Annotated in this window: 53 protein-coding genes (2 of these 53 cut by a window edge); 22 read left to right on the top strand and 31 right to left on the bottom strand. The window is 66.6% G+C overall.

Annotated features, from left to right (window positions below; translation table 11 throughout):
• Positions 1-1,133: the 5' portion of a sensor histidine kinase gene (locus RI032_RS19585; protein ID WP_043395617.1), read on the bottom strand. 970 nt of this gene lie to the left of the window's left edge; the window shows 1,133 of its 2,103 coding nt (coding positions 1-1,133); the start codon lies at positions 1,131-1,133; the stop codon falls past the left edge of the window.
• A 131-nt stretch (positions 1,134-1,264) separates the two neighbouring features.
• Here RI032_RS19585 and RI032_RS19580 point away from each other — a divergent pair, with 131 nt between their 5' ends.
• Positions 1,265-4,024, top strand: a complete 2,760-nt coding sequence (locus RI032_RS19580) for an EAL domain-containing protein (protein ID WP_164192027.1) — start codon at positions 1,265-1,267, stop codon at positions 4,022-4,024.
• Between the two features lie 143 nt (positions 4,025-4,167).
• Here RI032_RS19580 and RI032_RS19575 read toward each other — a convergent pair whose 3' ends face one another.
• The 7 genes from RI032_RS19575 to RI032_RS19545 all read right to left on the bottom strand — a co-directional run bounded on the left by RI032_RS19575 (position 4,168) and on the right by RI032_RS19545 (position 9,096).
• Entirely contained in the window at positions 4,168-4,674 is a 507-nt protein-coding gene (locus RI032_RS19575) for a hypothetical protein (protein ID WP_164192023.1), read from the bottom strand.
• A 67-nt stretch (positions 4,675-4,741) separates the two neighbouring features.
• Complete coding sequence (locus RI032_RS19570; RefSeq protein WP_126561113.1) at positions 4,742-4,957, bottom strand: hypothetical protein; 216 nt, start codon at positions 4,955-4,957, stop codon at positions 4,742-4,744.
• A gap of 98 nt (positions 4,958-5,055) precedes the next feature.
• Entirely contained in the window at positions 5,056-6,246 is a 1,191-nt protein-coding gene (locus RI032_RS19565) for a methyl-accepting chemotaxis protein (protein ID WP_010485867.1), read from the bottom strand.
• A gap of 163 nt (positions 6,247-6,409) precedes the next feature.
• Entirely contained in the window at positions 6,410-7,024 is a 615-nt protein-coding gene (gene hflD, locus RI032_RS19560; protein WP_010485865.1) for a high frequency lysogenization protein HflD, read from the bottom strand.
• Positions 7,021-8,163 (bottom strand): tRNA 2-thiouridine(34) synthase MnmA, encoded by a 1,143-nt coding sequence (gene mnmA / locus RI032_RS19555; protein ID WP_322547585.1) that lies wholly within the window; start codon positions 8,161-8,163, stop codon positions 7,021-7,023. The genes hflD and mnmA overlap by 4 nt, the downstream gene beginning before the upstream one ends.
• A complete protein-coding gene (locus RI032_RS19550) occupies positions 8,160-8,621 on the bottom strand; it encodes an NUDIX hydrolase (protein WP_005409590.1) in 462 nt (153 codons plus the stop codon). The genes mnmA and RI032_RS19550 overlap by 4 nt, the downstream gene beginning before the upstream one ends.
• Position 8,622: 1 nt before the next feature.
• A complete protein-coding gene (locus RI032_RS19545) occupies positions 8,623-9,096 on the bottom strand; it encodes a hypothetical protein (RefSeq protein ID WP_010485859.1) in 474 nt (157 codons plus the stop codon).
• A 112-nt stretch (positions 9,097-9,208) separates the two neighbouring features.
• Between RI032_RS19545 and clpS the strand changes: the two genes are divergently transcribed.
• Entirely contained in the window at positions 9,209-9,535 is a 327-nt protein-coding gene (gene clpS / locus RI032_RS19540) for an ATP-dependent Clp protease adapter ClpS (protein ID WP_019337429.1), read from the top strand.
• Between the two features lie 104 nt (positions 9,536-9,639).
• On the opposite strand, the gene RI032_RS19535 is transcribed toward clpS, so the two are convergent.
• On the bottom strand, positions 9,640-10,452 hold the full coding sequence (locus RI032_RS19535) for an APH(6) family putative aminoglycoside O-phosphotransferase (RefSeq protein WP_312717456.1): 813 nt from the start codon (positions 10,450-10,452) through the stop codon (positions 9,640-9,642).
• Between the two features lie 138 nt (positions 10,453-10,590).
• Here RI032_RS19535 and clpA point away from each other — a divergent pair, with 138 nt between their 5' ends.
• Positions 10,591-12,876: an ATP-dependent Clp protease ATP-binding subunit ClpA gene (gene clpA / locus RI032_RS19530; RefSeq protein ID WP_197576500.1), complete on the top strand. Its 2,286-nt coding sequence runs from the start codon at positions 10,591-10,593 to the stop codon at positions 12,874-12,876.
• A gap of 68 nt (positions 12,877-12,944) precedes the next feature.
• On the opposite strand, the gene RI032_RS19525 is transcribed toward clpA, so the two are convergent.
• The 4 genes from RI032_RS19525 to aat all read right to left on the bottom strand — a co-directional run bounded on the left by RI032_RS19525 (position 12,945) and on the right by aat (position 14,941).
• A complete protein-coding gene (locus RI032_RS19525) occupies positions 12,945-13,322 on the bottom strand; it encodes a hypothetical protein (protein ID WP_143994435.1) in 378 nt (125 codons plus the stop codon).
• 129 nt (positions 13,323-13,451) lie between these two features.
• Positions 13,452-13,724 (bottom strand): hypothetical protein, encoded by a 273-nt coding sequence (locus RI032_RS19520; protein ID WP_019337443.1) that lies wholly within the window; start codon positions 13,722-13,724, stop codon positions 13,452-13,454.
• A 171-nt stretch (positions 13,725-13,895) separates the two neighbouring features.
• Entirely contained in the window at positions 13,896-14,114 is a 219-nt protein-coding gene (gene infA, locus RI032_RS19515; RefSeq protein ID WP_005409596.1) for a translation initiation factor IF-1, read from the bottom strand.
• Positions 14,115-14,200: 86 nt separating this feature from the next.
• A complete protein-coding gene (gene aat, locus RI032_RS19510; protein WP_322548282.1) occupies positions 14,201-14,941 on the bottom strand; it encodes a leucyl/phenylalanyl-tRNA--protein transferase in 741 nt (246 codons plus the stop codon).
• A gap of 72 nt (positions 14,942-15,013) precedes the next feature.
• Here aat and RI032_RS19505 point away from each other — a divergent pair, with 72 nt between their 5' ends.
• Positions 15,014-16,282: a hypothetical protein gene (locus tag RI032_RS19505; protein ID WP_322547584.1), complete on the top strand. Its 1,269-nt coding sequence runs from the start codon at positions 15,014-15,016 to the stop codon at positions 16,280-16,282.
• A gap of 123 nt (positions 16,283-16,405) precedes the next feature.
• On the opposite strand, the gene RI032_RS19500 is transcribed toward RI032_RS19505, so the two are convergent.
• Entirely contained in the window at positions 16,406-17,530 is a 1,125-nt protein-coding gene (locus RI032_RS19500) for a GNAT family N-acetyltransferase (protein WP_322547583.1), read from the bottom strand.
• 102 nt (positions 17,531-17,632) lie between these two features.
• The gene (gene trxB, locus RI032_RS19495) at positions 17,633-18,604 is read right to left on the bottom strand and encodes a thioredoxin-disulfide reductase (protein ID WP_005409600.1); all 972 of its coding nucleotides are present in this window, start codon (positions 18,602-18,604) and stop codon (positions 17,633-17,635) included.
• A 233-nt stretch (positions 18,605-18,837) separates the two neighbouring features.
• Here trxB and RI032_RS19490 point away from each other — a divergent pair, with 233 nt between their 5' ends.
• The 5 genes from RI032_RS19490 (at position 18,838) to RI032_RS19470 (ending at position 25,994) form a co-directional block, all read left to right on the top strand.
• Complete coding sequence (locus RI032_RS19490; protein ID WP_010485837.1) at positions 18,838-21,198, top strand: DNA translocase FtsK; 2,361 nt, start codon at positions 18,838-18,840, stop codon at positions 21,196-21,198.
• Positions 21,199-21,237: 39 nt separating this feature from the next.
• Entirely contained in the window at positions 21,238-23,181 is a 1,944-nt protein-coding gene (locus RI032_RS19485) for a DUF3857 domain-containing protein (protein ID WP_049409854.1), read from the top strand.
• A gap of 111 nt (positions 23,182-23,292) precedes the next feature.
• Positions 23,293-23,931, top strand: coding sequence for an outer membrane lipoprotein periplasmic chaperone LolA (gene lolA, locus RI032_RS19480; RefSeq protein WP_197576498.1), 639 nt, complete (start codon positions 23,293-23,295; stop codon positions 23,929-23,931).
• A 240-nt stretch (positions 23,932-24,171) separates the two neighbouring features.
• Complete coding sequence (locus tag RI032_RS19475) at positions 24,172-25,449, top strand: AAA family ATPase (RefSeq protein WP_235651946.1); 1,278 nt, start codon at positions 24,172-24,174, stop codon at positions 25,447-25,449.
• 155 nt (positions 25,450-25,604) lie between these two features.
• Entirely contained in the window at positions 25,605-25,994 is a 390-nt protein-coding gene (locus RI032_RS19470; RefSeq protein WP_322547582.1) for a DUF805 domain-containing protein, read from the top strand.
• 92 nt (positions 25,995-26,086) lie between these two features.
• Here RI032_RS19470 and RI032_RS19465 read toward each other — a convergent pair whose 3' ends face one another.
• Positions 26,087-27,049 (bottom strand): class I SAM-dependent methyltransferase, encoded by a 963-nt coding sequence (locus tag RI032_RS19465; protein ID WP_322547581.1) that lies wholly within the window; start codon positions 27,047-27,049, stop codon positions 26,087-26,089.
• A gap of 66 nt (positions 27,050-27,115) precedes the next feature.
• On the opposite strand from RI032_RS19465, the gene RI032_RS19460 reads away from it, so the two are divergent.
• The 9 genes from RI032_RS19460 (at position 27,116) to RI032_RS19420 (ending at position 37,227) form a co-directional block, all read left to right on the top strand.
• Complete coding sequence (locus tag RI032_RS19460; protein WP_322547580.1) at positions 27,116-28,144, top strand: alpha/beta hydrolase; 1,029 nt, start codon at positions 27,116-27,118, stop codon at positions 28,142-28,144.
• Positions 28,145-28,266: 122 nt separating this feature from the next.
• Positions 28,267-29,652, top strand: coding sequence for a YncE family protein (locus RI032_RS19455; protein WP_322547579.1), 1,386 nt, complete (start codon positions 28,267-28,269; stop codon positions 29,650-29,652).
• Between the two features lie 51 nt (positions 29,653-29,703).
• Positions 29,704-30,750: a heme/hemin ABC transporter substrate-binding protein gene (locus tag RI032_RS19450; RefSeq protein WP_322547578.1), complete on the top strand. Its 1,047-nt coding sequence runs from the start codon at positions 29,704-29,706 to the stop codon at positions 30,748-30,750.
• Entirely contained in the window at positions 30,747-31,790 is a 1,044-nt protein-coding gene (locus RI032_RS19445) for a FecCD family ABC transporter permease (protein WP_019337457.1), read from the top strand. Before RI032_RS19450 ends, RI032_RS19445 begins: the two co-directional genes overlap by 4 nt.
• The gene (locus RI032_RS19440) at positions 31,787-32,548 is read left to right on the top strand and encodes a heme ABC transporter ATP-binding protein (protein ID WP_322547577.1); all 762 of its coding nucleotides are present in this window, start codon (positions 31,787-31,789) and stop codon (positions 32,546-32,548) included. The genes RI032_RS19445 and RI032_RS19440 overlap by 4 nt, the downstream gene beginning before the upstream one ends.
• 63 nt (positions 32,549-32,611) lie before the next feature.
• Positions 32,612-33,361 (top strand): hypothetical protein, encoded by a 750-nt coding sequence (locus tag RI032_RS19435; RefSeq protein ID WP_322547576.1) that lies wholly within the window; start codon positions 32,612-32,614, stop codon positions 33,359-33,361.
• 416 nt (positions 33,362-33,777) lie between these two features.
• The gene (gene fusA / locus RI032_RS19430) at positions 33,778-35,814 is read left to right on the top strand and encodes an elongation factor G (RefSeq protein WP_010485812.1); all 2,037 of its coding nucleotides are present in this window, start codon (positions 33,778-33,780) and stop codon (positions 35,812-35,814) included.
• A 274-nt stretch (positions 35,815-36,088) separates the two neighbouring features.
• A complete protein-coding gene (locus RI032_RS19425) occupies positions 36,089-36,361 on the top strand; it encodes a hypothetical protein (RefSeq protein ID WP_005409616.1) in 273 nt (90 codons plus the stop codon).
• 110 nt (positions 36,362-36,471) lie between these two features.
• Positions 36,472-37,227 carry a SapC family protein gene (locus tag RI032_RS19420; protein WP_010485810.1) on the top strand — a complete coding sequence of 252 codons (756 nt, stop codon included), beginning with the start codon at positions 36,472-36,474 and terminating at the stop codon, positions 37,225-37,227.
• Here the strand turns inward: RI032_RS19420 and RI032_RS19415 are convergent, their stop codons facing one another.
• The 12 genes from RI032_RS19415 to RI032_RS19360 form a co-directional block, all read right to left on the bottom strand.
• Positions 37,228-39,552: an ATP-binding protein gene (locus RI032_RS19415; RefSeq protein WP_322547575.1), complete on the bottom strand. Its 2,325-nt coding sequence runs from the start codon at positions 39,550-39,552 to the stop codon at positions 37,228-37,230.
• Entirely contained in the window at positions 39,549-40,295 is a 747-nt protein-coding gene (locus RI032_RS19410; protein ID WP_231298595.1) for a LuxR C-terminal-related transcriptional regulator, read from the bottom strand. The genes RI032_RS19415 and RI032_RS19410 overlap by 4 nt, the downstream gene beginning before the upstream one ends.
• Positions 40,296-40,348: 53 nt before the next feature.
• Entirely contained in the window at positions 40,349-40,867 is a 519-nt protein-coding gene (locus RI032_RS19405; RefSeq protein ID WP_049409830.1) for a GNAT family N-acetyltransferase, read from the bottom strand.
• Between the two features lie 136 nt (positions 40,868-41,003).
• The gene (locus RI032_RS19400) at positions 41,004-41,537 is read right to left on the bottom strand and encodes a lipocalin family protein (RefSeq protein WP_019337464.1); all 534 of its coding nucleotides are present in this window, start codon (positions 41,535-41,537) and stop codon (positions 41,004-41,006) included.
• Between the two features lie 8 nt (positions 41,538-41,545).
• Complete coding sequence (locus RI032_RS19395; protein ID WP_019337465.1) at positions 41,546-42,619, bottom strand: SAM-dependent methyltransferase; 1,074 nt, start codon at positions 42,617-42,619, stop codon at positions 41,546-41,548.
• A complete protein-coding gene (locus tag RI032_RS19390) occupies positions 42,616-43,401 on the bottom strand; it encodes a DUF1295 domain-containing protein (RefSeq protein ID WP_010485798.1) in 786 nt (261 codons plus the stop codon). The genes RI032_RS19395 and RI032_RS19390 overlap by 4 nt, the downstream gene beginning before the upstream one ends.
• Positions 43,398-43,946 carry a DUF2878 domain-containing protein gene (locus RI032_RS19385; RefSeq protein WP_322547574.1) on the bottom strand — a complete coding sequence of 183 codons (549 nt, stop codon included), beginning with the start codon at positions 43,944-43,946 and terminating at the stop codon, positions 43,398-43,400. The genes RI032_RS19390 and RI032_RS19385 overlap by 4 nt, the downstream gene beginning before the upstream one ends.
• Before the next feature lies 1 nt (position 43,947).
• The gene (locus RI032_RS19380; protein WP_049409825.1) at positions 43,948-45,207 is read right to left on the bottom strand and encodes an SAM-dependent methyltransferase; all 1,260 of its coding nucleotides are present in this window, start codon (positions 45,205-45,207) and stop codon (positions 43,948-43,950) included.
• On the bottom strand, positions 45,204-45,971 hold the full coding sequence (locus tag RI032_RS19375) for a DUF1365 domain-containing protein (protein WP_049409823.1): 768 nt from the start codon (positions 45,969-45,971) through the stop codon (positions 45,204-45,206). The genes RI032_RS19380 and RI032_RS19375 overlap by 4 nt, the downstream gene beginning before the upstream one ends.
• Positions 45,968-47,245: an NAD(P)/FAD-dependent oxidoreductase gene (locus RI032_RS19370; RefSeq protein ID WP_322547573.1), complete on the bottom strand. Its 1,278-nt coding sequence runs from the start codon at positions 47,243-47,245 to the stop codon at positions 45,968-45,970. Before RI032_RS19370 ends, RI032_RS19375 begins: the two co-directional genes overlap by 4 nt.
• A gap of 1 nt (position 47,246) precedes the next feature.
• Positions 47,247-48,197, bottom strand: coding sequence for an acyl-CoA desaturase (locus RI032_RS19365; protein WP_322547572.1), 951 nt, complete (start codon positions 48,195-48,197; stop codon positions 47,247-47,249).
• Positions 48,198-48,277: 80 nt separating this feature from the next.
• The gene (locus tag RI032_RS19360) at positions 48,278-49,045 is read right to left on the bottom strand and encodes a hypothetical protein (protein WP_322547571.1); all 768 of its coding nucleotides are present in this window, start codon (positions 49,043-49,045) and stop codon (positions 48,278-48,280) included.
• 133 nt (positions 49,046-49,178) lie between these two features.
• Here RI032_RS19360 and RI032_RS19355 point away from each other — a divergent pair, with 133 nt between their 5' ends.
• From RI032_RS19355 to RI032_RS19345, 3 genes are read left to right on the top strand one after another with little or no spacing between them, the layout of a single operon-like run.
• On the top strand, positions 49,179-49,802 hold the full coding sequence (locus tag RI032_RS19355; protein ID WP_019337472.1) for a sigma-70 family RNA polymerase sigma factor: 624 nt from the start codon (positions 49,179-49,181) through the stop codon (positions 49,800-49,802).
• Entirely contained in the window at positions 49,799-50,473 is a 675-nt protein-coding gene (locus RI032_RS19350) for a ChrR family anti-sigma-E factor (protein ID WP_019337473.1), read from the top strand. The genes RI032_RS19355 and RI032_RS19350 overlap by 4 nt, the downstream gene beginning before the upstream one ends.
• 11 nt (positions 50,474-50,484) lie before the next feature.
• A complete protein-coding gene (locus RI032_RS19345) occupies positions 50,485-51,177 on the top strand; it encodes a Rossmann-fold NAD(P)-binding domain-containing protein (protein ID WP_322547570.1) in 693 nt (230 codons plus the stop codon).
• Between the two features lie 2 nt (positions 51,178-51,179).
• Here the strand turns inward: RI032_RS19345 and RI032_RS19340 are convergent, their stop codons facing one another.
• The 3 genes from RI032_RS19340 to RI032_RS19330 are packed head-to-tail and all read right to left on the bottom strand — an operon-like array spanning position 51,180 to position 56,273.
• The gene (locus tag RI032_RS19340) at positions 51,180-53,579 is read right to left on the bottom strand and encodes a response regulator (protein ID WP_322547569.1); all 2,400 of its coding nucleotides are present in this window, start codon (positions 53,577-53,579) and stop codon (positions 51,180-51,182) included.
• Positions 53,572-54,039: a response regulator gene (locus RI032_RS19335; RefSeq protein WP_010485778.1), complete on the bottom strand. Its 468-nt coding sequence runs from the start codon at positions 54,037-54,039 to the stop codon at positions 53,572-53,574. The genes RI032_RS19340 and RI032_RS19335 overlap by 8 nt, the downstream gene beginning before the upstream one ends.
• Positions 54,036-56,273: an ATP-binding protein gene (locus RI032_RS19330; RefSeq protein WP_057502821.1), complete on the bottom strand. Its 2,238-nt coding sequence runs from the start codon at positions 56,271-56,273 to the stop codon at positions 54,036-54,038. The genes RI032_RS19335 and RI032_RS19330 overlap by 4 nt, the downstream gene beginning before the upstream one ends.
• A gap of 251 nt (positions 56,274-56,524) precedes the next feature.
• Between RI032_RS19330 and RI032_RS19325 the strand changes: the two genes are divergently transcribed.
• Positions 56,525-56,784 carry the 5' portion of a hypothetical protein gene (locus RI032_RS19325; RefSeq protein ID WP_010485774.1) on the top strand. Its footprint extends 34 nt past the window's final position, so 260 of the gene's 294 nt are visible here — the first part of the coding sequence; it begins with the start codon at positions 56,525-56,527; its stop codon lies off the right edge, out of view.

Below are 56,784 nucleotides of genomic sequence, written 5' to 3'. Positions count from 1 at the left end.
GCGTACAACACGTGTTCTTCGGAGAGAATCACCACGCCATCGGGCAGTACCCGTACCAGCTCGCGGAACTGCTCCTCACGCTCGCGCAGCAGGCGTCGCGACTGCTCACGCTCGGTCACGTCCTGCAGCGTGCCCAGCACGCGATTGCGGCCGGCCTCGTCGATGCCGCTGGCAGCACGCAGATGCACCATCAAGGCGCGGCCATCCATCGACAACAGCGGCAGCAGCACGTCCACGTGCACGGGATCGCCGGAGCAGAGTTCGGCCAGCAGCTGTTCGGTCTGGGTAGCGGTGGCCGGATCGGCCGGCACCAGCAGTTCGTCGAAGCGATGCCAGCGCCGGGCCTCGGGCGGGCGGCGACCCAGCAGGCGGTAGACCTGGTTGGAATAACGGCCGAGCCCGGTGGACGGGTCCAGCTCCCAGGCGCCGATGCGGGCCAGCTCGTGGGCTTCTTCCACCCGGGCCAGCGCCTGGTCGCGGCGCAGTTGCGCCAGATCCTCCGCAGTGCGGTCGATGGCAATCAACAAGCGGGCGTTGTGGCCGTCGTAGCTGATGGCGTTGGAGCGCAGCTCCATCTGCCGCAGCGAGCCGTCACGCAGCTGCAGCTGGGTACGCAGGATGCACAGTTCCTCTGGTGCCTCGCGGATCGCCTCCAGCTTGGTCTGCAGTGCCTGGTCCTGGCCTGGCGGCCACAACGCGTCGATGGTCTGCTCCAGCAGTTCGTCACGGTCCCAGCCGAAGGCGGTGCAGGCCGCCGGATTGGCATCGAGGATCGCCAGCGTATCGAGGTCATAGACCAGGATCGGGCCGGGGTTGCCTTCGAACATCTGCCGCAGGCGCAGCTCCGAGGCCTGCTGGCGTGCATGGGTGTGCAGCACGTGCTCGGCCAGCGGGCGCAGCAGCAGATACAGCAGGCCCGCACTGGCAAGGGCGAAGAACGAGCCCTTCAGGCCCTGCCACAAGGCCGCCTGCTGCGGGTCAGGCACCAGTGCCTGCACCGCACTGTCGGTGGAGATCATCCAGGCCAGCGCCATCGCCAGGTAGCTCAGCACCACCCGGCGCCGGTCGCGGCTCAGCGCCTGCGCCATCCGCGGGTCGGGAACTGGGGCGTTGCCGGTCGGTTCTGCGGGCATGGACAGGGCGGAAGAAAGGGGCGCCGGCCATCTTACCGCGCAGGTGCGCCCAGACCACTCAATTATCCGCCGCAGGCGCCGTTAACCACTGCGTGCCCCGCTGACGGGCGTGTCATCCGGAGCAAGATCGCGTGGACCAAGGGATCATCGCCAGCCTGCTGCAGCACCCGCTTGCGTCGGCGCTGGTCATCGTCGACCGCACGGGCCGCCCGCTGGCGGCCAATCCGGCTGCGCGCGAGCACGGCTTGCCGGCTACCGTGGCTGCGTATGCGCCGATGCTGGAAGATCTGCGCCTGATGGCCGCCGATGGCGGCATCGTGGCCTGCACGCTGCCGGGTGGCCCGCACGGGCACTACGACGGCCACCTGCGGGCCGTGCACGATGGCGCCGGCAATCTGCTGGCCTTCACGCTGAGCATTCCCGAACCGGTGCCGCTTGGCGGCGGTGGGCGCTGGGAGCTGGCGCTGGACAGTGCCGGGCACAGCCTGTGGGACTGGGACATTCCCAGCGACCGTGTGGTGCGCACCCCGGCGCTGGGTGACGAAACCGCCACCGAGATCCTGGCCCGCGTGCACAGCGAGGATATCGCCCAGGTGCGGGTCGCACTGGACGAGCATCTGCGTGGCTTGAGCGAGCAGTACAGCGCACAGTTCCGCTTCCGCCAGGCCGATGGCCAGTGGCGTTGGGTACTGGACCGCGGGCGCGTGGTCGCGCGTACCGCCGATGGCCAGCCGCTGCGCATGGTCGGCACGCATACCGATATCGAACAACAGAAGCAGCTGGAAGGGCTGCTTCAGGAACAGCAGCTGCACCTGAGCGAGGCCCAGCGCATCGCCAGCATGGGCAGCTGGTCGTTCGACCCCAACAGCGGTCATTTCTGGTGGTCGCCGGAGCTGCGCTCGATGCTGGCGCTGGAGCAGGGCAGCGCGCCCGGCCAGCGCCGCTGGCTGAAGCAGCTGCATCCGCGCTCGCGGGGTGCATTGCGGGCAGCATGGCGGCGTCTGTGGCGTGATGGCCGGGCCGCCAACATCGAACTGGAACTGACCCGCGGCCACGAACCGTCGCAGCACCTGCGGCTATGGATGCAGCCGCTGCTGGACATGGATGGCCAGCCCAAGCGCCTGCTCGGCCAGGTGCAGAACATCACCGAGCAGCACCAGACCGATGCACTGATCCGCTGGCGCACCGAACTGCTCAACCGTGTTTCCGCGCTGGGTCGCATCGGTGGCTGCGAGATCGAGGTGCAGACCCGGCACATGCAGTGGACCGAGGAGTGCTACCGCATCCACGGCCTGCGCAAGGAGCCGATCACCCTCGACCAGGCGCTGGCGCTGTACACCGAAGATTCGCGCAATGCCTTCGACGCCGCATTGGTCCGCATTGCCGGCGGCGGACTGCCCGAACAGCTGGACCTGTGCTTCTACCGTCAGTCCGGCCTGCGCGTGTGGGTGCAGGTGCTGATCGAGCTGGACCGCCGTGATGGCCTGCCGCCGCGCTTCGTGGTGCTGTTCCGTGACATCACCCGCGAGCGCGAGGCCAACGAGCGCATCGAGCTGCTGGCCCACTACGATCTGCTCACCGGCCTGCCCAATCGCGTGCTGCTCGGCGAACAGACGGCAGAAGCCATCGAGGAAGCGCGCGACCGTGGCACCTCGCTGGCGATGCTGTTCATCGATCTGGACGGTTTCAAGACCATCAACGACAGCTTCGGCCACGCCACCGGCGATGCGCTGCTGAAGGCGGCGGCCACCCGCCTGCACCAGAACCTGCGCAACAACGACCTGTTCGGCCGCTTCAGTGGCGACGAGTTCATCGTGGTGCTGCGCGACCTGGCCGAGCCGGAAGACGCCGGCCACGTGGCGCGCAAGCTGATCGCCTCGTTGGCCGAGCCGCTGCGCCGTGGCGAGACCACGTTGAAGGTCGGCGCCAGCGTCGGCATCGCGATGCTGGGCGATGCGCAGACCGACTTTGATTCCCTGCTGCGTGCTGCCGACGCCGCGATGTACGCGGCCAAGGAAGCCGGGCGCAATACCTACCAGTACTACAGCCAGGACGCGCTGGCCCGCATCCAGCGCAAGCTGGAGCTTGAGCACGCCCTGCACGGCGCCATCGAGCGCGAAGAGTTCAGCCTGGCCTACCAGCCGCTGCTGCATGCCCACCACGGCGAGCCACCTGCAATCGAGGCGCTGCTGCGCTGGCACCGGCCCGGGATCGGCTACTGCAGCCCGGCCGAGTTCATTCCGATTGCCGAGAAGTGCGGTGAGATCGTGCGCATCGGCGACTGGGTACTGAATGAAGCCTGCCGCCAGGCCACCGCCTGGGACCGCGCCGGCCTGCGCTTCGACCGCATCGCGGTGAATGTCTCCGCGGTGCAGCTGCGTGACCGTGGTTTCGCCGAGCGCGTGATCGAGATCTGCCACGCCCATGGCTGGCCACCGCAGCGGCTGGAACTGGAACTGACCGAGTCGGCACTGATCCGTGACACCGACATCCTGCGCCACTGCTTCGATGTACTGGAACGGCACGGCGTGCCGCTGGCGGTGGATGACTTCGGTACCGGCTTCTCCAACCTCAACTATCTCAACCGCTTCCCGGTGGGCCGCCTGAAGATCGACCGCAGTTTCGTGCAGGGCATGCTGCACGATTCGGGCACGGCCGAAGTAACCCAGGCCATCGTGCACCTGGGTCACGCGTTGGGCATGAAGGTGGTGGCCGAGGGCGTGGAAACGCACCAGGAAGAAGACATGTTGCGCCGGCAGGGCTGCGACGAGATCCAGGGTTACCTGTACTCGCGCCCGCTCAGCCCGCGCGACCTGGCGCAGTGGTTGCGTCAGCCACAGCCGGTTTCGCTGCGTACCGATGCCAGCGGGGAAGTGGTGCTGGTGCGCTGATCAGCTGCGCTGGTGGGAACTGACCTTGGCTGCTGTGTCTATCCACGCATGGCGTGGATCTACCGCAACCCGTTTTGGTGGGTGCTGACCTTGGTCGGCACGAATGCCTCCTGCACGCGCGACCATCCACGCATGGGGTGGATCTACCTTGGGAACTCCGCCTTCAACTGCATGCGCAGCGCTTCGACGATGGCCGCATAGCGCCGCTTCTGGACCAGATAGCTGGCCAGGAACAGCGGCAGCGCCAGCAGCATGGGCGCCACCATCGGGCGCATCACTACCAGCGGCAACAGCAACAGCGACAGGATGGCCACGAACCAGCTGCACAGTCCGATCACCCGCACCTCGTGCCGTCGCGTGTTGAGTACGATGCGACCGCGCATCACGGGGAAGTAGCGCAGGCCGAAGCTCGGCGCGAAGCTCTCGCGGAACGCCATGCTGCCATCGGGCAGCGCATGGAAGGCCAGTCGCAGCCACTTGTCCCGCGGCAGGTCACGTTCCAGGCTGCCCAGCGAGAGCCGGGCCTGCATGGTGGGCGACGCTGCGATGCGTTCGTTGAACAGGGGGATGCCCCAGCTGAAATAGCTGGCCGCCCAGGCCATCATAAGGACGGTCTCGATCAGCAGAAGTGCGATCAGGGCGATGGCCATCGGTCTTCCATGAAGGGGACCGGCGGATCATGCCATGCGAGACGGCCTATCCACGCATGGCGTGGATCTACCTCAAGGCTTCGCCATCCAGCCCCAGGTCCCACGCCAGCCCCAGCAGCGCCTCGTCCGCACGGGACGGCGCCGGCCGCGCATCGGCCAGCTGCTGCAGCTCGCGGATCTCCTCGCGTGCCACATCCTCCAGCTGTTGCAGCTGCTCACGCACGCTCGCGTTGCGCGGGCGCTCGGTATCGGTGAGGGAGGGCAGGGCACGGATCAGGGTCATGGTGCGCGTACAGGATGCATCCAACGGCGGGTCACAGGCAAAGGCCCCGGAGGAACCGGGGCCTTGCGGGCTGCCGGCGAGGGCAGCGGACATCAGGATCAGAACAGCTCGACGGTGCCGGCGCCCATGCTCTGCTGGGCAACCGGCTTGTGCGGCGGGCGTTCCCATTCGCTGCGCAGTTCGCGCAGGCGGCTGCCGGTGCGCTGCAGGGCGGTGGCGATCTCTTCGTCGAACACGCCGCCGTTGCGGTGCAGCAGTTCCTGCAGGGCGACTGCTTCGCGGTTGATCGCGGTCAGGCGGTCCAGGTGGGTGTGCACGCCGCCCAGCGCCTGGGTGGCGATGTCTTCGAACTGCAGGGCGCGCACGGCTTCGGCCACGCTGCCATCAATCGAACGGGCACACTCGGAGACTTCGCGCATGCCATCGCCCAGCGAGGCATTGATCTGGGCCACGTTGTCGAGCATCGCCGCCGCTTCCTGGCGCGCTTCACGGGAGCGATCCATGTCACGCGACGCCATGTGCGAGACCGTCTCGCGCACCTTGGCAATGGCGTCCTTGGAGCTGTGCGCCAGCTTGCGGATCTGCTCGTTGAAGGTGGTCGAGCGCTCGGACAGGTTGCGGACCTCGTCGGCCACCACGGCGAAGCCGCGACCGGCTTCACCGGCACGCGCTGCTTCAATTGCAGCGTTCAGGGCCAGCAGGTTGGTCTGGTCGGCGATCGACTTGACGTCTTCCAGCAGCGCGAAGATGCCATCCAGGTGCTGCGCCATCTGGTCGATGTGCTGCACGGTGGTGCTGCTCTGGCCGCTCACCTGTTCCAGTGCTTCGACCAGCTGTTCCATGCGGTGGCTGGCGTGCTGGGCGAAACGGGCAACGTCGAGGCCGGCATTGCCTTCATCACCGGCGCGGTCGACGATGCGCGACAGGGCCTGGCTCTGCTGGCGCGACTTGCGGTTCATGGCATCGAAGCTGCCGCCCAGGCTGGAGACGGCCTGGCGGATCAGGTCACGGGCGCGTTCCACCTCGCCGCGCGAACCGTCGATCTCGTTGCCGACGAAGTTGCGCAGTTCGGTCAGCAGCTGGTCCTGCTCACGCAGGACACGGGCGTGTTCCGGGGAACGGTGCGCCTGGGCGCGGGTGGTCCACCACGCAAAGCCGAGCCAGCTCAGCGTCATCGTGGTCAGGATCGCCCAGCGCAGGGCGGCCGGCCATTCGAAACCGATGGCGAAGGGGAGCAGCAGGGTCAGAGCCAGGGGGGCGGCCAGACGGATGAAAATGCGTGAGTACATGGACGTTCTCGGGAGGTGCACGGAGGATGTATCGGCCGTACCCCCTTTCTCTTTAACGTCGATGTGCCCGGAAGTGCATTCTGAATGCGCCGGTTTTCCGGCGCCTTGGCGGCTTCAGGGTCAGAGCCCTTTCCGTGCCGGAAAGGGATCCGACCCCATGGCCTCAGGCCAGCTGCCGGTCCACGGCCTCGATCATCGCCTTGCGGCTGAACAGGAAGTCCCAGTAGCTGCCGCCCAGCTGGCGCCACAGCACCGCCGAGCGCACCGCGGCCAGCAGCAGGGCGCGGATCTCGGCCACAACGCCGGCCTGGCCCAGATAGTGCGGGTTGCCCTGCACCATCACCCGCGGCTTGAGGTGGCTGATGGTGTCCGCGTAAAGGCCGCCCAGGTTGGCCAGCACGTCCGGATGGCCGCTGTCGCCCAGCTCGGTGGCCTGGCGCTGGGCGCGCTCGATGCCCGAGGCGACCTTGTTCACGGTGGCGCCGTCCTGCACGAAGCGGCGCTCCAGCTGCAGCACCGACAGGGCCAGCTTGGGCAGGATCGGGTCCTGGCCCTGGCTGCGGAAGTAGTTGTGCAGCAGGCGCAGGCCGGCCTTCAGTGCATGGCGGTCACCGAACACCTCCTGCGGCGAGGACGCATCGACACGGAACACGCTGTCCACGGCGGTGCGCACGGCGGCGGCGTCGGAATGGCCGGTATCGGCGATACGGCGTACCTGCTGCAGGGCCTGGGCTATGCCGGCCAGGGCCAGGACGCGGTCGTCGACAGTGAAACTCATGCAGCGATTACCTCAAAAGGGGAGGGGGTGGTGCGCAGGCGCTGTTCCAGCGGCGCATCGGTGGCGGCGATCACCGCGCCACCCAGGCACACGTCACCGTCATACAGCACCAGTGATTGACCGGGGGTAACGGCGCGCTGCGGGCGCGCGAAGGTGACCAGCACGCTGCCATCGTCCAGCACCTCGACCGTACACGGCTCGTCGGGCTGGCGGTAGCGGGTCTGGGCGGTGCATTCAAAGCGCCGTGCCGGCGGCGCGCCGGCGATCCAGTGCGCGGTTTCCGAGCGCAGGCGATCGGACAGCATCCACTTGCTGTCGCGGTCCTGATCCACGTACAGCACGTTGCTGGCCACATCCTTGCCGACCACGTACCACGGCGCGGCCGGGCGGCCACGCACGCCGCCGATGTTCAGGCCTTCGCGCTGGCCCAGGGTGAAATAGAACACGCCCGGATGTTCGGCGATGACGCTGCCGTCGGCCGGGTCGAGGATCTGGCCGGGCTTGGCCGGCAGGTAACGGCCGAGGAATTCACGGAAGTCGCGCTCACCAATGAAGCAGATGCCGGTGGAGTCCTTCTTGGCGTGGGTCGGCAGGCTGACGTCACGTGCGATCCGCCGCAGGTCGGTCTTTTCCAGGTCGCCGATCGGGAACAGGGTGGCCGCCAGCTGTTCCTGGCCCAGCTGGTGCAGGAAGTAGCTCTGGTCCTTGGAACGGTCGGCACCGCGCAGCAGCAGCCACTGGTGGCCGCGCTGGGCGACGCGTGCGTAGTGGCCGGTGGCGATGCGTTCGGCGCCCAGCTCGCGGGCGGCATCCAGGAAGTGCTTGAACTTCACTTCGCGGTTGCACAGCACGTCCGGGTTCGGCGTACGGCCGGCCGCGTACTCGGCCAGGAAGTGCTCGAACACGCCCTGCCAGTATTCGCTGGAGAAATCGCGGAAGTGGAACGGAATGCCGAGCAGGCCGCAGACGGCCACCGCATCGCGGCGGTCGTCCTCGGCACGGCAGTCGCCGCTGCCGTCGTCGGCCCAGTTCTGCATGAACAGACCGGCTACGGCCTCGCCCTGCTGTACCAGGCGCCAGGCGGCGACCGAGGAGTCGACGCCACCGGAGACGCCCACCATCACGCGCGGAGTGTTCATGCGACCTCCCGGACCAGGGAAAGTGGATGGCGCTGGCCACCCAGGTAATCAGCCACCACCTGCCAGACCAGCGGGCTGCGCTGGCGCTCGCCGGCGGCTTGCAGTTCGGCCGGGGTCAGCCAGAGTGCGCGGTCGATGCCGGTGTCCAGTGGCTGCGCCGGGTCGTGCGAGACCGGGCGCGCTGCGTAGCAGAAGCGCAGAAAGGCGGTGCCGTCGCCGGCCGTCCACTGGTAGCAGCCGATGAAATGGGTCAGCTGCACCGTCCAGCCGGTTTCCTCGCGGGTCTCGCGCAGGGCTGCCTCGGCCAGGCTTTCGCCCGGCTCGAGGTGGCCGGCCGGCTGGTTCAGCACCTGGCGGCCGTCGATGGTCTCTTCAACCAGCAACACGCGGCCGCCGTCGACCACCACGGTGGCGACGGTGGCGTGCGGTGCCCAGCGCGGGTCCGGCGTAGCGTTCAACTCAGAACTCGTCCTTCTTGGTCAGTTCCAGCTCCATGGCGTCGGCGGTGCGGATGGCCGCATCGATGGCGTCGCTGAGCTGGTCGGCCGTGGCATCGGCGTCGATCTTGACCACGAACATGGCGGTGGTGTCCTGCTTCACCCAGCCGCCCATCTTGGCGTCCTGCGAATCTTCCAGCAGGCGGTTGGCCACGGCCACCGGGAACTGCTTGGTCTTGGCGTTGTAGGCCGGCGACCAGATCTCGCGGATGTTGTGGGTGCCGAAATCTTCCACCGACGAGCGCACGTAGACCATCTGGGTGCGGTCACCTTCGACGTCGAACACCATGCGGTAGTCGCCGTCCTCGTCGACCTCGTAGGTGTAGCCCAGCTTGTCCAGGTGGCGGGCCACGGCCTTGTCGGCCTGGGTCTCGGCGGCGGCGGAGCCGGCGGCGGCCAGGGCGATCAGCAGGGCGGAGAGAAGGGTCCTTTTCATGAAGATCCTGTGAAACAGTGTTGAGAGAGGATGCAATTGTGACGGCGGCCGTGCGTGCCGTCCAATCTGCGGCGGGCCGACGCAGGCCCGCTCGAGCCTCTATAATGAGCAGATGCCCCGCGAGTCTTCCCCCGATTCCCATCACGAGCACGGCGTTGCCGTGGAACCCGCGCGCCCGGAAGTGGCGCCGCCGCCGTTCTACCAGGTGATGCTGCTCAATGACGACTACACCCCGATGGATTTCGTGGTGGACGTACTGCAGCAGTTCTTCAACATGGACCTGGACAAGGCCACACAGGTGATGCTGCACGTCCATACCCGCGGCCGCGGCGTGTGCGGGGTGTTCACCCGCGAAGTGGCCGAGACCAAGGTTGCCCAGGTCAACGAGTATTCGCGGATGAACCAGCACCCGCTGCTGTGCACGATGGAAAAGGCCTGACCGCCCCCGACCTGTAGAGCCGAGCCCACGCTCGGCTGCTGTTCACCCAGGCATCCAGATCTCTGCCAGCAGCAGCCGAGCGCAGGCTCGGCTCTACAGCTGGATCAGGCCTCCGCCAACGCCTCCAGCGCCATACGCGCCACGGCCTCGTCGACCTCGGCGGGGGCGCCGTCATCCCGGAACCAGACTGCCGACAGCCCCGCGCTGGCTGCGATCCAGCGCAGCAGGCGCGTGCGCTCCAGGCCCGCCAGTGCACTGACCTGTTCCAGCCGGGCGGCAAACCGCTCAGGCTGCGTCGCAATGTGGATGCCCGGACCGCACAGGTCCGGGTTGCTGAACAGTGTCGTGTAATCAAAGGCGCGATCACCCAGCAGCCGCTTCGGGTCGATCGCCAGCCAGCCACGTGCGCCGAAATCGAGCACGTTGTCGTGGTGCAGGTCGCCGTGCAGCGGCCGGATCTCGCGCTCTTCCTGCAGCAACCCCTCCGCCAGTGATCTGCACTGTTCCAGCAGTGGCGGCAGCGCAGCCCTTGGCTGCAGCAGGTCGGCGAACCATCTACGGAGGCAGACCAGTTCCGCTGGCGGCGCGTTCCGTGGCCGGTGCAGCCGCTGCAGGACCTGGCACAGGATCGTGGTGCAGGCGTCATCGTCGCCCTCGATCGAGCGTTGCCGCAGCGAGTCGCCGCCGGCACGCTCGATCAGGATCGCCGGTCCCTCGTGGGCCAGCAGGCGGGCGGCGCCATCGCCCTCCCACCAGCGCAGCAGGCGATGGCTGTTCTGCTCTTCGGTTTCGCTGCTGATCTTCAGCATGGCCGGCTCGCCGGCGATGGTCAGCACTGGCCAGAGCTGGGCATGGGGCGTTTCGATGGCTGCGCCATCACGCCGCAATCGCCAGCGGCTCAGGTAGGGTTCGCTCATGCTGGGCCGGCTGTCCTGGAGTGAATGAAGATCAAGCGATGTGTACTGCTAACGCCATCTGAACGCAGCAATCCGCTAGGGTGATGGAAATCGCGTAGTCAGGCCGCATATTGTCCCCATCTGCCGCCGGAGTAATCCATGTTCAGCAAAGACCTCGAACACACCATCGGCCAGTGCTACAAGCGCGCCCGTGAGGCCCGGCATGAGTTCATGACGGTCGAACACCTGCTGTTGGCACTGCTCGACAACCCGTCCGCCCAGGCCGTACTGAAGGCGTGTGGCGCCGACGCCGAACGCCTGCGCCAGGAGCTGGAGCAGGCCATCGAGGCCTCCGTGTCCCGCCTGGCCGAAGATGACGGCCGCGATACCCAGCCGACCCTGGGCTTCCAGCGCGTGCTGCAGCGGGCCGTGTACCACGTGCAGTCCTCGGGCAAGAAGGAGGTCACCGGCGCCAATGTGCTGGTCGCCATCTTCGGCGAAAAGGACTCCCACGCCGTCTATTACCTCAACCAGCAGGACGTCACCCGGCTGGACGTGGTCAATTACCTGTCCCATGGCATCGCCAAGCTGGGCGAAGAAGGCGAGCAGCCGTCCTCCTCCTCCGAGGGCGAAGGCCGCATTGAAGGCGGGGAGGGCGAGCCGAAGGGCGATGCCCTGACCGAGTTCGCCAGCAACCTCAACGAACAGGCCCGGGCCGGTCGCATCGACCCGCTGGTCGGTCGTGCCGACGAAATCGAGCGCACCATCCAGGTCCTGTGCCGCCGCCGCAAGAACAACCCGCTGTACGTGGGCGAGGCCGGCGTGGGCAAGACCGCGATTGCCGAGGGCCTGGCCCGCCGCATCGTCGAGGGTTCGGTGCCTGAGGTGCTGGCCGATGCGGTGATCTATTCGCTCGACCTGGGCGCACTGGTGGCTGGTACCAAGTACCGTGGCGACTTCGAGAAGCGCCTGAAGAGCGTGCTGACGGCACTGAAGAAGGTGCCCAACGCGGTGCTGTTCATCGACGAGATCCACACCATCATCGGTGCTGGCTCGGCGTCGGGCGGCACCATGGACGCGTCCAACCTGATCAAGCCGGCGCTGGCGTCGGGCGAGCTGCGCTGCATCGGCTCGACCACCTTCCAGGAATATCGTGGCATCTTCGAGAAGGACCGGGCGCTGGCCCGCCGTTTCCAGAAGATCGACATCGTCGAGCCGACGGTGGGCGAGACCTACGAGATCCTGCAGGGCCTGAAGTCCAAGTACGAGCTGCATCACGGTGTGACCTACTCCGACGAGGCCCTGCAGGCCGCAGTGGACCTGTCGGTGAAGCACATCGGCGACCGCCTGCTGCCGGACAAGGCCATCGACGTGATCGACGAGGCCGGTGCCCGCCAGCGCCTGCTGCCCGAGGAGCAGCGCAAGGAGCTGATCGACGTTGAAGAGGTCGAGGCAATCGTCGCCAAGATGGCGCGCATCCCGACCAAGCAGGTCAGCGCCACCGACAAGGATGTGCTGCAGCACCTGGAGCGCAACCTGAAGATGGTGATCTTTGGCCAGGATCCGGCCATCGAGACGCTGTCCTCGGCGATCAAGCTGGCCCGCTCGGGCCTGGGCAATCCGGAAAAGCCGATCGGCAATTTCCTGTTCGCCGGTCCGACCGGTGTCGGCAAGACCGAGGTGACCAAGCAGCTCGCGCTGCAGCTGGGCATCGAGCTGGTCCGCTTCGACATGTCCGAGTACATGGAGCCGCATTCGATCAGCCGCCTGATCGGTGCCCCTCCGGGCTACGTCGGCTTCGACCAGGGCGGCCTGTTGACCGAGAAGATCGTCAAGACGCCGCACTGCGTGCTGCTGCTGGACGAAATCGAGAAGGCGCACCCGGACATATTCAACATCCTGTTGCAGGTGATGGACCGCGGCGTGCTGACCGATACCAATGGTCGTGAGGCGAACTTCAAGAACGTCGTGCTGGTGATGACCACCAATGCCGGCGCGGCGCAGGCCTCGCGGCGTTCGATCGGCTTCACCAAGCAGGACCATGCCACCGACGCGATGGAGACCATCCGCCGCAGCTTCACCCCGGAATTCCGCAACCGCCTCGACGCGGTGGTGCAGTTCCAGGCGTTGGGCTTCGAGCACATCCTGCGCGTGGTCGACAAGTTCCTGATCGAGCTGGAGATGCTGCTGCAGGACAAGCACGTCAGCCTGTCGGCCACCCCGACCGCGCGCGACTGGCTGGCTCACCACGGCTTCGACCCACTGATGGGTGCGCGCCCGATGGCCCGCGTGATCCAGGACAAGATCAAGCGCCCGCTGGCCGACGAGCTGCTGTTCGGCAAGCTGGTCAACGGTGGCAAGGTCAGCATCGATGTCCGCGACGACGAGCTGGTGGTCGAGACCCAGGCTGAGCCGGAGCGGCTGCTGCCGGTTACGGTGGAGTGAGCTGAAGGCTTCGCGTGAAAGACTGGAAACAACAAGGGCGGCTTCGGCCGCCCTTGTGCTGTCCGGGGTCAGCGGCTGCGGCGGCGCGCTTCGCGCTTGAACCGCTCGGCATCGATCAGCTCGATGCGCGCGACCTCGCAGCTGCCACGACCGGTGTCCAGAGCGCTTCGGCCCTCGCTGCACAGCTCGTCAGCCTCCTTGCCGTCGGTCCTGAAGCCGAGGCGGGTGGCCAGCACGGCAGAAGGGCAGCTGTTGCGGAAATGCACGACATAGTGGTCTTCGCCGGAGCGAAGCAGGATGTTCTTGTCGGCGCCGGCGCGAACGATCTGCTGTTCGCCGGTCAGTGGTACGCACTGCGCCGGCGGGGTGTCGGCGGCATGGGCGGGCGACGCCAGCAGGGTGGCGGCAGACAAGGCCAGGGGGATGAGCAGGGAAGACAGATTCATGGCGGGGCAGGGGGCGGCGATCCGGACTGGATCGGATCCCAGGATGCCGCCGCCGCTGCAAATGCGAATCTGCCGCAAGCAGGGCTGACCGACGTCACGGTGAGATCGGTCACGATGACCTTTGGCGCATCAGGCTGCGATCGAACGGAATCCCTGCTGGCGCCCCTGGTTGCCGCCATCCTCGATGACGAATGCGACCGCTTCATGCGGAATGTGCAGTCGCTGCTTGAGTGTGCTGCCCATGTGTGGGACCTCGCGCTGCACGGCCAGATACAGTGGGTGGGATGCGTCCATGCTGGTACAGACCAGGCAGGGCTGGCCGAACCAGGTGCCGTCCGGGCCCTTGCTGGCGTAGCAGCGGCTGGTGACGGACTGCGGGTCCAGGACGATCAGGTAGGTCATGCGCGCAGCGCCTTCTGTGAAGAACGCGTTGAGTCTAGAGTTCCGGCGCGATGCTGGATTTCAGACAAGGACGAAAATCGGACGATCTCGGTGCCGCGAATTTTCTTCCGCGCACGACAAAGGGCCAGCAGCGAGGCCGGCCCTGTCGGAGTGGCGCACTGCGCCGACCGCTTACTTCATGCGGTAGGTGATACGGCCCTTGGTCAGGTCGTACGGGGTCATTTCAACCTTGACCCGGTCACCGGTGAGGATGCGGATGTAGTTCTTGCGCATGCGGCCGGAGATGTGGGCGATGATTTCGTGCCCATTTTCCAGACGAACGCGGAAAGTGGTGTTCGGCAGCGTCTCGCTGACGGTGCCCTCGAACTCGATGGAATCGTCTTTCGACATGTAGTCCTGTGCGGTTCAGAAAACGGCCACGCTGGGCCTAAGGCGCGGTATTTTACGCGTGATGGGCCCGGCTTGCAAAGTTTGTGTTAACCCCCGGCCAAACGTCGTGCTGGCAAGCGTCCGACCGCCTGGGTCCAGGGGCCTTCACGGCCGTCACGCTGTACGGCCTGACGGACGTGCTCCAGAAAGTCCGCGCGCGGCAGGTGTTCGGCGCCCATCCGCAGCAGGTGCGGATTCTCCACCTGGGCATCGATCAGTTCCCAGCCCCAGTCACGCAGGGTGGATGCGAGGGCGGCCAGGGCGATCTTGGAGCCGCCGCTGGCGCCACTGAACATGCTTTCGCCGAAAAACATCGATCCGATCGCCACCCCATAGATGCCGCCGACCAGCGTCTGCCGGTCCCAGACCTCGAAGGAGTGGGCAAACCCCAGGTCGTGCAGCTGGCCGTAAGCCTCGACCATCGCCGGGCTGATCCACGTACCGTCCTGGCCCGGTCGCGGCGCCGCGGCGCAGGCACGCATCACACGACTGAAAGCGGTGTCGGCGGTGATCTCCCACGTGCTGCCGCGCAATTGGCGGCGGAAGCGGCTGGACAGGTGCACGCCCTCGGTACGGAATACCATGCGCGGGTCCGGCGACCACCACAGGATTGGCTCGCCCTCGCTGAACCAAGGAAAGATACCGCCGGCGTAGGCATTGAGCAGGCGCACCGGATGCAGGTCGCCGCCCACCGCGAGCAGGCCGTCGGGCTGGCGCAGTGCGGTTTCAGCCGGAGGGAAGGGAGCGTCCGGCGCATCGGCCAGGCGCCAGGGCAGCTGGCGGGTCATGCCGCCATTGTATTCGTCGTGGCGATCGCTGATGTCTGGCACCATCAGCGTCCAACGGCAAGGAGCCCACGCATGAGTGACGCGATCACCGCCATCCTCGATGTGCACGATATCCCGCGCACGCGCAACGACAGCCAGGGCATGCTGCTGGCGCTGGCCACTGAACAGCCCGGCCAGCTCGGTGCGCTGATGCTGCTGGCCCTTGCCCGGCGTTCACCCAGCTCGGCCTTTCTCGACATGGCGCTGGATCTGCTGCCCGATGAAGCGATTGTGCCGGTCTGTGCCGAGGCCTGGCGCCGCTATCGGGATGGCGAGCGCGGCGAACTGCTGGCCAGCGTGATCGAATTCACCAGCTACCAGGCGCCGCAGGTGCTGCAGGACGACTGGGAGGCCTTGCTGGCGCTGGCCACCGAAGACGAGCTGCAGCTGGCTTCGCAGGTATGGCAGGGCCTGCCCTCCGTCATTGCCGTGCAGTGGGCGCAGATTCTGGTTGAGGCCGACGACGATCGCGAGATGGCGCGGGCCAGGGCGCTGCTGCTGGCGGCGCAGCCCGATAGCTATGCCGTTGCCCGCGGCTACCTCGCTGACTGGGGCACGCTGGATGCTGAGGTCTGGGCGCACTGGGCCGGCGTCGCGGACGGACCGCAGCCGCGGCGCCTGCATGGGGAGCGGCCGCTGCACATCCGCTTCGGCCGCGAGCAGCATCGCGCGCAGCAGGCGGACGAACCGAGCTGGCGCAAGCGCATCTGGCGCCTGCACCCGACCTGGAATGGCGGGCAGGTACAGTACGCCGGGCAGATGGGAGGGCCGCTGGAATCGTTGTGTGGCAGCTGCCATGCACCGCTGCAGCGCCTGCTGCGAACCCACGCTGCCGCGCTGCAGCCGGGCGCGGCGGGTGAGATCACGCTGGGCCTGTGCCTGGACTGCTGCGGCTGGGAAGATCCGCCCGTGCGTTTCTATCGCCACGATGCCAGCGGCCTGCCCAGCTGCCACCCCAGCCAGCGTCTGGAGGTGCCGGCGACGCCGACCGACAGCGGTGACCTGATGCAGGCCGAGGTCGGCCTGGCCGCCATGGATACCTCGCGCTGGCGGCAGCAGGACTGGGGACAGTCAAACCACCGGCAGAACCTGTCGCGCGTGGGCGGCGCACCGAGCTGGGTGCAGAGTGCCTGGTATCCGGCGTGCATCGATTGCGGTGAGGAGATGCCCTTCGTGATGCAGCTGGATTCGACGCTGCCGACCACCGGTGGAGGCGCGCTGCTATGGGGCAGTGGCGGCATGCTCTACACGTTCTGGTGTGCGAAGTGCAGGGTGAGCGGGCACTTCTGGCAGTGCACCTGAGCACAGCGCCATCGCTATTGCTCTGATAGATGCCAACGTCGGTTGGCACGCCTCATTGCCCCGGTAGGCGCCAACCTTGGTTGGCACGCTTTTCCGCACCGCGCAAGTCGAGCAAGCTCGACGCTACGGCTCTGCGCGGAACGGCCCATGCCCCTGCAATTCCTGCTGGTACCGCCGCACACTCTGCCGCTCCTGTCGGCACCAGTCCTGCAGTGCCTCTGCGAAATCCGGATCGGCCACCCAGTGTCGGCTGCGCACCAGGGTCGGCAGGAAGCCACGTGCCAGCTTGTGCTCGCCCTGTGCGCCGGGCTCGAAACGGCTCAGACCTTCGCGCAGGCAGTACTCGATGCCCTGGTAGTAACAGGCTTCGAAATGCAGGCCGGGCAGGGTGGCGCCTCCCCAGTAGCGGCCGTACAGCGTATCGCCACCGCGCAGGCACAGCGCCCCGGCAATCGGCTCGCCGTCCTGTTCGGCCAGGAACAGCACCAGCCCGCGGCCCAGTGAAATGGCCAGATGGCGCAGGAAGGCCTCGGTCAGCGCCGGGGCGTTGCCGTATTCGAGGAAGGTCTGCAGATAGAAGCGGTACATCGCCTGCAGGTCTGCGCGGCTGGCTTCATCGCCGTGCACCACGCGGAAGGTGATGCCCTGGCGGGTGACTTTGGCCCGTTCCTGGCGGATGTTCTTGCGGTGCTTGTGGTTCATCGCACCGAGGAACTGGTCGAATGTCGCCCAGTCACCGGGGTTCTGCCACTGGAACTGCACGTCTTCGCGCAGCAGCCAGTCATCGCCGAACACCGCCTCGTCCACTGCGGTGTGGAAGTTGATATGGGCCGAGGACACGTCCAGCGTTGGCAGCGCCTCGCGCAATGCCGACAGCAACGTGACGCGCCCTGAATCGTGACGGGCCAGCAACCGCGGGCCGGTGACCGGCGAGTACGGCACCGCGCCCAGCCACTTCGGATAGTAGTCGCGGCCGTGGCGGGCATACGCGTTGGCCCAGGCATGGTCGAACACGAACTCGCCGTGCGAATTGGTCTTCAGGTAACCCGGAATGGCGCCGACCAGCGTGCCGCCCTCCCACAGCGTGAAGTGCCGGGGCTGCCAGCCCCAGTCCTCGCGCAGGCAACCGTGCTGTTCAAGTCCGGAAAGGAAGGCGTGGCTGACGAAGGGGTTGCGGCCGTCGTGCAGGGCATCCCAGTCGGTCGCGGCAATGGACTGCAGGGAGTTGAGGAAGCGGGGGGAAGACATGGGGGAAGGATAGGGCAGATGAAACAGAAAGGCCGACGCACTGGCGTCGGCCTATCATCCGGAGTCGGGCCTGGCTCGACCCTACAAGAGCGGGTCAGCCTCTCAGCTGGCCTTGCCCTGGGCGTCCAGGTAGCGCTCGGCATCCAGTGCGGCCATGCAGCCGAAGCCGGCCGAGGTGATCGCCTGGCGGTAGTGCTGATCGGCCACGTCGCCGGCGGCGAACACGCCTTCCACCGAGGTCTGCGTGGCATTGCCACCCAGGCCCGAGCGGATCTCCAGGTAGCCGTTGTTCATCGCCAGCTGGCCGTCGAACAGGGTGGTGTTCGGGTGATGGCCGATGGCCACGAAAAAGCCGTGGGCATCGATGTCGCGGGTGCTGCCGTCCAGGGTGGACTTCACGCGCACACCGGTCACGCCGGCGTCGTTGCCCAGCACTTCCTCCACCTGGTGGTGCCAGACGGTCTCGATCTTGCCTTCGGCCACCTTCTTGAACAGCTTGTCCTGCATGATCTTTTCCGCCTTCAGGGTGTCGCGGCGGTGGACCAGGTAGACCTTGCGGGCGATGTTGGACAGGTACAGGGCCTCTTCCACGGCGGTGTTGCCGCCGCCGACCACGACCACGTCCTGGTCGCGGTAGAAGAAGCCGTCACAGGTGGCGCAGGCGGACACGCCGCGGCCCTTGAACTCGTCCTCGGTCGGGATGCCCAGGTACTTGGCGGTGGCGCCGGTGGCGATGATCAGTGCGTCGCAGGTGTACTCGTGGCTGTCGCCGATCAGCTTGAAAGGGCGCTGCGACAGGTCGGCGGTGTGGATATGGTCGAAGATGACCTCGGTTTCGAAGCGCTCGGCGTGCGCCTGCATGCGCGCCATCAGGTCCGGGCCCATCAGGCCGTGGGCGTCACCCGGCCAGTTGTCCACCTCGGTGGTGGTCATCAGCTGGCCGCCCTGCTGCAGGCCGGTGATGACGACCGGCTTCAGGTTGGCGCGGGCGGCGTAGACGGCGGCGGTCCAGCCGGCCGGGCCGGAACCGAGGATGACGAGGCGCTGGTGGCGGGAGGGCAGGCTGGTGCTCATGTAAACTCGCGAAAAGGTAGATGGGACAAGGCGCTGGCGATATTTGCGCAGCATCCGTGGCAGGTCATAGAGTGGCGGCTGGGGCAGGGCGATTCAAGCCGATGAACAGAACGCCGTCATCCGGCGATGGTTCCGGCGCTCTGAACGCGCTGTCAGATGTCGCATAACTGAAAACTGACGCCGTCTCATTTATTATCAATCACTAACAGCGCATTCCAAAGGTATGGTCTAAGGTGGCGAAGCAGGTCCCCGAACGCTCCAAGTCCGACGACAGCAAGGCGTCACGTCGCACGGCCGCGGCGGCGACGACCGACAATCCACGCCGCCAACGCCTCTGGCGCGATCTTGGCCTGATCGCCATCGCGCCGGCCTTGCTGTACCTGGCGGCCAGTCTTTTCACCTATTCAGCGACGGACCCGGGCTGGTCGCATACCGGCAGCGTGGTCGCGCCGGTGCACAATCTCGGCGGTCGCGCCGGCGCCTGGATCGCCGACGTGCTGCTGCAGCTGTTCGGCTACATCGCCTTCCTGCTGCCGGTGGTGCTGGGCGCGCTGGCGTGGATCGCCATGTTCGGCCTCAAGCGCGAGAGCAAGGGCGAGAACGACCTGGACCCGGCGCTGCGCCTGGTCGGCCTGGTCGGCTTCCTGATCGCCGGAACCGGCTTCCTGCACGTGCGCCTGTTCAGTGGCGATGTCTCCAGTGCCGGCGGCATCCTTGGCAAGCTGGTCGGCAATTCGCTCACGGTGGGCTTCGGCGCGCTGGGCGCGAACCTGTTCGTGCTGGTGCTGCTGCTGGCCTCGATCACCCTTGCCACCGGGCTGTCCTGGTTCACAGTGATGGAGAAGATCGGCCGCGGCGTGATGTCGCTGGCGCCGCTGCTGGCGCGCAAGAAGGAAGAAGTCACCGAGTGGCAGCAGACGCGGGTGATGCGCGAGGAGCGCCAGGAAGTGCGCAAGGCCGACGCCGAGGTGCGTGCCAAGCGCGAGCCGGTGAAGATCGAGCCGCGCCCGGAACCGGTGATCGAGAAGAGTGATCGGGCCAAGCGCGACACGCAGATCCCGATGTTCCGTGGCGTCAACGGCGACGGCTCGGACCTGCCGCCGTTGGCCCTGCTGGACGACCCCAAGCCGCAGCCGGTGGGCTACGACAAGGAAACCCTGGACGCGCTGTCGCGGCAGATCGAGTTCAAGCTGAAGGACTTCCGCATCGACGCTCAGGTGGTCGGCGCCAACCCTGGCCCGGTCATTACCCGCTTCGAGATCGAGCCCGCGCCGGGCATCAAGGTCAGCCAGATCAGTTCGCTCGACAAGGACATCGCGCGTGGCCTGTCGGTGAAGTCGGTGCGCGTGGTGGACGTGATTCCGGGCAAGTCGGTGATCGGCCTGGAAATTCCCAACGTCACCCGCGAGATGATCTACCTCTCCGAGCTGCTGCGTTCCAAGGAATACGACAAGTCGGCCAGCGTGCTGACCTTGGCGCTGGGCAAGGACATCGCTGGCCGCTCGACTGTGGCAGACCTGGCGCGCATGCCGCACCTGCTGGTGGCCGGTACCACCGGTTCGGGCAAGTCGGTGGCGGTCAACGCGATGGTGCTGAGCCTGCTGTTCAAGGCCTCGCCGAAAGACCTGCGGATGCTGATGATCGACCCGAAGATGCTCGAACTGAGCGTCTACCAGGGCATTCCGCACCTGCTGGCGCCGGTGGTCACCGACATGAAGGAGGCCGCCAACGGCCTGCGCTGGTGCGTGGCCGAGATGGAGCGCCGCTACAAGCTGATGAGCGCGGTCGGCGTGCGCAACCTGGCCGGCTTCAACAAGAAGGTGAAGGAAGCCCAGGACGCCGGCCAGCCGCTGATGGACCCGCTGTTCAAGCCGAACCCCGAGCTGGGCGAGGCGCCGCGCCCGCTGGAGACGCTGCCGTTCATCGTCATCTTCATCGACGAATTCGCCGACATGATGATGATCGTCGGCAAGAAGGTGGAAGAGCTGATCGCGCGCCTGGCACAGAAGGCGCGTGCGGCCGGCATCCACCTGATCCTGGCCACGCAGCGCCCGTCGGTGGACGTGATCACCGGCCTGATCAAGGCCAACATCCCGACGCGCATCGCCTTCCAGGTCAGCTCCAAGATCGACTCGCGCACCATCCTCGACCAGTCCGGCGCGGAAACCCTGCTCGGCCACGGCGACATGCTGTACCTGCCGCCGGGCACCGCGCTGCCCGAGCGCGTGCATGGTGCGTTCGTGTCCGACGATGAAGTGCATCGCGTGGTCGAGCACCTCAAGGCGATGGGCCCGGCCGACTATGTCGACGGCGTGCTGGACGAAGTGCAGACGATGGGCGACGGCGTGGTCGTCGGCGCCACCGGGCTGCCCGAGAACAGTTCGTCCGGCGACGAGTCCGACCCGTTGTATGACGAGGCCCTGCGGGTGGTGACCGAGACCCGCCGCGCCTCGATCTCCGGCGTGCAGCGCCGGCTGAAGATCGGCTACAACCGTGCAGCGCGACTGATCGAGGCCATGGAAGCGGCCGGCGTGGTCAGTTCGCCCGAGCACAACGGCGACCGCACGGTGCTGGCTCCGCCGCCGCCGAAGTAAGACCCGACGTATCCCCCACGACGTCCAAGGAACCGACGCATGCTTCACCCCGTACCAAGCGCGCTGGCACTGGCGCTGGCAGCCTTCCTGGCTGCCGGCCCGGCACTGGCAGACACCGCCACCTCCGCGCCCGCCACGGCGCCGCCTTCCACCAGCGGCGATACCGAAGCCAGCAATAATTTCAGCATTGTCCGTTACCGCGCCGACTACCAGGTGCGGCCGGATGCGGGCAATGTGCAGACCGAAACCTACGAAGTCCTGCTCAAGACCAAGGCGTCCGTCGAGCAGTTCAGCCAGGTGCGGCTGAGCTACAGCGAGAAGATGGAGACGCTGGAAGTACTTGGCGCCTACACCATCACCGCCGACGGCCAGCGCCGCGACGTGCCGGCCGACCGCATCTACACCCAGGAGAGCTACTCCAGCGCCTCGGCGGCAATGTATGCCGACCGCAAGGTGCGGGTGATCGTATTCCCGAACCTGGCCCCGGGCACGCGCCTGTACTACCAGGTGCGCCGCACCCAGGTCACGCCGTACTTCCCGGGCTACTTTGGCCTGTGGGAAACCTTCAACGTCTTCACCGAGTACGAGGACGCTGAGGTCACCCTGAGTGCGCCGGCCAACCTGCCGATGTTCGTCGACAGCCGCGGCGTGCAGGGCAGCGATCGCCCGACAGTGAAGAATGGCCAAGCGCAATGGCGCTGGCGCTACCAGCGTCGCGAAGCCATGCCGGCACAGAACTGGTCGGCGGCGGGCTGGGAGTTCGGTCCGAACATCATGGCCAGCACGTATCGTGACTGGTCGCAGATGGGGCGCGCCTACCAGCTCAAGGCTGGCCCGGCGGCGCAGGTCACGCCGGAACTGCAGGCGCTGGCAGACGAAATCACGACGGGCATCAGCGACCGTCGCGAGCAGGCTGATGCGCTGTACCGCTGGGTGGCGCAGAACATCCGCTATGTGGCGGTGTACCTGGGCAATGGTGGCCTGGAACCGAACAGCGCGCAGAGCATCCTCGACAACCACTACGGCGACTGCAAGGATCACGTGACGATCCTCGAGGCGCTGCTGGCGGCCAAGGGCATCGCCAGCTCGCCGGTGCTGATCGGTGCGGGCGGCGGCCCGACGCTGCCGAAGATTCCGGTGCTGGGCCGCTTCAACCACGCCATCACCTACATCCCCGAATTCGATCTGTACCTCGATTCGACCACCGCGTGGGCGCGCTTCGGCCAGCTGCCGGAGGGTGACCTGGGTGCGCCGGTGATGCGCACCCGCGACGCCACGCTGGCACGCACCCCGGCCAACACGCCGGAGCGCAACGCCACCTCGATGGAAGTGCGCTTCACCTTCGACGCCAACGGCAACCTGCGCGGCGAGACGATCCCGAAGCTGGGCGAGAACGCCGAGATCGGCATGCGCGCCCAGTTCTCCCAGCTCAACGCGCAGAACCGTGCGCGCGCTGAAGAGCAGATCATGGCCGCCTCCGGTTTCGACGGGCGAGGGCAGCTGCAGATCCAGGGTGTGCCGGTCGACCTGACCCGGCCGTTCGGCTACCGCATGGCGTTCCAGGCCGAGGATTACGCCGACTTCAGCGTGGCCGGCGGCATGGCCGTGCCGGACCCGCCGGGTGGCGAGTCGGTGCGTGGCTTGTACGCCACCGCCTCGGCGCCGGCCAACGAGACGCCGTTCTACTGCAATGCCAGCCTGCGCGAAGAGACCTACCGCCTGCAGTTCCCGGCCAACGCGCCGATCATCGCCATCCCGGCCAGCCAGCGATTCGCCAACGCCGCCGGCGAGTACCGCGTGGACTGGAGCCGCGAAGGGCAGGAGGTGATCGTGCACCACCGGTTGCAGCAGAATGCGGTGCGCGGCCCGGAGGCATTGTGCCAGCCGCGGGATTATCCGGCGTTCCGCGCGCTGTATCGCGAAGTGCGGCGCGGCTTCCGTGGCCAGGTGCTGTACGGCAAGCTGCCGGCATCCGGCGGCTGAATCGCCGATGGACGTTCAGGGCGGCATAATGTCGCCCTGATCGCCCATTCATCTTTCCCCGGGCACACTGGCAACCACCTTTCCTGGCGCGCGCGCCCACAGGATTCCCGCATGAACTTCCGCTTCCGCCGTTTCCTTGCCACCACCACCCTGGCCGTGGCCTGCGCCGCCGCCGGCAGTGCCTGGGCTGGCGCCCGCGATGACCTGAAGACCTTCACCAGTGGCCTGAAGGGGCTGGATGGCCAGTTCAGCCAGCAGGTGTTCGACAGCCGTGGCAAGGTGAAGGAATCGACCAGTGGCCGTGTGGCGCTGTCGGCGCCGCGCCTGTTCCGCTGGGAATACGTGCGCCCGCACGAACAGCTGATCGTGGCCGACGGCAAGAAGGTCTGGATGTACGAGCCGGATCTGGAGCAGGCCACCGTGCGCGAGCAGGGCAAGGAAGAGCAGAACAGCCCGCTGACCGCGCTGATCAACCCCGCGCTGCTGGAGCAGCAGTACGACGTCAGCGAAGAGGCCGCGCAGCGTGACGGCCTGCAGTGGCTGTCGCTGTCGCCGAAGCGGGAGACCGAAGCCAGCTTCCAGTACGCCACGCTGGGTTTCAACGCCCAGGGCCTGGCCAGGATGGAAATCACCGACGCGGTCGGCCAGCGCACCGTGATCAGCTTCAGTGGCTGGAAGCGCAACCCGGGCTTCGCCGCCGGCACCTTCAGCTTCACCCCGCCGAAGGGCACCGACGTCATCGGTAACTGAGGGCGGCCGCCGGGCATGGCCCGGCGCTACCTGCTCTGGTGGGTATCAACCGGTACCGCCTTGGTGGGTGTCAACCTTGGTTGACACGCTCTTGAACTGCCGGCCAGCGGCCGGCACTACCGGAATCGTGGTCACCCGGCGCGGTACAATAGCCGCGTGGCAAGACATCGTTCAACTTCCTTCCCCGGCCCCGATCTGCTGAGCGTCGATCGGGATCACCTGCGCCCGCTGGCCGAGCGCATGCGCCCGCGCACCCTCGACGAAATGGTCGGGCAGAAACGCCTGCTGGCGCCGGAGAGTGCGCTGCGCCGCGCGGTCGAATCCGGGCGCGTGCATTCGATGATCCTGTGGGGGCCGCCCGGCTGCGGCAAGACCACGCTGGCGCTGCTGCTGGCCGAGTACTCCGACGCTGAATTCCGTGCCATCTCCGCGGTGCTTTCCGGGTTGCCGGAAGTGCGCCAGGTGCTGGCCGAGGCCGCTCAGCGCTTCGCCGAAGGCCGTCGCACCGTGCTGTTCGTGGACGAGGTGCATCGCTTCAACAAGGCGCAGCAGGATGCGTTCCTGCCGCACATTGAACGCGGCACGATCCTGTTCGTCGGTGCCACCACCGAGAATCCGTCGTTCGAGTTGAACTCCGCGCTGCTGTCGCGTTGTCGCGTGCATGTGCTGGAAGCGGTTTCGCCAACCGATATCGTCGAGGCGCTGGAACGTGCACTGGGTGACCGCGAGCGGGGCCTGGGCGAAGAGGGCATCGAGGTCGCGCCGGAACTGCTGCTGGAAATCGCTACCGCTGCCGATGGTGATGTACGCCGTGCTCTGACGTTGCTGGAAATTGCCGCCGAGCTGGCGGGCGGGGAGGGTGGCCGCATCACGCCGCAGACCCTGACCCAGGTGCTGGCCGACCGCACCCGCCGTTTCGACAAGGGTGGGGAGCAGTTCTATGACCAGATCTCGGCGCTGCACAAGTCGGTACGCAGCTCCAATCCTGATGCCGCGCTGTACTGGCTGACCCGCATGCTCGATGGCGGCTGCGATCCGTCCTACCTGGCGCGTCGGCTGACCCGCATGGCCATCGAGGACATCGGCCTGGCCGATCCGCGCGCACAGAGCATGGCGCTGGAGGCCTGGGACATCTACGAACGCTTGGGCAGCCCGGAAGGCGAGCTCGCCTTTGCCCAGCTGGTGCTGTACCTGGCCAGCACCGCCAAGTCGAATGCGGGCTACGCCGCGTTCAACCAGGCCAAGGCCGACGTGCGCGAAAGCGGCACCGAAGAAGTGCCGCTGCACCTGCGCAACGCGCCGACCAAGCTGATGAAGGAGCTCGGCTACGGCGCCGAGTACCAGTACGACCACGACGCCGAAGGCGGCATCGCGCTGGACCAGACCGGTTTCCCGGATGCGATGGGCGAGCGCGTGTACTACAACCCGGTACCGCGTGGCCTGGAGATCAAGCTGAAGGAAAAGTTGGATCGGCTGCGCGCCGAGCGCGAAGCGGCGCGGGCCGCGAAGGGCCGCTGACCCGGCTTCTGTAGAGTCGAGCCATGCTCGACTTCGCTCTTGCATGGGCTTACAGGTACCTCTTGGAACAGCAGCCGAGCATGGCTCGGCGCTGCATTGTCCTGCGCGCGTTCATTTGGCACACTGCGCGGCTTCTCTTTTCAAGGATCGATGCCGTGCAGGAAATGATTCTGCCGTTGAAGCGCTATGCCCAGTTCGAGGGCCGCGCCAACCGCCGCGAGTATTGGATGTACCAGCTGTTCCTGTTCCTGGTGGCGACGGCAGTGATGCTGCTGACCGGCGTGCTGGCGATCCTCCTGCGCAACAGTCCCGATGCGCTGGCCGGCATCCTGATCGGGATGGTGGTGCTGCTCTGCGTGATGTGGCTGGCGACGATCGTGCCGCTGATCGCGGTGACCGTGCGCCGCCTGCATGACTGCAACCAGTCGGGCTGGCTGTTCCTGCTGGCGCTGGTGCCGGGCGGTGGAATCGTGATCATGATCTTCTCGCTGCTGCCGGGCACGCCGCAGGAGAATGTATATGGTCCGGTTCCGTCCGGGCCCTGACACTGCGTGAGTCGCACACGGCCCGACGCTACAGCACAGGTGAATGGAGTCGGCGTAACGCCGGCTTCATTGTTTCCGGGCCGCTGCCGGCGCTACGCCGCGCGCGCCGTTATGGGCAGGCCCAACGGGCTGTTGTGGATGATGCCCCATTGTGGGTACTGGCTGTCGTGCAGCTTGACATCGACGAAGCCTGCTTCCTCCAGCAATCGCACCAAGTGCGGGTATGAAAAGATCCTCAGTTCCAGCGTGGAGCCGTCACCGCCGTGGAAGGACAGGTCAGAGAATCGCTGCTCCCTGCCATCCTTGGTGATGTTGACAAGGATCCGGTCCGCGCCCGTGCCCTCGATCCGGTAGTCGTTGAGTTCGGGAAAGTGCTCGATCGTGACGTCGTGATATCCATAGGGAACGGTGAGTGCAAGAAGTCCACCCGGCTTCAGCAGCGCCCGCAGGTTCCCGAGCGTGCGTTCGCACGGTCCGTCCACGTGTTCCAGGACATCGGAGCTGACAACGAAGTCATGTTTCCCCAGGTATTGCTCTGCCGGGTGCCGGATGTCCAGCATCGGCTGGGTGTGGAAGTAGGTATTGATGTAGTCGAACTTGCGCCGCAGGGCCACGGCATAGATGTGCGCGTCGGTCATTCCGATTCCCTTGAGCTGTTTGCAACCGGGGATGCGTTCAAGCACGCGGACCTCCCGCCCTTCGTCCATTTCGGTCTGCAGTGCCGCCATGAGGGCTCGGAACCGGAGTGTGGATCCGCAGCCGATGCAGCTACGCGCCTCCCGCTCGGCGATGACCTCCCGAGACGCCCGCAAACGGAAGCCACAGATGTTGCAGGCGGGCCTTTCGGCGCTCGGGACGCTCACGGCAAAGACGTGCGGGCGAATGGTGTCGAGCGCTTTTCGGGCAAGGTTACGGCAAATGGCGTACACGCTGTGACAGTCCCTGTTTGTGTTGATGTTGCGTAGCTTGCCGCATGCCCGCTGCACGAATCCAGCCTGAAGGCCTTCATCGCGCGCGTGATACACAGCGTGACGTTCGATCGATGTGATAATCATTCGCGTTTAAGGTAGACTGCGGTCCCTTGTGAACCGGCGGCCCCTGGGCCGCTTCTGCTGCCGCTGATGAAGCATTTCGTCCCGCCTTCGCGCCGTGGTCTGCTGGCCCGCGGCCTGGCCGCCTTGATGATGGGTCTGCTCCTGGCCACCCCGTATGCCTATGCACAGCAGCGCAATCCGCTGCAGAAGGTCGGCCACACCGTGCTCGACGAGCCGGCGGCCAGCTACCGCTTCGAGCATTTCGTGGTGGACAGCCCGGACCGGCAGCGCCGCTGGCGGGTGAACCTGGTAATCCCGGCCAAGGCCGGCAAGACACCCTCCCCGGTGTTGTACGCGTTGGACGGGAACGCCGTCGCCATGGTCCTGGACCAGCCGCTGCTGGCCGAACTGGCCACGCGTAAAGCGCCACCGGTGCTGGTGCTGATCGGCTACGACAATGACCTTCGGATCGATTCCAAGGCGCGCACCCGCGACTACACCGCGTGGATCGACCGTGCCGACGACGAGAGCGGTACAACCCAGGCGGTCGGTGGTGGTGCCGCGGCCTTCCTGGATGTGATCGAGCGCCGCATCAAGCCGGAAGTCGAGCGCCGCGCACGCATCGATGCGGAGCAGCAAGCGCTGTGGGGTCACTCGCTGGGCGGCCTGTTCGTGCTCAATGCGCTGTACACCCGTCCCGCCGCCTTCCAGTCCTACCTGGCGGCCAGCCCGTCGCTGTGGTGGAGCCAGGGCGCGGCGCTGGGTGATCCGGAACAGCAGTTCGTGCAGAACGTGCATGGCCAGCCGGCAAAGCTCTGGCTGATGCTGGGCGGCGCCGAGCGAGTCGGTGATCGTGGCAAGCGCGACATGAACAACCCGCGCGTGGTCGCGCACCTGCGTCGCATCGGCGGCGCCACCCCGGATGCGGCGATGCAATTGTCCGAGCGGCTGGGCAAGGTGCCGGGCCTGAGCGTGCAGTACCGCGAGTTCGACGGCCTCGGTCACGGCTCGATGCTGCCCGCGTCGTTCCACGCTGCGCTGCATGAGCTGTACGGCGTGACTGACCGCAGCGCCGGCGATGGCGTGCCCAATGGCGGTGACAACGCCGCCGAGTGAATCCCTTCGCACGCGATGCCGTGCGACCCCACTACCCAGGCGAGGCTGCCGATGTGCAGCGGCCCAGGCAACCGATGAATCCCGCGTCACGTGGCGCGGCCTACGTGTGCAAGGAGCCTTCCATGTCGTTCCGTCCGTCTTTCCGTCTCACCTCTCTCGCCGCCGGCCTGTTGCTCGCGGTGACCGCCACCGCGCAGCCGGTGTTCGATCAGCCGGCCAACGCCACCTTCAAGGGTGAGGTCGTCTCACGAGGTGAGAACGTGGTTCCCGGCAGCACTGCCGACGTGGTCGGTCGCGGCTTCGTGCCGGGCCAGAAAGTCAGCCTGCTGCGTGGCGACAGCGTGCTCAACACGCAGCCGGTGGTGGTCGACGCCGACGGCAACTTCAAGACCCAGCTGAGCATTCCGGCCGATGCGGTGCCGGGCACCCACCCGGTGGTGGTGCGCGCCAGCCAGCCGGCTGCAGCCACCGTGCTGAAGCTACGCGTGTCGCCTCAGCTGCCGCTGTCCGGCCAGGCGCAGTTCGCCACCCAGTCCAACAAGCTGGTGCCGGGCCTGTACCAGTCCGCCTACAGCGCCGCCAGCAACGCGGTGTTCGTCACCTCGGCCGTGGGCCGCCCGCCGGTGACCCAGTCGCAGCTGCTGAAGCTGGACCCGAAGACCCTGAAGGTAACCAAGGCGATCACCCCGGCGCAGGTGCCGGGCAGCACCAATGGCGCGGTCTATGCGGTCTACGGTGTGGGCGTGGATGACACCAACGGCAATGTCTGGGTGACCAATACCCGCCAGAACTCCATCGCGGTCTATCGCCAGAAGGACCTGTCGCTGGTCCACCAGTTCCCGGTCGATGCCGTGCCGCATGCGCGCGACGTGGTGGTCGACGGTGCCCACGGCAAGGTGTTCGCCTCGGCCACGGGTGAGGACCACCTGTCGGTGTTCGATGCGAAGACGTTCAAGGAACTGCCGCAGGTGACACTGGAATCGGGCGTGGATGACGGCAAGTTCACCCCGATGAGCCTGGTGCTGGACGAAAAGGCTGGCAAGCTGTTCACCGTCAGCATCGGTACCCCGGAAGCGGCGGTGATCGATGTGGCCAGCGGCAAGGTCGACAAGGTCATCGACCTGGGCAATTCGATCAGTGCCTCCGGCGTGGCCTTCGATGCGGCACGCAACCGTCTGTACGTGGCCTCGCAGGGCACCGACAACCTGCTGATCGTCGACGTGGCTGCCGGCAAGGTGCTGCATGACGTGCCGGTCGGCGCCGGTGCGCTGAACGTCGCCTTCGATGATGCCTCCGGCCTGGCCTATGTCAGCAACCGTGGCGCTGGCACGATCACCGTGGTGAATGGTGACGGTAAGGTGGTCGCCAACCTCGATGGCGGCACGCTGCCGAACCATGTCCGCGCGGACGGCAAGGGCAACGTGTTCGCGGTGAACAAATCGCGTGGCGCCGAAGATCCGAAGGGTGACCGCATCACCCGCATCACCCGCATCACCCCGAAGCAGTAAGTCACAGGGCAGGGCGGCGTGCGCGTCGCCCTGCCAGCAAGGAGAATGTCCATGAACATCGCGTCCCGTCTGCGCCTGTGTGCGCTTCCGTTGGCTGTTTCGCTGGCGCTGGCCGCCTGTGGCGGTGCGTCGACGCCGCCTGATGGCCAGAAGGCCGCCGAGCCGCCCACTGCAACGGCCGCTGCGGAAGCCGCGTTGCCGGCAGGCTGGCAGCGCGTGGCCGGCGCCGAGATGCCGGCCGTGCACGGCCAGAAGGCCGTGCTGCCGGCCAAGGTGCATTCCGATGATGGCGCCGATATCGAAGTGGCCGACACCGGCCGGATCATTGCCGGTGGTGACGATGTCATCGCGGTGATCGAGGCGCTGGGTCTGGGCAAGCAGGTATTTGCCGCGCCGACCAACACCACCACCCAGGCCGGCCTGGCCGCACCGCACCAGTTCCTGTTCAACCGAACCACTGGCGTGGAGGGCGTGCTGAGCCTGCAGGGCTCGCTGTTCCTCGGCAACAGCCTGCGCCGCCACACCGAGCTGGCCAGGAAGCTGCGCGAAGTGGGCGAGCCGGCCGTGGTCATCGATGACCTGCAGCCGGCCCCGGATAAGGTGCGCAAGGTCGCCGCCGCACTAGGGCTGGCCGAGGCAGGGCAGGCGCTTGCCACGCAGGTGCAGCGCCAGCTCGACGAGGCTGCAGCGATTGGCAAGGGCCTGGGCCATGCGCCACGAGTGATCCACGTGTCGGCCACCGGTGCCGGTGGCTCGCCAACTGTTGCCGGTGCCGACAGCGCATCGGCGCAGCTGATCGCACTGGCTGGCGGCGTCAACATCGGCACCGAGGCCGGGGTGAAGAACTACTCGCAGCTGAGCAATGAAGGCGTGGTTGCCGCGGCACCGGAGGTGATCCTGGTGACCGAGCATGACCTGCAGTTGTTCGGTGGTGCCGAAGGCCTGTGGAAGGCGTACCCGACGCTGAGGCAGACCCCGGCCGGGCAGGCCAATCGGGTCTGGGTGATGCCGGATGTGCAGCTGAAGTACACCAGTGTCGGTTCCGGTGCTGGCGCGCTGGCGCTGGCCAAGGCCCTGGCGGCGTTGCCGAAGGCATGAGTCCGGCGGATCGGCGCCGCCGTCGCGGGCGGACGATGTTGCTGGTGGCGTTGCTGGCACTGCTGGGGGCAGTGCTGGCGTCGTTCGCCGTGGGCCCGCTGCGGCTGCCGCCGCTGGAGGTGATGCAGGCGCTGGCGGTGAAGCTGGGCCTGCTGGATCCGCAGGCAGTCAGCAGCCGCGATCTGGCCGTGGTCTGGCAACTGCGCATTCCGCGTGCCCTGCTGGGTGCGATGGTGGGCGCGTCTCTGGCGATGGCCGGTGCCAGCCTGCAGGGCCTGTTCGGTAACCCGCTGGCCGACCCCGGCATCGTCGGTGTCAGCCAGGGTGCTGCACTGGGTGCGGTGGCCGCCATCGTGCTGGGCGCCGCCGGTGCGGCGGGCTGGCTGGTGCCTGTGGCCGCGTTCGTCGGCGGTGCGCTGGCGATCGGCCTGACGTATGCGTTGGCCCGGCCTGGCAAGGGCACGGGTAACGCCACGCTGCTGCTGGTCGGTATCGCGATGGCCGCGTTCTGCTCGGCGCTGATTGGTTTTCTCACTTACATCGCCAGCGAAAGCGAACTGCAGTCGCTGGTGTTCTGGCAGATGGGCTCGCTCGCGCGCGCCAACTGGGCCGACGTGGCTGCGGTGGTGCCGTTGTTTGCGATTGGCGTGTTCGCATTGCAGCGACTGGCCACGCCGCTGGACATGCTGGCGCTGGGGGAGCGCCAGGCACAGCACCTCGGGCTGGATGTCACCCGCACGCGGCGTCGCCTGGTGGCGTTCAGTGCGCTGCTGGTGGGCGCGGCGGTGGCCTTTGCCGGCTCGATCAGCTTCGTTGGCCTGGTGGTGCCGCACGTGGCGCGCCTGCTGGTCGGCCCCGGGCATCGCTGGCTGCTGCCGTTGTCCGGCCTGCTCGGTGCGCTGCTGATCGTGGTGGCCGACACCGCCGCACGCACGCTCGATCCGCCCGCGGAGATTCCGCTGGGCTTGTTCTCGGCCGCGCTGGGCGCACCGTTCTTCCTCTGGCTGGTGCTGCAGCAGCGCCGCAAGGCGGCCCCATGAGTGTGCTGCTGAAACTGCACGAGGTGGTGGTGCGCCGCCAGCAGCGCGAGATCCTGCATGGCATCTCGCTGGCGTTCGAGCCGGGAACGGTGACCGCCCTGGTTGGCCCGAATGGCGCGGGCAAATCCACGCTGTTGGCGGTGGCTGCCGGTGACCTGCGCGCTGATGTGGGCGAGGTGAGCCTGCTGGGCAAGCCGCTGGCCAGCTACAAGGCCGGACCACTGGCGCGCGAGCGCGCGGTGATGCCACAGGAGCACGGCGTGCGCTTTGCCTTCAGCGTGGAAGAAGTGGTGGCGATGGGGCGTTTGCCGCATCCGCCGGATCCAGTGGTGGATGACGCCCAGGTGGAAGCGGCCATCGATGCCGCGGAACTGCAGGCGCTGCGCCTGCGCGAGGTGCAGCAGCTGTCCGGTGGTGAATCAGCTCGCACCACGTTCGCGCGCGTGCTGGCGCAGGACACGCCGCTGTTGTTGCTGGATGAGCCGACGGCCGCGCTGGATCTGCGCCATCAGGAGCGCACGCTGCGCAGTGTCCACGCCTGTGCCGAGGCCGGTGCGTGCGTGATCGTGGTGCTGCACGACCTTAATCTGGCCGCAGGCTACGCCGACCGCATCGTGCTGTTGGAGCAGGGCAGGGTGGCGGCGGACGGCACGCCGATGCAGGTGCTGACCGAAGGCAATCTTCAGCGCGTGTACCAGCAGGATGTGGTGGTGCTGGAGCATCCACGACGTGGGGTGCCGCTGGTGGTGGTGACCTGAGCGAAGGCCGTCAGGTTGATCCGGGTATCATGGTTGCTTCGTTTTCTTCAATGGACTGATGCCATGTTCCGTACCGTCACGCGCAGCGTGCTGCTTGCCACGATGATTGCTTCCGTTTGCGCAGCCCATGCAGCGTCGACCTACCAGGTTTCGCTGACCGACGCGGCCGAGCACGCCTCGCTGATCGAGACCCGGCATTCCAGTGGCGCCGGTGCCGCTGTGACGTCGATGAAGACGCAGTACTTCGCCAACGAGGAAATGTCCGTGAGCTGGGACGACCAGCAGGTGCTGGTACTGTGCAGGGAGACGGCTTACCTGAAGATTCCTGCCGCCAAGCTCAAGGCCGGAGCGTTGACCGCCGAGCAGCGGCAGATGATCGTCTATCAGGCGCTGATGTCCGGCCTGGGGGCTGTCGCGGGCGTTGTCGGGCCGGCAGGCGAACTGGTAGCCGTGGCCGATGACGGTAGCGAGACCCGCAGCGTTGGCGAAAACAGCTGGGCCTATGGTGTTGAGCGATACGAGGTGATCACCCAGCGGTTGCCGGACGGTGCACTTCGGGTCCGGACCCGCAAGACAGAAACCGTGAATACCACGCCTCCGGCGGGCCCGGACGATATGTTCAGCACCGAGGACGACCAGGCGGCACGCTTGTCCGAACTGGCGCCGGTGGGCAGCTGGACCGAAGTGGTGGTGCGCGGTGGCGCGCGCCAGCCGCATGTGGATCCGGCGATGTCGCTGCAGGGCTGGATCTCGATGGGCGATGACCGGGCTGCGACGGTGGCCGAGGCGCGCAAGCTGCACGGCTGCAAGTAAGGGCCGCCAGGGGTCAGATCCCTTTGCCAGGGGCAAAGGGATCTGACCCCTATCGTTGCCGGCCTCATCGTTCCATTTATGTGCTCAATATTCACTTGCGCGCCAGATTGGCAGGTCTAGAATGCGCCCCATGAACCGGATGCCGCTCCTGAAGTTTTTCGCCCTGACCCGCGCAAGCGCGGAACGGGCGTGTCTGCCTGGAGCCCCACGAGGCCGTTGAGACGGCCATCGCTGGACCTTCGACAGAGCGCCCTTCGGGGCGCTCTTTTCGTTTCCGCAGTTCCATTTCCCGTAACCCGATGTACCGCAAGGAGAACGTGCCATGCACCAGATCGCCGAGACCGAACGCTAGCCGCGCACCCTGTCGCCAACCGGGGTGCGCGGCCCCCGAAGTTGGCTTTGCAGGAACCTTTCTCATGAACACCCAAGTCCTTTCCCGCCGTCGCAACCTCGGCATCATTGCCCACATCGATGCCGGCAAAACCACGCTGACCGAACGCCTGCTGTGGAAAAGCGGCGAGATCCACCGCGTCGGCGAAGTGCACGACGGCAATGCGACCACCGACTTTTCGGCGATCGAGCGCGAGCGTGGCATCACCATCGGCGCTGCCGCCGTGCAGGCGCAATGGGCACCGCGTGACCTGCCGCCGCATCGGCTGACCCTGATCGACACCCCCGGTCACATCGATTTCGCGATCGAAGTCGAACGTTCACTGCGCGTGCTCGACGGTGCCGTGGCCGTGTTCTCGGCCGTGGACGGCGTGCAGCCGCAGTCCGAGACGGTGTGGCGCCAGGCGCGCCGCCATCGCGTGCCGCTGATCGCTTTCGTCAACAAGATGGACCGCGTTGGCGCTTCGTTCGAGCGCGTGCTGGAGCAACTGCAGGACAAGCTGCGGGCGCGGCCGTGGGCACTGGGCGTGCCGTTGGGCAGCGAAAGCGGCTTCAACGGCTGGGTCGATCTGGTCGATGAGCGCGTGCTGCAGTGGCAGGATGGCGCCGCAACCACGGTGACCCCGTGGGACGACGCGGTGCGCGCCCAGTGGCAGGCACAGCGCGATGCGCTGGTCGAAGCCGTGGCTGATCACGACGAGCAACTGGCCGATGCCTGGCTGGAAGGCCGCGTGATCGATGCCGGGACGCTGCGTGCGGCGATCCGTCGGGCGACGCTGGCAGGTGCGGGCGTGCCTGTGCTGGCCGGTGCTGCGTTCAAGGACAAGGGCATCGAAACGCTGCTGGACGCCGTGGTCGATTACCTGCCGTCGCCGCTGGATCGCCCTGCGGTGAGCGCCGAGAGCGAAGGTGGCGAGGTGGTGCTGCCGCCGGATCCGGACGGTCCGCTGGCGGGCCTGCTGTTCAAGATCACCCACCAGCAGCACGGCGCGCTGAGCTTCGTGCGGCTGTACTCGGGCACCTTGAAGGTGGGCGACGCCGTGGCCAGTTCGCAGCATCCGCAAGGGCGGCGCGTCAGCCGCCTGGTTCGCGTGCAGGCCGACCAGACCCACGACATCGAACAGGCCGTGGCCGGTGACATCGTCGCGGTACTTGGCTGGAAGGATGCGGTCAGTGGCGAGACGCTGAGCGGCCGTGCGCAGCCGCTGCGCCTGGAGAACATCCAGGCACAGGCGCCGGTGCTGGCCTGGCGGCTGGAGCCGGCGCGTGCGGCTGACCTGATCCGGATGGCGCAGGGACTGGCCAGCCTGGCCCAGGAAGATCCGTCGTTCCGCGTCGAAACCGATCGCGATACGGCGGAAACCCTGGTCTGGGGCATGGGCGAGCTGCACCTGGAGGTGATGGTCGAACGCCTGCGCAGCGAATGGAAGGTGGACGTGGGCGTGGGCTCGCCGCGCGTCGCCTACCAGGAGACGCCGATGCGTGCGATGACGGGCGTCGTCGGGCGGCTGGTCAAGCAGACCGGCGGCCAGGGCCAGTTCGCGCACGTGGTGCTGGACGTGGCGCCGCGTGAGGACGACCAGATCGTGTTCAACGATCGCATCGTCGGTGGCGTGGTGCCGCGCAGCTTCATCGCGGCGGTGGAAAAGGGCGTGCGTGCCGCACTGTCGGAAGGGCCGCAGGGTCATCCGGTGGTCGGTATCGAGGTCAGTCTTGTTGATGGCCAGACCCATGCCAAGGACTCGTCGGAGATGGCGTTCCACCGTGCGGGTGCCGAGGCGATCAAGGCGGCGCTGGCCGAGGGTGGCACGCAGCTGCTGGAACCGGTGATGGCGGTGACGGTGCATTCGCCATCAGCGTCGGTGGGTGATGTGGTGGGCGACCTCAACCGTCGCCATGGTCGCATTGCCCGCATCGACGACCAGGACGGTCGCGCCGAGGTCAGTGGCTTTGCGCCGCTGGCGCAGCTGGTGGGTTACACCACGTCGCTGCGTTCGCTCAGCCAGGGGCGGGCGAGCAGCGAGGCGCACCTGCACGGCTATGAGCCGGTACGCGCTGCATGAGGAAGGTGAGGGGAGCCCGTTCGCGGGCTCCCTTTTTTTTGTGGTCGGGAACGCGCATCCACGCATGGCGCGGATCTACTGGGAGTTGGCGGGTTTCCGTATCCACACAAGGCGCGGCGATTCCGCAGTAGATCCACGCCATGCGTGGATGGAGCCCTCGGCATGCGATTTTTTGCATTGCGTTGCAACAAAACTGCAGAAAAGGCTGGATTAAAGTGATGCCTCACGATAAATTGCGCACCCCCCGTTGCTCGCCGCCGCCCGCACCCCTCTCATGCGTGATGACAAAGACCCCGGAACCCTGGAGCTGACCCTGCCGCGAAAGCGCGGTCGTCCGCCCAAGTTCGGGTACGCCATGAGTGATGCGCAGCGGGCCGCGCGCTACCGCGCGCGCCGGGCAGGGCAGGCCAACCACGCCGATGTGCGCTCCTGCTCGGACATGGTGCTGCTGGACAAGATCCGCGCCGCAGTCAGCGCGCGCGACACCGAGCTGGCCGGTTTCCTGGTCCACGTGCTCTGGCAGCGCTACCCCCTGCAACTGAAATAGGCCGTCGGTGGGGTGGCCGTTGTCATCGAGCTTGTTGATAATGCGGGATTCAGGTTGTTCCCGCTGGCGCGCCCGGGATGGCAGGCGCGCATGATCGAACGGTTCCCAAGATGACGACCACCAGCGACACCACCACCGAAGCGGCGCCGAGCAGCGCCCCCCTGTTCTACACCCGTCCGGTGCCGCTGCAGGCCGATGTGCATGCCGATCTGCGCATCCTGCCGGGCAAGCTCGAGTTTGCCGCCGGCAACAACGCCATTCCGCTGGTGCTGGGCGAGTTCTCGCTGGCCCTGCACCACTTCCCGATCCTGTTCGCTGGCCCGACCGCCGTGCCGATGGCCGCCGTTGGTGTTTCCGACCAGAACCTGTTCATCAAGGACGGCCTGTGGGAAGACGAGGCCTATATTCCGGCCTATCTGCGTCGCCACCCCTTCATCTTCATCGACACCGGTGCGGACAACGACTTCCTGCTGGGCATCGACGAAGAGAGCTCGCGCGTGGTCAAGGGCGGTGACGAAGGCCAGCCGCTGTTCGTGGACGGCAAGGCCACCGACATGGTGCAGCAGGCGCTGGAGTTCTGCGGCCAGTACACCCGCGAGCATGAACAGACCCAGGCCTTCTCCAAGGCCCTGATCGACAACGGCCTGCTGGTCGAGCGCAATGCCACCGTGCGTACCCCGGATGGCCGCGAGTTCAATCTCAACGGCTTCCTGGTGGTGGACGTGGAGAAGTTCGTGGCGCTGCCGGAAGCGACCGTGGTCGAGTGGCACCGCAGCGGCTGGTTGGCGCTGATCCATCAGCACCTGATGTCGCTGGGTCGCTTCAACGACCTGACCCGTCGCCAGGTCGAGCGCCTGGCGGCCTGATCAGGCCGATGGTGCGGCTTCCGCCCTGCGGGAGCCGTGCCACTGCTGCAATCCCTGCAGCAGCCGCCGCGCCTGGACCCAGTCGGGCGCGGCCTCATGCCCCATCTCCCACAGAGCGGCCGCCATGCCGGCCTGATCCATTGCCCGGCACATCTGCAGCGTGCCCTGCAGGCGGTGCGCATGGTGGCGTAGTGTCGCAGCATCGACGTCGTGCACGGCCTGTTCGATCCTGGCCAGCTCATAGGCAATGTCCGCAGCGTAATCCGGCTCGACGCCAGGGGCGTCATCGGGCGCAGTACGGTGCGCCGGGGGCGGAAGGCCCAGCGCCTGCAGCAAGCTCGCAACCTGCAATGGCTTGACCAGGATGGCGTCGAATCCGGCTCTTCGGCAGCGCGCCGCATGGCGGCGCCCCATGCGGGCGGACAGGGCAATCACTCGCAGGGGGGACTCTGCCTGCGCGCGCAGCTGCTGCGCCAGAGCGTAGCCATCCGAGTCGCGAAGCCCGATGTCCAGCATGACCGTGGCGCGCGGTCGTAGCGCGTGCTCGGCCAATGCGGTGTCGGCATCGGCAACCGCGCGTACATCCGCACCCAGCCGGCGCAGCTGCTCTGCGACGATGTGCCGGCTGAGTGCATGATCTTCGACCAGGAGCAGGTCGATGCCGGCCAGTGGTGTCTGCTGCAGCGGCTCGATGGGTGGCGGATCGCCGTGGACGGCGCGGACCGGCAATCGCAGGGTGAAGCGGCTGCCGCGCCCATGCACGCTGTGTGCGGTCAGGTTGCCGCCCATGGCAACGGCCAGTTCGAGCGCGATCGTCAGGCCCAGCCCGGTGCCGCCACGTCTCTGGCCATCCTCGCTCTGCTGGAATGGCCGGAACAGAAGCGCCAGTTGAGCGGGCGCGATGCCGATGCCGCTGTCGATCACATCCAGCAACAGCTCCCGGGGAGACAGGGCGGGCGATAGTTGCAGGCGCATTTCGATACCGCCGACATCCGTGAATTTCAATGCATTGCCCAGCAGGTTGTCGACAATCTGTCGCAGTCCATCAGCATCCAGCGCGACCACCGGCGCTGGATCAGGCGTGCGATCGAGCTGGAGTGACAGGCCTCTCCGTAGTGCCTCCGGCCGGATGGCTTCCAGTGCACGGGCACAGAGTTGACCGACGTCACAGGGCACGGGATGCGGCCTGAAGCTGCCGCTGGCAAGGCGCGAGAACGCCAGTGAGCGATCGAGCAGCCTGCGCAGCGACTGGCCGGCAGCAAGCGCTGCCGCGAGCAGTTCGCGCTGCCCCTTGGGCAGGTGTGACTGGCTCAGCAGGTCGATCGAAGCCAGAATCGTCTGCGCGGAATTGCGCACCTCATGGCTGATCATCCCCGCCGCGCGCCCCAGGCGGCGTTCCGTGCGGCCGATTCGCCAACGTAGCGCCTGCCAGAGCACGGGCAGGCCGATGAGTGCCGTGGCCAGACACAGCAGCCATCGCAGGAGCGGGAGGCGCATCTGGTCAAGTGTGCTCTCGATGGATGCGGGCAGCATCTGCTGTGCCCACAACTCCAGCAGGCCTGCGTGCTCTTCGAGCGTGATGGCGCGCAGCGCCTGATCGATGCGCGCCAGCAGCTGCTGGTCCTCGCGGCGGACAAACAGGTGCAGATCGGTGGAAAAATCGCTGTCGAACGGGTGCAGTTGCAGGTTGCCCGCGAAGTGCTGCCGGATCATCGACTGCAGCGTTGCTTCCAGGCCGATGGCCGCATCGGCGGTACCGCTCTCCACGGCGGCCAGCGCCGCATGGCGGTCGTGAAGGTGCAGCAGGTGAATCTGAGGATGGTGGGTCGCCAGCCAGTCGGCATAGGGGCCACCGTCAACGACGGCCAGCACCTGCGCCCTCACCCCGGTGACGTCACGGGGTGGGCGCTCGCCTTTACGCGAGGCCATCACCGTCCTGCCGCCATGGAAAGCGCCCGATGCCATCAGGTCGGGACAAGGAAGCGGGCGATGCGAAGGATTGCCCATGACCAGCACCAGGTCAGCCTTGTGCCGGCAGACGGCAGCGACCGCCGCGCTCGTGCTGGTGTAGGTGAGATCGCGGAAGCGCAGGCCGGAATGCTGAGCGACAAGGTCGGCATAACCATGGGCGAGGGTAGGGGGCGTGCGTGAATCCTCCAGCGCTGCAGGTAGCGGGCGCAGTGATGGCGCGGTGGCGACCCGCACTTCGCGGCCGGCGGACCATTCCTGCAGTTGCGCATCCTCGGCGGAGGCTGCGGGCAGCAGGATCAGGGCCAGCAGCAAGGTGCATGAAGTGCGCAGACGGAGACAAACGCGGCGCTTCATCGCACCCCCAGCTGCCGCCGCAGTGCATAGATCTCCACGTCATTGCGCAACCCGAGCTTGCGCAGGGCGGCGACCTTCTGGGTGCTGACCGTCTTGACGCTGCGGTGGCGGTGCAGCGCGATTTCGGAGACGGTCAGGCCTGCCAGAAGCAGGTCCAGCACTTCGCGTTCGTTGCGACTGAGTTCCTCGCGGTTGGCCGGGAACAGGCAATCGGCGGGCAGGCGGCACAGTCCCTGCGATATGCGCACGATGGCTTCAGACAGCATCTCCAGGGGCTCGGACTTGCTGACCACGCCGCTGATGCCGGCCGTCAGCAGGTGGTCGATGCGGGTGGTTGGCGTCAGCGTGGCGAAGGCGAGCAGGGGGACATGAGGAAAGCACTCGCGCAGGAGAGAAACCAGTTCATCACTGCTGCGGTCGCCGGGCGCCAGGGTGAGATCGATGATGGCGACATCCACTGCCAGCCGGCGCAGGCTGCCAACGAGCTCATCGCTGCGGGTGTGGCTGGCGACGATGTCGAAGCGGCTGTCGCGGGACAGGTGCAGGACGGTGCCGCGGCGGACGACTTCGTGATCGTCGAGGAGTGCCAGCCGCAGTCGGCGCGGTGCAGGGTATCCATTCATGCGCTGGGAGGTGATCGGCGCCCGAAGGGCGTGGCGATCATTCTGGCGCTGCTGTCGCGTCGAGCATCGAATTTGTTGGATTTTTGCGATTATTCCTAAGGGTCGATGTGCAAGATCCATCAATCCAGTGTTGCCGATTGATGCAGTGGATCGTCAGGCCACAGTCAGGCCCTTCAGGGCACGTCGCCCCCGCTGCGCAGGTCGCGGGCCATTTCGCTGGTCGCAGCCCATCCGAGATCGGCATAAAGAGGCTTCCCTTGGGCGGTAGCGTGCAGCACCGCGTAGGCCACCCCTCGCCCGGCGAACGCGTGGTCGGCCAGCTTCATCAGCTGGCGGGCGATGCCGCGACGCCGGTAGCCGGGGTCCACGTAGACATTGAGTACGTAGCCGCGCGAGTCCTGCTCTGGATGGGCGGGGTGGGGCGGCCAGTCGATCAGCATCAGGCCGATGCCTGCGATGGGGTGTCCATTGTCGGAAAGGACATGGCCGAAGTAGTCGCCCGACATCAGGCGCGGCTCCAGCCATCTACGGAACGGGGCGGCCATCTGCTGCAGGACCTCTTCGCTCCGGCCGCTCTCACGGAACATCGCTTCACGGTGGGCACAGATGAGGTCGAGATCGCACGGAAGGATCTGCCGGACGACGAAGCCGTTCCAGGAGGCTGTGATGGTATTGTCCGGAGTGCTGTCCATCGATCGTGTATCCGTTCAGACCCCGCTGGCTTGCCCAGCATCGTATCTGAAGGGCGCATGGTGAAAGCACCACGTTGCAATGATTGATGATCGATTGTTGCTCCAGGACGATCCACCGGGGACGAGGGGTGCGGTGTCATCGCACCGACTGCGGCACCCGCCTCAGCGTGCGGGTGTCGTAACCCATCGCCGCAATCCGCTCGACTGCCTGCTGGTAGTCTCTGTCCGACACCTGCGGGGTGCGGGCCATATACCAGACGTAATCACGCTTGCTTCGCGCCACGATGGTCTGGCGGTAGCCTTCGTCGAGCCAGGCGATCACGTACTCAGCCTGGATCGGCCAGATGAACTGCATGCCCCAGATCGCGCCATTGCCTTCCTTCTCGACACGGCCGATGGGGTGCATCGACTTCTGTGGCGCATCAAAACTGCCCTTGCGATAGGTGAAGGTGGTCTGGATGCGCCCATCGGAGCGCAGGGCATAGCTCTCCACGGCGTCGAAGGCCTCGCGTTCAGGGCGCGATGGGATATGCGCGATCACGTACCAGTCACCCATGAAACGCGGCACATCCACCGATGACGGACGCGGCAGTGGGCGCGTGTCGCTGGAGCTGCAGCCGGAACCGAACAGGCCGATCGCGATCAGGGGAAGCAGTGGAAACTTTCGCATGTCACACCTCAGCGGGGCCGGAACAGGTAGTGGGCCACCAGCCACTGCTGGCCGTCGTCGTAGCCGAACAGCTCGGCACACGCCATCCAGAACATCCGCCAGCGTTGCCACCAGATGCGCGCAGCCGCCGGCCCATAGGTCGCCGCCAGTATCGGCATCACCCGGTCGCGTGCCGCATCCTGATTGGCCAGCCAGTGCTCGGCGGTGCGTTGGTAGTGGGTGCCGTCCAGCAACCAGCGCTGATCCAGTCGCAGGTCGCGCTGGAAATGCAGAAGGGTATCGGCGGCCGGCATCAGTCCGCCGGTGAAGAAATGGCGGCCCATCCAGTTGTCGCCACCCTCGGTTTCGAACGGGTACATCAGCGTGCGATGGGCAAAGATATGTACGAACAACGCACCGTCTGGCTTCAGCCACTGCGCGATGCGCGCCAGCAGGCGCTCGTAGTTGCGCACGTGTTCGAACATCTCGACCGACACGCAGCGGTCGAAGCGTGCCGTGGGCAGCTCAAGCTGGTTGACATCGCGGGTGATCACCTCGACGTTGCGCAGCCCCCTGGCTTCACACTGCGCCATGATGTGCTGGCGTTGGCTGTGCGAGTTCGAAACGGCGGTGATGCTGGCCTGCGGGTAGCGTTCTGCCATCCACAGGGTCAGTGAGCCCCAGCCGCATCCCAGTTCGAGAATCTGCTGGCCATCGGCCAGGCCTGCGCGCTGGCCGTACAGTTCCAGCATCGCGTCCTCCGCCTGGTCCAGCGTTTCGCGCCCGGTGGGGTAGTAGCAGCTGCTGTACTTCAGTCGCTTGCCCAGGCAGGCCTGGAAAAAGGCTGCTGGCACTTCATAGTGCTGTCGGTTGGCTGCATCGGTGTGTAATGCGAGTGGGCTGTCGGCCAGCTCGGCGATGCGCCGGCTGAAGCGCGCCGACTGGCCTTCGATGCCACCCTCGCTTTCCTCATGCAGGCGTCGCGCGCACAAGCGGCGGATGCCCGCACGCAGCGCCGCATCGGGGACCAGCCCGCGTTCGGCCCAGGCGATCAGCCCGGTTTCCGCGTCTTCGGCAGGATTCAGTGAGGGGATCGCGTTCATGCGGAATGCTCCTTGGAAGGGCGGGGGAACCAGGGAAAGAACATCGGCGTGCTGCGCTGATAGGCCTGGTAGTCGTCGCCGCGGCTGCGCAGGGCCTGCTTCTCGGTGAACGGGATGCCGCTGAGATAGCGCAGGAACACATACATCAGCACGGGGCCGAGCCAGGCCAGCCACCACAGCGGGGAGCCGACGGCCAGCAGCACGTAGGTGAACCAGTGCAGCCACTCGAAGAAGTAGTTGGGGTGGCGGGAATACCGCCAGAGTCCATCACGGCAGGTGCGGCCCTTGTTCGCCGGGTTGGCGCGGAACCGGGCCAGCTGCTGGTCGGCCAGCGATTCTCCGCCCACGCTCAGCAGCCAGACGAGCGCAGCCGCCATCACCCAGGGTGCCGTGCCTGCGGTTTGATTGGCGGCGACCGCGACGAAGGGCAGGGCAAACAGCACCACCAGCAGTGCCTGTGCCATGAAGAACCCGAAGATCTTTCCCTGGTGTCCTTGCCAGTGCTCACGAAGGTAGCGATAGCGCCCGTCCTCTTCTTCGTGCCGGACCCGGTGCCAGAGATGAAGGGCCAGGCGACCGCCCCACAGGCCACCGAGCACAGCCAGCGCCACCCGTGGCGTGACCGCACCCTCGCCCAGCAACGCCAGTAGCAGCGCGGCGGCGCCCACGCCCTTGGCCCAAAGTACGTCCACAACGCCGATGTTGTGGTGGCGGCGCTGCCAGGCCCAGCCCCAGCTCATCACCAGTACCGCGTACAGCAGCACCCAGAGCAGGTTGATCATGATGACGCTCCGACCAGAGGTGGTTGTGGCGTGGTACGCGGGCCGCCACGGGCGGCGCGGCACAAGAGGGAAAGCGCAATGGCCCAGCCTGCGCCCAGCACCAGGACGCCATGCCACATCGGGCTGTTGAACTGCACCGCATCGAATCCACGCGCGGCCGACAGGTAGGCCAGTGGCGCCAGCAGCAGGCCGAACAGAGGCGGCAGGGCAGGGTGTCGCTGAAGGAAGCGCATCGAGGTGGTCAGGGTCATGGCAAATGCCGCCCACAAGGCCATGATCCAGAGCGGTGGCGCCCACCCCGGCGGGGCAGCGGCGTAGCGCACGGTGCCGCTGGCGGCCGCAGTGGCATCGACCAGCCAGGCGCAGGCCAGCGCAAGCACCAGCAGCCGCAGGTCCAGTCGCGGATGCGCCGACGCCAGCAGCTGGCTGCCGATGTAGAGCGATGCGGCCAGCAACGCAGGCCACTGCCAGCCGCGGCCCGCGCCGGCTACCGCGCACAGCCAGACCAGGTGGTTGCCAAGCAGATTGGGCCAGAACCGGCGCATTTCAGTTGCCTTCACCAGGTGCGCCCGCGGGCCGATGGCCCGGGCGCGCCAACAACAGATGCGAGACGCCGATCGAACGCTCCAGGAAGCCGCCTTCGCAGTAGGCCAGGTAGAAATCCCACAGGCGGCAGAAGCGGGCATCGAACCCCTGCGCCTGCACGGCAGGCAGCTGCGCAAGGAAGCGTTGGCGCCAGGCGCGCAGGGTCAGCGCGTAGGAATGGCCGAAGTCCTGCTGGGCGATCAGCTGCAGGTCGCTGGAACGCGTCTTGGCGGCCATGATCGCGTTGATCGATGGGATGAAGCTGCCCGGGAACACATAGCGCTTGATGTAGTCGACGCTGCGCCGGGCCTGCTCGTAGCGATGATCCTCGATGGTGATGGCCTGCAGCAGGGCAACACCATCAGGCTTCAGCAGTCGCTGCAGCGTGCCCATGTAGGTGTCCAGGTATTCCGCGCCGATGGCTTCGATCATCTCGATCGATACCAGCTTGTCGAACTGGCCCTGCAGGTCGCGGTAGTCCTGCATCAGCAGCGTGACATGGTCCTGCAGGCCCGCTGCCTGCACGCGCTGGGCAGCCAGCGCGTGCTGCTCGGCGGAGATGGTGGTGGTGGTGACGTGGCAGCCGTAGTGCTGCGCGGCGTGCAGCGCAAAACCACCCCAGCCGGTGCCGATCTCCACCACGCGATCGCCCGGCTTGAGCTGGAGCTGCTGGCAGATGCGGTCCAGCTTGCGGCGCGAGGCGGACTCCAGCGATTCGGATTCGCCGGTGAACAGCGCCGACGAATACATCAGGTCAGGCGACAGGAACAGGGCGAAGAAATCGTTGCCCAGGTCGTAGTGGGCGGCGATGTTGCGCCGGCTGCCCTCACGGCTGTTGCGGTGCAGCCGGTTCCATCCGCGCAGCAGCCAGCCAGCCACACGGGCCGGGCCCTGCTCCATGCCGTCCAGCAGTTCGCGGTTGCGTACCAGCAGTTGTATCAGGGCAACCAGATCATCGCAGTGCCACTCGCCCTGGATATAGCTCTCACCTGCTCCCACACTGCCTTGGGCAGCAACCTTGCGATAGAACGCGGGGTCATTGATGGTGACAGTGACATGCAGTTCGCCACGGGCGTCGCCCAGCCAGACTTCGCCGAGTGCATCGCGCACGCATAGGCGGCCGTCGCGCAGGGGGGCAAGCTGCGCCAGCAGGCGGCGGCGCAGGAAGGCGTCCAGCGCACCGGGGCGCGGCAGGGCCACCGAAGGTGTCATCGAGTTCATCGCGGTTTCCCGGCAAGGGTGGGGTGGTCGTGTACGGGGTTGCGCTTCAGCCATAGCCGCAGTGCGTGCCAGTGGATGGCGGCCACCACCTGGGTGGTCATCAGGGGATAGCAGGCCAGAACCCGGGCCAGTCCGCGGCCATCCAGCGCACGTCGCTGCATGGCCTGGGTGGCATCGAACTGGCGCACGCCGTCGCGCCAGACCTGCATGTGCACGCGCAGGTCCTGGTCCGGGCGGTTGAACCGCCAGTCGTAGCGGCAGTCCATCGGCATGAACGGCGAGACATGGAAGCACTTGTCGAACTGCCAACGCAGTGAACTGCCTTCGTGCGTGGCGGTAGCGACCGGCAGCACATAGGTGTGTCGTTCCTTCCAGGGCGTGTTGGTGATCTCGGCGACGATGCAGTCCAGCGTGCGGCCGTCGGCCTGGTAGCAGTAGTAGAAGCTGACCGGGTTGAAGACATGCCCGGCGAAGCGGAGATGGGTGAGCAGGCGCACCGGGCCGGTCGGCCGGTAGCCGAGCGTGCCTGCAGCGTGGTCGCGCACCGCATCGGCCAGTGGCCGGGCGGGGTCGCCGAAGTAGTCGCTGCGGCGGAATTCGGCCAGATTGCGGCGATTGACCGACCACAGCCAGCGCCCGACAAACACGGTCTCCAGTTCATCCAGGTCGAGCAGCAGTTGTGCAACCGGGTAACGGAACGCATGCGGATGCGGATGATGCCGGCGATGCATCACCTGCCCGATGTAGAGTGCGCTGGCACTCATGCCGCCACCTCATCCGAGGCGGATGCCAGCCGATGTGGAGCGCAGGCTTGCAGGGCATCGACCACGCGGCGGGCACTGCGGATGCCATCCTCATGGAAGCCCCAGCCCCAATAGGCGCCCGCAAACCATGTGTGGCGGCGGCCCTGCAGTTCCGCCCAGCGCTGCTGTGCGCGCACTGCAGCGTGGTCGTGTACCGGGTGCGCGTAATGCAGGGTCCGCAGCACCTTGGCCGGATCGATCGCCTCTCTGCGGTTGAGGGTCACTACCAGGGGGACGTCACCCGGCAGGCCCTGCAGCAGGTTCATGCAGTAGCTGACCGTGCAGGGCGCCGCGCGATCCTGTGGCACGTGCGCGTTCCAGGCCGCCCACGCTTTGCGGTTGCGTGGCAGCAATGACGCATCGGTATGCAGCACCGCCTCGTTGGACTGATAGCGGATGGCGCCGAGGACCTCACGCTCGATGGCATCTGCGTCGGCAAGCAACGCCAGTGCCTGGTCGCTGTGGCAGGCCAGGATCACTTCGTCGAAGGCCTCCACGCCGGCGCTGCTGTGCACGCGTGCACCCCAGGGCATGCGTTCGACCCTGCTGACCGGGCATTGCAGCCGCTCATGCACACGCCAGCGGCGACGCAGCGCACCCACGTAGCGCGTCGATCCCCCGCTGACCACCCGCCAGCTTGGCCGCCCGGTCATCTGCAGCATCTGGTGATTGGCCATGAACTGGGCCAGGTAGCGCGCCGGGAACGCCTGCACGGTAGCCGTCGGCGAGGACCACAGCGCCGAGGCCATCGGCAGCAGGTGCTCGTCGATGAACGCCTCGCCATAGCGCTGGCTGCGCAGGTACTCGCCGAGCGTGGGACCGTCTTCTTCGGCCAGCAGCAACGGCGCGTCGCGATAGAACCGGCGCAGGTCGGCCAGCATGCCCCAGAAGCGCGGCGATACCAGATTGCGGCGCTGGCAGAACAGCCCATCCAGCGAGGTGGCGTTGTACTCCACACCGCTGCGCTCACTGTGCATGGAGAAACTCATCGTGGTCGGTTGCGAGGCCACGCCCAACTCGTCGAACAGCGCCGTCAGCAAGGGATAGTGCTGGGGGTTGAAGACGATGAAACCGGTATCCACCGCCATGCCTCTGCCCGCCACCTGCACGTCGTGGGTATGGGTGTGCCCGCCGAGGTAATCGTTGGCCTCGAACAGCGTGACGTCGTGCTGGCCATCCAGCCACCAGGCACTGGCCAGCCCCGCGATACCCGAGCCGATGACCGCGATGCGCATCTCAGTACCTCGCCTTGGCCAGAACCCACTCGGGGATGGGCTTGAGCCCTTTGACCAGGCCCAGCGCCGCCATCGCGCGCAGCCCGTACCAGGTCAGGTCCACTTCCCACCAGCGGAAGCCCTGGCGCACAGTGCCGGGAAAGAAATGATGGTTGTTGTGCCAGCCCTCACCGAAGGTGAGCAGCGCCAGCCACAGGTTGTTGCGGCTGTCGTCGCAGGTCTCGAAGCGGCGGCGGCCAAAGCGGTGCGCCAGCGAATTGATGGTGACGGTGGCATGGAACAGCACGATGGTGGAAATGAAGAAGCCCCACACCAGCAGCTGCGGGCCATTGGTCTGCAGGTCGGGCGCCCAGCGTTCCAGTCCAGCTCCCAGCGCGTACAGCGCTGCGGCCAGCAGTACCGGCACTGCCGTATCGAAGCGGTCGAGCCAGCGCAGCTCGGGGAAGCGCGCCAGGTCAGGTACCCGCGACAGATCGGTGGCGAAGGCCTCGCGGGTGAGGAACCAGCCCATGTGGCTGCGCCAGAAGCCGCCTTCGCGCGGTGAATGCGGGTCCAGCCGCTGGTCGGCATGCCGATGGTGGTGGCGATGATGGGCAGCCCACCACAGCGGCCCGCGCTGCACGCTGGAGGCGCCGATGACTGCGAACACGAACTGCACCGGACGCGATGCCTGGAAGGTGCGGTGCGAGAAGTAGCGGTGATAGAACGCCGTGATGGCGAACATGCGCACTGCGTAAAGCGCCGTGGCCATGACGACCGCCGTCCATGACACGCCCACCCAGATCACCGCGATGCAGGCCAGGTGCATCAGTGCAAAGGGTACCGCGCGCATCCAGTCGATGCGTCCTGGCTGTTCGCCGGTGCTCTCTGTGGCATTGCTGGTATCGACCCACCGCTGCAACGTACGCAGCAGGCGCCAGCGTCGACGGGGGAGGGGCGCTACAGAGGCCATGGCGGATCTCGGCGGGTGTCGTGTCCTGCTTTACGCAGCAGGGCGCGCAATGGATGCGCCACTTCGAACTAAATTTCGCTTCACCTGGGCGTCACGGTGCAACGCTCGACCAGGGGCTGCGCCCACGCCTGTTGCCAGTCACCTGCCGGTCGCTTGGCAGCTGGCGAGCTGAAGCGCACCGTCACCTGCGGGTAGCTGCCGCGGGCATCGCGCAGGTTGCTGGTGCCGCGGAATTCCAGCAGGCGGCGGTCGGCGCTGGCATAGACCAGCGACAGGCGCGGCACGATGCCGCCGTACCAGGTGTCCAGACTGACCTCGATCGCCTGGGCGTCGATGCCTTGCCAGCGAATGGAGCCCAACCGCCGCACCTGCACCGGGAAGTAGCGCTGCCGCCCTGGCACCAGGAACGGCAGGCTGACGCGTTCGCCGCGCAGCAGCGCCGGCCAGTGCAGGCGGACCGCGGCATCAAACCCCGCATCGATCACCGCATCCGGCGGCAGTTCAAGCTGGCGCCGACGCAGCTCACTGGCGGCATCCTCCTTCCATGCAATCGACACTGAGTCGCCAGTGGCGTCTACCTCGGCGGTCTGGCCGCTGCGGCGGTCCTCCAGCGAATAGCCCCGTGCCTGCGGCCGGGCGCTGGCGGGCAGATGCTTGCGGGCGAAGGGTTGACCACCCGGGCACTGGTACAGCACCCAGCGCTCGGCGCCCTCCGTTGCCTCGCGCCGCCAGTGCACTTCACGGTAGAGGACGCCGCCCTGCGCGGAGGTGGCCACGCCCTCGCTTCGCAGCCAGGGTGCCGCCAGCGCGGCGTGAGGCAGGCACAGCAGCAGCCAGGCAGTGCGCATTGGTCGTGATCCGGAAGGGAGGGCTCAGGGCGTACGGCAGCGGCGGCCGGTTGGATGCACAGCGCCGGCTGCATCCAGTTGCTGCCCCTGCGCGTACAGAGGACAGACCTTCACCCGCCCGCCGCGAACCCAGATGTACCCTGACGCCGCCAGCACACTCCTCAACTTCGATAGCGCACGCACCGTGTCCAGTTCCCAGCAGCCGAGCAGCGAGCCGACGAACTGGGCCGGTGACATGGACGGCGTGGCGCGGCTGCGCGACCGCGACTGTTTCATGCGGATCTACGATTACTTCATGCCGCGATTGTGCGTGTACCTGCGCGGCCTGGGTGCACCGGATGCGGTTGCCGAGGAACTGGCGCAGGAATGCCTGCTGCGCCTGTGGCTGCGAGCGGCCGACTACGATGCGGCCCAGGGCGCGCTGAGTACGTGGCTGTACCGGATTGCGCGGAACCTGCATATCGATCGCATCCGTCGCGAGCGAAGCTGGATGCAGGTGCAGTCAGCGGTGGAGGATGCTGCCACACTTGACGTGATCGAGCGCAGCAGCGCCGAGCAGTTCGCAGACCAGGCACGGCTGCGCCAGCGCATCAACGAGTTGCCCGCGGTGCAGGCGCGGCTGGTGCGGATGTCCTATTTCGAGGCCAAGAGCCACAGCGAGATCTCAGAGGCGCTGGGCATGCCGCTGGGGACGGTCAAATCACACCTGCGCCGCGCGTTTCTGCAACTGCAGGCCAAAGTGGGAGGTGCGTCGTGAACCCGCATCACCACCTGCACGAATCCACCCTGATGAGCTATGCCGCCGGCGCGCTGCCGGCGCCATTGAGCATCGTGGCCGGTGCTCATCTGGAGCAGTGCCCGCATTGCCGTCACCGCCTGCGCGACGCAGAGGCGATCGGCTCGGTGCTGCTGGAGCAGACCCAGCCACCCGCAGCCGACACGCGACGCGAACAGCTGCGTGAGGCGATGCTGATGCAACTGGCCGCGGAAGCGCCGATGGCCATGGCTGGGGTCGCACGCCCCGTGCCGAAGGAGCGGCCCGAGGCCGATCCGGACCATCTTCCTGCTTCGCTTCACCCGTATTTCGGTGCGTCGCTCAGTGGCCTGCGCTGGCGCTGGATGGCGCCGGGTGTGCACTGCATCCGTGCAGAGCAGATGCCTTCGCTGATCATGCTGAAGATCGCCCCTGGCAAGTGCCTGCCGATGCACAGCCACGGCCGCAGCGAGCTGACCCAGATCCTGCGGGGCTCGTACAACGATGCGCTGGGGCTGTTCGCGCCCGGCGACGTGGCGGATCTGGATGAAGACGTGGAGCATCAGCCGGTGACTGCGCCCGGGGTTCCCTGCATCTGCGTGTCCGCCTTGGATGCGCCGTTGGTGTTCAGTGGCTGGCTGGCGCGGAAGATCCAGCGTTTCGTGAAACTCTAGCGGGGGCGACGATGGCCGGGACGGGCGCATTACGGATTCTGTTGACCGGTGCCGCAGGCCTGGTCGGGCAGGGTGTGGCGTTGGCTTGCCAACGCTCACCACATGTGTCCGGCCTGACAGCGCTGGTCCGCCACCCGGGAAGTCTGAGCGGTGCCGGCAGCGAACTGATCGTTCCGGACTTCCTGCGTATCCAGGGGCGGTTGGAAGAACTGGCCGGGTTCGATGCCTGCTTCTATTGCGCCGGCGCACCACCGGTCGGCACCACTGAGGCCGAATACCGGCGCGTGACCTTGGACACGACATTGGCGGTGGCCCGTGCGTGGGCGGCTGCGAATCCCGAAGGGTATTTTTTGTATGTATCCGGTGCCGGTGCGGACCCTCGGAGCCGGCTGATGCCGTTGAGGATCAAGGGCGAGACCGAGGTCGCACTGCAGGCCCTGCCGGTGCGTACCGTGATGCTGCGCCCGGGCGGCGTGCGGCCGGTATCGGGAACCGGCACGCGCCACGCGGTGCTCAAGCCCTTGTACTGGGGTGGCGCGCCGTTGATGAAACTGGCTGGCGCACTCGTCCCTTCACTGGTCACCAGCAATCTGGCGGTGGGCCAGGCGATGATCGCACTGGCCGGAAGAGAGCATCCGCCTGCGACGGTGGAGTGCGCGGACATCAACCGGATCGCGGCAGGCATGCGTGATCCGGCCGCGTGAGCTCAGTGCGCGGCAGCGTCCAGCGCGGTGCGTACCGCCTGCGCAAGGTCACTGCGGGTAAACGGCTTCGGCAGCAGCGCTGGGAACCGCCCCTGACTGCCCACCGCTTCGTGGTCGCGTGGATAGCCCGATGTGAAAAGCACGGCAACTTCTGGCCAGCGCTCGCGGACCTCGCGGACCAGCTCCCAGCCCGACATGCCGGGCATCACCACGTCGGAGAACAGCAGGTCGACCCTGGTGTCCGGCCGCTCCAGCAACCTCAGCGCGGATGGTCCGTCATGCGCTTCCAGTACGCGGTAGCCCAGCAGGCGCAGTGAATCAACCGTGTGCGCGCGCACATCGTCGTTGTCCTCGGCCACCAGGACGGTTTCCTCGCGCGGCGCGTAACCGGCCAGGCCAACCTGCGGCGCACGTGCTTCGCAGGGCAGGGCCAGCGGTGAGCGCGGGAACATCATGGTGATACTGGTGCCGCCGCCTTCCACCGAATCGATCAGCACGTGGCCGCCGGACTGCTTGACGAAGCCATGCACCATCGACAGACCAAGCCCGGTGCCGCGGCCGACCTGCTTGGTAGTGAAGAACGGTTCGAACACGCGCGCCAGGGTAGCCGCGTCCATGCCGTGGCCGTTGTCGCGCACCCGCAGCATCACGTACTCGCCCGGCGTTGCATCCGGGAACAGGGCGGCGTAATCGTGGTCGAGGTGGCTGTTGTCGACCTCGATCACCAGCCGGCCGCCATGTGGCATCGCATCGCGGGCATTGACCGCCAGGTTCAGTACGGAGGCCTCCAGCTGGCTGACGTCGATCTCCACGCACCAGATGTCCTGCGCGCTGCGGATCTCCAGCTGCACCAGCTCACCCAGCGCACGCTGCAGCATGTCGTGCATGTCCAGCAGGCGCTCGTTGAGGTTGGCGGCCTGGCTGTGCAGCGGCTGGCGTCGGGCAAAGGCCAGCAGGCGCTGGGTCAGGCTGGCGGCACGGCCCACGCCCTTCAGCGCATTGTCCAGCGCACGGCTGACCATCGCACCGGGTTCGCCTGCGCGCTCGTTGAGCAGCATGGCGTGCTCAACGTTGCCGGAAATGACCGTAAGGATGTTGTTGAAATCATGCGCGATGCCGCCGGTGAGCTGGCCGACCGCCTCGATCTTCTGTGACTGGCGCAGCGCATGTTCAGCCTGCAGCCGCGCGGTGGTTTCCACCGCCTCGGAAACCACGGCTGTGACCACGCCTTCGGTATCCAGCAGCGGACGGAACGAGAAATCGAAGCTGCGCCGGCCGGTCGGGAGCTCCAGCTCCAGTGCATGCAACGAACTCCGGCCCTGTACGGCTGCGGCGACGGCCCGGTCGATCAGCGCGCCGATGCCATCGGTTGTGCCGAACCAGATCGATTCGCCAAAGCGCTGGCCAATGACGTCCCCCTTGTCTGCCAGCACCGCGGCCAGTGACGCGTCATTGGCATCAACCACGCGTCCGGACAGATCCAGCAGCACCTGATGCTGGAAGCTGGATTCGAAGATCGCCTGCAGGCGCCGCTTGCTGGCCCTCAGTTCGGTGGTGCGCGCCTGCACCTGTCGTTCGAGTACCTGGTTGTCCTCGCGCAGCGCCAGTTCGGCCTTCTTCAACAGTGAAACATCGCTGCCCATGCAGATGTAGCCGACCACGCTGCCATCGGCGGCTTGCTCAGGCACGCAGTCCATCTGCACGAACCGTGATTCGCCGCTGCGGTGGATCAGTTCGACCTGGAAGCTGGTGCGTTCGCCCCGCAATACCCGCTCCAGGCTGGGCAGGGCGTGCTCGAAGGCAGAAGTCCCGCTGACATCCTGTGCCGCGCGACCCAACAGTTCTGCAAGGCTGAATCCGTGCCAGTCCAGAAACGCCTTGTTGGCAAACCGGTAGCGATGGTCCTTGTCCAACTGGGCGATCAGCGCCGGGACGGCATCGGTTACCTGCTGCAGCTGGGCCTGGCTTTCGTTCAGCGCGGCCTGCGCATTGGCCAGCTGGGTACGCTCGTGCGCCTCCTGGCGGGCGCGGCGGATCGCATCGGGCAAGCGTTGCAGGCGTTGCTTCACCACGTAGTCGCGCGCACCGCGCGTGAGTGCCTGTACCGCCAGTTCCTCGGTCAGCGTGCCGGAAACAAAGATGAAAGGCGTCTGCGGCACGCGTTCGCGTGCCAGGGCAAGTGCTGCGTCACCATCGAAGCCTGGCAGGACATGATCGGCGAGGATCACGTCAAACGCACGGTTGTCGATGGCCTCGATGAACGCATTGCGGGTCCACAGGCGCTCGGCCTCGAAGTCGAGGCCGGCGCGCTGCAACTGTGCGCTGATCAGCTCCGCATCAAGCGCGCTGTCCTCCAGCATGAGGATGCGCAGGCGCTCGCTGCGGCGCGATCCATCACGCATTGTGCTGCCCCGAGCCGTTGGGCCGATGCGGCGGCGGCTGGTTGGTGATGCCCCAGAACATGCCCAGCCCCTGGATGGCGTCGAAGAACTCCTTGAAGTCGACCGGCTTGACCACGAATGCGTTGACGCCCAGTTCGTAGCTGCGAACCAGGTCCTGCTCTTCACGCGAAGAGGTCAGCATCACCACCGGCGTGCTGCTCAGATCCGGGTCGCTACGTACCTGTTCCAGCACCTCCAGGCCGTTGACCTTGGGCAGCTTCAGGTCCAGCAGCACCACCACCGGGCCGCCGTGCATGGCGCCGGCAAACTTGCCTTCGCAGCGCAGGTAGTCCAGCGCTTCGGCGCCGTCGCGTACATGGATGACATCGTTCAGCAACTGGCAGCGCGACAATGCGGCCAGAGTCAGCTCTGCATCCTTGGGGCTGTCCTCAACCAGGAGGATCGGCCGCAGGTCCCTCATGGGTGATCTCCTGTGGAACGGGGTAGGGTGAAGTGAATGGTGGCGCCCTTGCCGGGCTCGCCCTCGGCCCAGGTACGGCCGCCATGGCGGCTGATGATGCGGCGTACATTGGCCAGGCCGATGCCCGTGCCTTCGAACTCTTCGACGTGATGCAGGCGTTGGAACACGCCGAACAGCTTGTCCACGTAGCGCATGTCGAAGCCGCAGCCGTTGTCGCGCACGAAGAAGTGGTCTTCGTCGTCGCTGCGTTCGTGACCGACCTCGATAACAGCCTGGTCGCGCTCGCGGGTGAACTTGATCGCGTTGGCCAGCAGGTTCTGCCAGACCAGGCGCAGCATCGTCGGATCGGCTTCGACCTCCGGCAGCGGTGCGAGCGTCCACTGTACGTCGCGGCCGGCGTAGTCCAGCGCCAGACTCCGGCGCACGTCCTCGGCCAGCGCGGTCATGTCCATCCGCACACGCCCCAGGGTGGAGCGCCCCATCTGCGAGAAGCTGAGCAGGTCATCCACCAGTGTTCCGGCGGACTTGGCCGATTCCACGATCGTGTCCAGGAAGCGGCGCTCGGTATCGTTCAGGCGCTCGCCCGCCGAGCTGCCCAGCAGTTCGGAATAGCCGACAATGTGACGGAACGGAGCGCGCAGGTCGTGGCTGACCGAGTAGGAGAAGGCTTCCAGTTCCTTGTTGCTGCGGAGCAGCTGCTCGTTCAGTTCGGCCATTTCCTCGGCCTTGCGCAACACGATATCGACGATGGCCGTGCGCATCTCGTGTGCCGCGTCGCAGTCAGCATCGCTCCACGGCAGGCTGCGCTGCTGCACGGTCTCCTTCCAGGCCTCGAACGAGTTGCGCGGAGACAGCGCCACGCCCGGTGCTGCTTCCTTGCGGGGATCGCCACCCCAGCGCACGGTGCGCACCACTTCCGGCCGGAACCACATCAGGTAACTGTCATGCAACTGCGAAATGGACACCGCCAGCACGCCGCTGGCTACGTCGGCCAGGTGCGCGGCAGGTGACCAGTCGGCTGCCAGGTGATCGGTGCAGTAGGTTTCCTGGCCGGCCTGCTGCGTGGCCAGCCAATTCGCCAGGGCCAGCACGTCGCTGGCAGAAGGGCACTGGCCGACACGCAGGCAATCGCCCTTGTGCACGATCACCGCGCCGGCCGCGCCAGTCAGCGACAGCAGGCTGGCCTCGTCGTCGCGCAGCGCGGCCATGAAGTCCTCATCACCGGCCATGCGTGCCAGCAGCTTGACCAGCACAGAACGCCGGGCCACGCGCTCTTCGATCGCACGCGCACGCTCCTTCAACGCAATCTGCAGCGACAGGATCTGGCCCATGAACTCGCAGGCAGTACGCACGTGGTAGGGCAGGCGGCGCGGCTGCACGGTGTGACAGGACACCAGGCCCCACAGCCGACCTTCATGCACCAACGATACCGACATCGACGCACCGGTTCCCATGTTGCGCATGTAGTGCAGGTGTACCGGCGAGACGCTGCGCAGCACGGCCAGGCTCAGGTCGGTGGGCGGCGCGTCGCGATGGTCCTCGGCCCGCATCAGCGGGGCAGGGGTGTAGTTGTTGTCCGCAATCAGGCGGACCCGGTTGCGCCGATACAGTTCGCGGGCCTGCGCGGGAATGTCCGACTCAGGGAAGCGCAGGTCCAGGTAGGACGGCAACAGGCCGTTGCCATCCTCAGCCACCACGATGCCGTTCCAGCCGGCATCGAACTGATAGACCAGGGTGCGGTCAAAGCCGGTGAGCCGCCGCATGTGCGCGGCCGCAAGCCTGCACAGGTCTTCCACGGTCGCCGCCGATTCAATGCCGGTCATCAGCTCGCGGATGGCCGGATACAGTTCTTCCAGTGAGCCCGGTTGGCCGGGAACCGGTGCTTCCAGTTCGACCAGCAGATCGTTGGCGGAACGGTGCACCAGCAACTGATGCCGGCCGTGGCCATCCAGATGCACGGCACCGACATGGGCACTGCTACCGATCACGGCCTGCTGGAACAGGCCCTGGAACGGCGCCAGCACGCCGCCAAACACCTCGCTGACATGCTGCGTCAACGGTTCGCCGAACTGCTGCAGCAGGCCGGGATGGCTGATGGCGCGCTCGCGCACCTGCAGGGACTGCGGTTCAACGACCAGAAGCACACCATAGGGCTGGATCGCGCCGGGGGTGTGGATCGGTTCGCGCGCGCAACTGGACAAGGCAGTGTCGTGCGCGGACTCAGCAGAAGGCATCAAGGGCGGGACTCATCATTCGTGGATGGCTGGAAAGGCCCAGTGGTACATCCGGTACCCCTCAATGGTGAAGCAAAATCATGCATTCGCCTACCAGTGTATGCGTGTGAAGCGTGCTTCTGTCCAAGCTGAATTCTTCATGTGGGGACGAGGTCGAGCACTTGCAGTTTTCGCGAAGAATACATCTCCGCTGCACATCAGCTCGACAGGTCATTGCCTAGAGTGGATCCACTTCCCTGAGCGACCGCCCCGTGAACCTGCAGCCCGCGCCCCTGTCCCCGTACCGCATGCTGGCTGACAGCTGCCAGTTTGAACTGCTGGATGTGGATGCGCTGCAGGACCCGGCCAGTGGCCGGCTGCTGCACCTGTATTCGCTGGTTGCCCGTTGCCTGTCCTGCGAGACGATCTTCAAGGCGGAAGAAGGGCGGGGCCTGGTCAGCCATACTGCGGCACGGGTGGTGCGGTGCCCCACCGGCTGCGGCCAGCAGGCATTCAAGCCGGCCCTGCTGCG

This window comes from Stenotrophomonas geniculata, from assembly GCF_034508895.1.
In the GTDB taxonomy this organism is placed as follows: Bacteria; Pseudomonadota; Gammaproteobacteria; order Xanthomonadales; family Xanthomonadaceae; genus Stenotrophomonas; species Stenotrophomonas geniculata.
Note: the sequence above shows the minus strand (reverse complement) of the source record. Positions and strands in the feature narration are given on the sequence as shown.

Coding starts and splice junctions, on each gene's coding strand:
- RI032_RS19380 (WP_049409825.1), bottom strand. CDS start 45,207: ATGAACTCGATGACACCTTCGGTGGCCCTGCCGCGCCCCGGTGCGCTG.
- fusA (WP_010485812.1), top strand. CDS start 33,778: ATGAACACCCAAGTCCTTTCCCGCCGTCGCAACCTCGGCATCATTGCC.
- RI032_RS19360 (WP_322547571.1), bottom strand. CDS start 49,045: ATGCGCACTGCCTGGCTGCTGCTGTGCCTGCCTCACGCCGCGCTGGCG.
- RI032_RS19400 (WP_019337464.1), bottom strand. CDS start 41,537: ATGCGAAAGTTTCCACTGCTTCCCCTGATCGCGATCGGCCTGTTCGGT.
- RI032_RS19330 (WP_057502821.1), bottom strand. CDS start 56,273: ATGCCTTCTGCTGAGTCCGCGCACGACACTGCCTTGTCCAGTTGCGCG.
- RI032_RS19545 (WP_010485859.1), bottom strand. CDS start 9,096: ATGAAAAGGACCCTTCTCTCCGCCCTGCTGATCGCCCTGGCCGCCGCC.
- RI032_RS19465 (WP_322547581.1), bottom strand. CDS start 27,049: ATGATTATCACATCGATCGAACGTCACGCTGTGTATCACGCGCGCGAT.
- RI032_RS19425 (WP_005409616.1), top strand. CDS start 36,089: ATGCGTGATGACAAAGACCCCGGAACCCTGGAGCTGACCCTGCCGCGA.
- RI032_RS19485 (WP_049409854.1), top strand. CDS start 21,238: ATGCTTCACCCCGTACCAAGCGCGCTGGCACTGGCGCTGGCAGCCTTC.
- RI032_RS19340 (WP_322547569.1), bottom strand. CDS start 53,579: ATGCGTGATGGATCGCGCCGCAGCGAGCGCCTGCGCATCCTCATGCTG.
- trxB (WP_005409600.1), bottom strand. CDS start 18,604: ATGAGCACCAGCCTGCCCTCCCGCCACCAGCGCCTCGTCATCCTCGGT.
- RI032_RS19500 (WP_322547583.1), bottom strand. CDS start 17,530: ATGTCTTCCCCCCGCTTCCTCAACTCCCTGCAGTCCATTGCCGCGACC.
- mnmA (WP_322547585.1), bottom strand. CDS start 8,163: ATGAACACTCCGCGCGTGATGGTGGGCGTCTCCGGTGGCGTCGACTCC.
- RI032_RS19445 (WP_019337457.1), top strand. CDS start 30,747: ATGAGTCCGGCGGATCGGCGCCGCCGTCGCGGGCGGACGATGTTGCTG.
- RI032_RS19405 (WP_049409830.1), bottom strand. CDS start 40,867: ATGGACAGCACTCCGGACAATACCATCACAGCCTCCTGGAACGGCTTC.
- aat (WP_322548282.1), bottom strand. CDS start 14,941: ATGACCCGCCAGCTGCCCTGGCGCCTGGCCGATGCGCCGGACGCTCCC.
- RI032_RS19385 (WP_322547574.1), bottom strand. CDS start 43,946: ATGCGCCGGTTCTGGCCCAATCTGCTTGGCAACCACCTGGTCTGGCTG.
- RI032_RS19505 (WP_322547584.1), top strand. CDS start 15,014: ATGAGTGACGCGATCACCGCCATCCTCGATGTGCACGATATCCCGCGC.
- lolA (WP_197576498.1), top strand. CDS start 23,293: ATGAACTTCCGCTTCCGCCGTTTCCTTGCCACCACCACCCTGGCCGTG.
- RI032_RS19420 (WP_010485810.1), top strand. CDS start 36,472: ATGACGACCACCAGCGACACCACCACCGAAGCGGCGCCGAGCAGCGCC.
- RI032_RS19570 (WP_126561113.1), bottom strand. CDS start 4,957: ATGACCCTGATCCGTGCCCTGCCCTCCCTCACCGATACCGAGCGCCCG.
- clpA (WP_197576500.1), top strand. CDS start 10,591: ATGTTCAGCAAAGACCTCGAACACACCATCGGCCAGTGCTACAAGCGC.
- RI032_RS19395 (WP_019337465.1), bottom strand. CDS start 42,619: ATGAACGCGATCCCCTCACTGAATCCTGCCGAAGACGCGGAAACCGGG.
- RI032_RS19375 (WP_049409823.1), bottom strand. CDS start 45,971: ATGAGTGCCAGCGCACTCTACATCGGGCAGGTGATGCATCGCCGGCAT.
- RI032_RS19565 (WP_010485867.1), bottom strand. CDS start 6,246: ATGTACTCACGCATTTTCATCCGTCTGGCCGCCCCCCTGGCTCTGACC.
- clpS (WP_019337429.1), top strand. CDS start 9,209: ATGCCCCGCGAGTCTTCCCCCGATTCCCATCACGAGCACGGCGTTGCC.
- RI032_RS19455 (WP_322547579.1), top strand. CDS start 28,267: ATGTCGTTCCGTCCGTCTTTCCGTCTCACCTCTCTCGCCGCCGGCCTG.
- RI032_RS19525 (WP_143994435.1), bottom strand. CDS start 13,322: ATGAATCTGTCTTCCCTGCTCATCCCCCTGGCCTTGTCTGCCGCCACC.
- RI032_RS19410 (WP_231298595.1), bottom strand. CDS start 40,295: ATGGATCTTGCACATCGACCCTTAGGAATAATCGCAAAAATCCAACAA.
- RI032_RS19435 (WP_322547576.1), top strand. CDS start 32,612: ATGTTCCGTACCGTCACGCGCAGCGTGCTGCTTGCCACGATGATTGCT.
- RI032_RS19535 (WP_312717456.1), bottom strand. CDS start 10,452: ATGAGCGAACCCTACCTGAGCCGCTGGCGATTGCGGCGTGATGGCGCA.
- RI032_RS19390 (WP_010485798.1), bottom strand. CDS start 43,401: ATGATCAACCTGCTCTGGGTGCTGCTGTACGCGGTACTGGTGATGAGC.
- RI032_RS19345 (WP_322547570.1), top strand. CDS start 50,485: ATGGCCGGGACGGGCGCATTACGGATTCTGTTGACCGGTGCCGCAGGC.
- RI032_RS19520 (WP_019337443.1), bottom strand. CDS start 13,724: ATGACCTACCTGATCGTCCTGGACCCGCAGTCCGTCACCAGCCGCTGC.
- RI032_RS19370 (WP_322547573.1), bottom strand. CDS start 47,245: ATGCGCATCGCGGTCATCGGCTCGGGTATCGCGGGGCTGGCCAGTGCC.
- infA (WP_005409596.1), bottom strand. CDS start 14,114: ATGTCGAAAGACGATTCCATCGAGTTCGAGGGCACCGTCAGCGAGACG.
- RI032_RS19475 (WP_235651946.1), top strand. CDS start 24,172: ATGCGCCCGCGCACCCTCGACGAAATGGTCGGGCAGAAACGCCTGCTG.
- RI032_RS19575 (WP_164192023.1), bottom strand. CDS start 4,674: ATGGCCATCGCCCTGATCGCACTTCTGCTGATCGAGACCGTCCTTATG.
- RI032_RS19440 (WP_322547577.1), top strand. CDS start 31,787: ATGAGTGTGCTGCTGAAACTGCACGAGGTGGTGGTGCGCCGCCAGCAG.
- RI032_RS19335 (WP_010485778.1), bottom strand. CDS start 54,039: ATGAGGGACCTGCGGCCGATCCTCCTGGTTGAGGACAGCCCCAAGGAT.
- RI032_RS19415 (WP_322547575.1), bottom strand. CDS start 39,552: ATGAAGCGCCGCGTTTGTCTCCGTCTGCGCACTTCATGCACCTTGCTG.
- RI032_RS19460 (WP_322547580.1), top strand. CDS start 27,116: ATGAAGCATTTCGTCCCGCCTTCGCGCCGTGGTCTGCTGGCCCGCGGC.
- hflD (WP_010485865.1), bottom strand. CDS start 7,024: ATGAGTTTCACTGTCGACGACCGCGTCCTGGCCCTGGCCGGCATAGCC.
- RI032_RS19355 (WP_019337472.1), top strand. CDS start 49,179: ATGTACCCTGACGCCGCCAGCACACTCCTCAACTTCGATAGCGCACGC.
- RI032_RS19365 (WP_322547572.1), bottom strand. CDS start 48,197: ATGGCCTCTGTAGCGCCCCTCCCCCGTCGACGCTGGCGCCTGCTGCGT.
- RI032_RS19450 (WP_322547578.1), top strand. CDS start 29,704: ATGAACATCGCGTCCCGTCTGCGCCTGTGTGCGCTTCCGTTGGCTGTT.